The sequence below is a fragment of the Microbispora oryzae genome (genome assembly GCF_017896165.1).
Taxonomy (GTDB): Bacteria; Actinomycetota; Actinomycetes; order Streptosporangiales; family Streptosporangiaceae; genus Microbispora; species Microbispora oryzae.
On sequence record NZ_JAFCNB010000001.1, the window covers coordinates 513,593 to 568,443 of the forward strand.

At 71.4% G+C, this 54,851-nt stretch carries 62 protein-coding genes (2 of these 62 running past the window's edge); 34 read left to right on the plus strand and 28 right to left on the minus strand.

Features of this window, described 5'->3' with window-relative positions:
- The 3 genes from JOL79_RS02330 to JOL79_RS02340 form a co-directional block, all read left to right on the plus strand.
- Positions 1-96, plus strand: partial view of a DUF6703 family protein gene (locus JOL79_RS02330; protein WP_307848260.1) — the end only. The gene continues 327 nt to the left of window position 1, outside the view; only the last 96 of its 423 coding nucleotides appear in the window; its start codon lies off the left edge, out of view; the stop codon is at positions 94-96.
- A gap of 77 nt (positions 97-173) precedes the next feature.
- Positions 174-560: a Fur family transcriptional regulator gene (locus tag JOL79_RS02335; RefSeq protein ID WP_210153905.1), complete on the plus strand. Its 387-nt coding sequence runs from the start codon at positions 174-176 to the stop codon at positions 558-560.
- An 86-nt stretch (positions 561-646) separates the two neighbouring features.
- The gene (locus JOL79_RS02340; RefSeq protein WP_307848261.1) at positions 647-1,195 is read left to right on the plus strand and encodes a CGNR zinc finger domain-containing protein; all 549 of its coding nucleotides are present in this window, start codon (positions 647-649) and stop codon (positions 1,193-1,195) included.
- A 34-nt stretch (positions 1,196-1,229) separates the two neighbouring features.
- Here JOL79_RS02340 and JOL79_RS02345 read toward each other — a convergent pair whose 3' ends face one another.
- Both JOL79_RS02345 and recO read right to left on the minus strand, forming a co-directional pair.
- Positions 1,230-2,006 carry an isoprenyl transferase gene (locus JOL79_RS02345; protein WP_210153906.1) on the minus strand — a complete coding sequence of 259 codons (777 nt, stop codon included), beginning with the start codon at positions 2,004-2,006 and terminating at the stop codon, positions 1,230-1,232.
- 31 nt (positions 2,007-2,037) lie between these two features.
- A complete protein-coding gene (recO, locus tag JOL79_RS02350; RefSeq protein WP_210153907.1) occupies positions 2,038-2,844 on the minus strand; it encodes a DNA repair protein RecO in 807 nt (268 codons plus the stop codon).
- 243 nt (positions 2,845-3,087) lie between these two features.
- Between recO and JOL79_RS34835 the strand changes: the two genes are divergently transcribed.
- Together JOL79_RS34835 and JOL79_RS34840 are read left to right on the plus strand one after the other, a co-directional pair.
- Positions 3,088-4,671: a CDP-alcohol phosphatidyltransferase family protein gene (locus JOL79_RS34835; protein WP_210153908.1), complete on the plus strand. Its 1,584-nt coding sequence runs from the start codon at positions 3,088-3,090 to the stop codon at positions 4,669-4,671.
- A complete protein-coding gene (locus JOL79_RS34840; RefSeq protein WP_210153909.1) occupies positions 4,668-5,375 on the plus strand; it encodes a DUF5941 domain-containing protein in 708 nt (235 codons plus the stop codon). Before JOL79_RS34835 ends, JOL79_RS34840 begins: the two co-directional genes overlap by 4 nt.
- Positions 5,376-5,465: 90 nt before the next feature.
- Here the strand turns inward: JOL79_RS34840 and JOL79_RS02365 are convergent, their stop codons facing one another.
- Positions 5,466-5,948, minus strand: a complete 483-nt coding sequence (locus JOL79_RS02365; protein WP_210153910.1) for an ATP-binding protein — start codon at positions 5,946-5,948, stop codon at positions 5,466-5,468.
- A gap of 251 nt (positions 5,949-6,199) precedes the next feature.
- Between JOL79_RS02365 and JOL79_RS02370 the strand changes: the two genes are divergently transcribed.
- Positions 6,200-7,096: a Sco1979 family transcriptional regulator gene (locus tag JOL79_RS02370; protein WP_210154187.1), complete on the plus strand. Its 897-nt coding sequence runs from the start codon at positions 6,200-6,202 to the stop codon at positions 7,094-7,096.
- A 12-nt stretch (positions 7,097-7,108) separates the two neighbouring features.
- Here JOL79_RS02370 and JOL79_RS02375 read toward each other — a convergent pair whose 3' ends face one another.
- The 3 genes from JOL79_RS02375 to JOL79_RS02385 form a co-directional block, all read right to left on the minus strand.
- Positions 7,109-8,017, minus strand: coding sequence for a LysR substrate-binding domain-containing protein (locus tag JOL79_RS02375; protein WP_210153911.1), 909 nt, complete (start codon positions 8,015-8,017; stop codon positions 7,109-7,111).
- Positions 8,018-8,095: 78 nt separating this feature from the next.
- Complete coding sequence (locus tag JOL79_RS02380) at positions 8,096-8,824, minus strand: ABC transporter permease (RefSeq protein WP_210153912.1); 729 nt, start codon at positions 8,822-8,824, stop codon at positions 8,096-8,098.
- Positions 8,821-9,564 carry an ABC transporter ATP-binding protein gene (locus JOL79_RS02385; RefSeq protein WP_210153913.1) on the minus strand — a complete coding sequence of 248 codons (744 nt, stop codon included), beginning with the start codon at positions 9,562-9,564 and terminating at the stop codon, positions 8,821-8,823. Before JOL79_RS02385 ends, JOL79_RS02380 begins: the two co-directional genes overlap by 4 nt.
- A gap of 73 nt (positions 9,565-9,637) precedes the next feature.
- On the opposite strand from JOL79_RS02385, the gene JOL79_RS02390 reads away from it, so the two are divergent.
- Positions 9,638-10,354: a TetR/AcrR family transcriptional regulator gene (locus JOL79_RS02390; RefSeq protein WP_210153914.1), complete on the plus strand. Its 717-nt coding sequence runs from the start codon at positions 9,638-9,640 to the stop codon at positions 10,352-10,354.
- A gap of 33 nt (positions 10,355-10,387) precedes the next feature.
- Here JOL79_RS02390 and JOL79_RS02395 read toward each other — a convergent pair whose 3' ends face one another.
- Entirely contained in the window at positions 10,388-11,113 is a 726-nt protein-coding gene (locus JOL79_RS02395) for a TetR/AcrR family transcriptional regulator (protein ID WP_210153915.1), read from the minus strand.
- A 110-nt stretch (positions 11,114-11,223) separates the two neighbouring features.
- Between JOL79_RS02395 and JOL79_RS02400 the strand changes: the two genes are divergently transcribed.
- The 13 genes from JOL79_RS02400 (at position 11,224) to rocD (ending at position 22,895) form a co-directional block, all read left to right on the plus strand.
- Complete coding sequence (locus JOL79_RS02400; RefSeq protein WP_210153916.1) at positions 11,224-12,258, plus strand: DMT family transporter; 1,035 nt, start codon at positions 11,224-11,226, stop codon at positions 12,256-12,258.
- Between the two features lie 24 nt (positions 12,259-12,282).
- Complete coding sequence (locus JOL79_RS02405) at positions 12,283-13,107, plus strand: MBL fold metallo-hydrolase (RefSeq protein WP_210153917.1); 825 nt, start codon at positions 12,283-12,285, stop codon at positions 13,105-13,107.
- A 35-nt stretch (positions 13,108-13,142) separates the two neighbouring features.
- Entirely contained in the window at positions 13,143-13,853 is a 711-nt protein-coding gene (locus JOL79_RS02410) for a DsbA family oxidoreductase (RefSeq protein WP_210153918.1), read from the plus strand.
- Between the two features lie 417 nt (positions 13,854-14,270).
- Positions 14,271-15,482, plus strand: a complete 1,212-nt coding sequence (locus JOL79_RS02415; RefSeq protein ID WP_210153919.1) for an aminotransferase class I/II-fold pyridoxal phosphate-dependent enzyme — start codon at positions 14,271-14,273, stop codon at positions 15,480-15,482.
- Between the two features lie 4 nt (positions 15,483-15,486).
- A complete protein-coding gene (locus tag JOL79_RS02420; RefSeq protein ID WP_230984022.1) occupies positions 15,487-16,059 on the plus strand; it encodes a DUF6190 family protein in 573 nt (190 codons plus the stop codon).
- Positions 16,060-16,067: 8 nt separating this feature from the next.
- Positions 16,068-16,856, plus strand: a complete 789-nt coding sequence (locus JOL79_RS02425; protein WP_210153920.1) for a dihydrodipicolinate synthase family protein — start codon at positions 16,068-16,070, stop codon at positions 16,854-16,856.
- Between the two features lie 2 nt (positions 16,857-16,858).
- Positions 16,859-17,692, plus strand: coding sequence for an iron-containing redox enzyme family protein (locus JOL79_RS02430; RefSeq protein ID WP_210153921.1), 834 nt, complete (start codon positions 16,859-16,861; stop codon positions 17,690-17,692).
- Positions 17,689-18,000 carry a Rieske (2Fe-2S) protein gene (locus JOL79_RS02435; RefSeq protein ID WP_210153922.1) on the plus strand — a complete coding sequence of 104 codons (312 nt, stop codon included), beginning with the start codon at positions 17,689-17,691 and terminating at the stop codon, positions 17,998-18,000. The genes JOL79_RS02430 and JOL79_RS02435 overlap by 4 nt, the downstream gene beginning before the upstream one ends.
- On the plus strand, positions 17,997-19,454 hold the full coding sequence (locus JOL79_RS02440) for a purine-cytosine permease family protein (RefSeq protein ID WP_210153923.1): 1,458 nt from the start codon (positions 17,997-17,999) through the stop codon (positions 19,452-19,454). The genes JOL79_RS02435 and JOL79_RS02440 overlap by 4 nt, the downstream gene beginning before the upstream one ends.
- Positions 19,451-20,173 (plus strand): DsbA family oxidoreductase, encoded by a 723-nt coding sequence (locus JOL79_RS02445; RefSeq protein ID WP_210153924.1) that lies wholly within the window; start codon positions 19,451-19,453, stop codon positions 20,171-20,173. The genes JOL79_RS02440 and JOL79_RS02445 overlap by 4 nt, the downstream gene beginning before the upstream one ends.
- 120 nt (positions 20,174-20,293) lie before the next feature.
- On the plus strand, positions 20,294-20,734 hold the full coding sequence (locus tag JOL79_RS02450; RefSeq protein ID WP_210153925.1) for an Lrp/AsnC family transcriptional regulator: 441 nt from the start codon (positions 20,294-20,296) through the stop codon (positions 20,732-20,734).
- A gap of 113 nt (positions 20,735-20,847) precedes the next feature.
- The gene (gene ddaH, locus JOL79_RS02455) at positions 20,848-21,684 is read left to right on the plus strand and encodes a dimethylargininase (RefSeq protein ID WP_230984023.1); all 837 of its coding nucleotides are present in this window, start codon (positions 20,848-20,850) and stop codon (positions 21,682-21,684) included.
- Positions 21,681-22,895 (plus strand): ornithine--oxo-acid transaminase, encoded by a 1,215-nt coding sequence (gene rocD, locus JOL79_RS02460; RefSeq protein ID WP_210153926.1) that lies wholly within the window; start codon positions 21,681-21,683, stop codon positions 22,893-22,895. Before ddaH ends, rocD begins: the two co-directional genes overlap by 4 nt.
- An 18-nt stretch (positions 22,896-22,913) precedes the next feature.
- Here rocD and JOL79_RS02465 read toward each other — a convergent pair whose 3' ends face one another.
- Positions 22,914-24,491: an alkaline phosphatase D family protein gene (locus JOL79_RS02465; protein ID WP_210153927.1), complete on the minus strand. Its 1,578-nt coding sequence runs from the start codon at positions 24,489-24,491 to the stop codon at positions 22,914-22,916.
- 124 nt (positions 24,492-24,615) lie between these two features.
- Here JOL79_RS02465 and JOL79_RS02470 point away from each other — a divergent pair, with 124 nt between their 5' ends.
- Entirely contained in the window at positions 24,616-25,314 is a 699-nt protein-coding gene (locus JOL79_RS02470; RefSeq protein WP_210153928.1) for a TetR/AcrR family transcriptional regulator, read from the plus strand.
- Here the strand turns inward: JOL79_RS02470 and JOL79_RS02475 are convergent.
- Positions 25,197-25,814, minus strand: coding sequence for a type II toxin-antitoxin system VapC family toxin (locus tag JOL79_RS02475; protein ID WP_210153929.1), 618 nt, complete (start codon positions 25,812-25,814; stop codon positions 25,197-25,199). The two genes, JOL79_RS02470 and JOL79_RS02475, sit on opposite strands and share 118 nt — an antisense overlap.
- 151 nt (positions 25,815-25,965) lie before the next feature.
- Positions 25,966-27,705 (minus strand): 2-isopropylmalate synthase, encoded by a 1,740-nt coding sequence (leuA, locus tag JOL79_RS02480; RefSeq protein WP_230984024.1) that lies wholly within the window; start codon positions 27,703-27,705, stop codon positions 25,966-25,968.
- Positions 27,706-28,044: 339 nt separating this feature from the next.
- On the opposite strand from leuA, the gene JOL79_RS02485 reads away from it, so the two are divergent.
- The gene (locus JOL79_RS02485) at positions 28,045-28,290 is read left to right on the plus strand and encodes a DUF2630 family protein (protein ID WP_210153930.1); all 246 of its coding nucleotides are present in this window, start codon (positions 28,045-28,047) and stop codon (positions 28,288-28,290) included.
- Positions 28,291-28,378: 88 nt separating this feature from the next.
- Positions 28,379-29,368 carry a GNAT family N-acetyltransferase gene (locus JOL79_RS02490; RefSeq protein ID WP_210153931.1) on the plus strand — a complete coding sequence of 330 codons (990 nt, stop codon included), beginning with the start codon at positions 28,379-28,381 and terminating at the stop codon, positions 29,366-29,368.
- Between the two features lie 46 nt (positions 29,369-29,414).
- Here JOL79_RS02490 and urtE read toward each other — a convergent pair whose 3' ends face one another.
- The 5 genes from urtE to urtA all read right to left on the minus strand — a co-directional run bounded on the left by urtE (position 29,415) and on the right by urtA (position 34,298).
- Entirely contained in the window at positions 29,415-30,107 is a 693-nt protein-coding gene (gene urtE, locus JOL79_RS02495; protein WP_210153932.1) for an urea ABC transporter ATP-binding subunit UrtE, read from the minus strand.
- Positions 30,094-30,855 (minus strand): urea ABC transporter ATP-binding protein UrtD, encoded by a 762-nt coding sequence (gene urtD / locus JOL79_RS02500; RefSeq protein WP_210153933.1) that lies wholly within the window; start codon positions 30,853-30,855, stop codon positions 30,094-30,096. Before urtD ends, urtE begins: the two co-directional genes overlap by 14 nt.
- Entirely contained in the window at positions 30,852-32,030 is a 1,179-nt protein-coding gene (gene urtC / locus JOL79_RS02505; protein ID WP_210153934.1) for an urea ABC transporter permease subunit UrtC, read from the minus strand. Before urtC ends, urtD begins: the two co-directional genes overlap by 4 nt.
- The gene (gene urtB / locus JOL79_RS02510; RefSeq protein ID WP_210153935.1) at positions 32,027-32,881 is read right to left on the minus strand and encodes an urea ABC transporter permease subunit UrtB; all 855 of its coding nucleotides are present in this window, start codon (positions 32,879-32,881) and stop codon (positions 32,027-32,029) included. Before urtB ends, urtC begins: the two co-directional genes overlap by 4 nt.
- A gap of 190 nt (positions 32,882-33,071) precedes the next feature.
- Entirely contained in the window at positions 33,072-34,298 is a 1,227-nt protein-coding gene (gene urtA, locus JOL79_RS02515) for an urea ABC transporter substrate-binding protein (RefSeq protein ID WP_210153936.1), read from the minus strand.
- A 188-nt stretch (positions 34,299-34,486) separates the two neighbouring features.
- Here urtA and JOL79_RS02520 point away from each other — a divergent pair, with 188 nt between their 5' ends.
- From JOL79_RS02520 to JOL79_RS02550, 7 genes are all read left to right on the plus strand, one after another.
- A complete protein-coding gene (locus JOL79_RS02520) occupies positions 34,487-34,789 on the plus strand; it encodes an urease subunit gamma (protein WP_210153937.1) in 303 nt (100 codons plus the stop codon).
- 78 nt (positions 34,790-34,867) lie between these two features.
- On the plus strand, positions 34,868-35,233 hold the full coding sequence (locus tag JOL79_RS02525; protein WP_210153938.1) for an urease subunit beta: 366 nt from the start codon (positions 34,868-34,870) through the stop codon (positions 35,231-35,233).
- Positions 35,230-36,954 (plus strand): urease subunit alpha, encoded by a 1,725-nt coding sequence (locus JOL79_RS02530; protein WP_210153939.1) that lies wholly within the window; start codon positions 35,230-35,232, stop codon positions 36,952-36,954. Before JOL79_RS02525 ends, JOL79_RS02530 begins: the two co-directional genes overlap by 4 nt.
- Before the next feature lie 32 nt (positions 36,955-36,986).
- The gene (locus JOL79_RS02535; RefSeq protein ID WP_210153940.1) at positions 36,987-37,889 is read left to right on the plus strand and encodes an urease accessory protein UreF; all 903 of its coding nucleotides are present in this window, start codon (positions 36,987-36,989) and stop codon (positions 37,887-37,889) included.
- 50 nt (positions 37,890-37,939) lie between these two features.
- Entirely contained in the window at positions 37,940-38,701 is a 762-nt protein-coding gene (ureG, locus tag JOL79_RS02540; RefSeq protein WP_210153941.1) for an urease accessory protein UreG, read from the plus strand.
- Positions 38,698-39,468, plus strand: coding sequence for an urease accessory protein UreD (locus JOL79_RS02545; protein WP_307848264.1), 771 nt, complete (start codon positions 38,698-38,700; stop codon positions 39,466-39,468). The genes ureG and JOL79_RS02545 overlap by 4 nt, the downstream gene beginning before the upstream one ends.
- A gap of 2 nt (positions 39,469-39,470) precedes the next feature.
- Positions 39,471-39,941, plus strand: coding sequence for a hypothetical protein (locus JOL79_RS02550; RefSeq protein WP_210153942.1), 471 nt, complete (start codon positions 39,471-39,473; stop codon positions 39,939-39,941).
- A gap of 16 nt (positions 39,942-39,957) precedes the next feature.
- Here the strand turns inward: JOL79_RS02550 and era are convergent, their stop codons facing one another.
- The 7 genes from era to JOL79_RS02585 all read right to left on the minus strand — a co-directional run bounded on the left by era (position 39,958) and on the right by JOL79_RS02585 (position 45,517).
- Entirely contained in the window at positions 39,958-40,860 is a 903-nt protein-coding gene (era, locus tag JOL79_RS02555) for a GTPase Era (RefSeq protein ID WP_210153943.1), read from the minus strand.
- A gap of 1 nt (position 40,861) precedes the next feature.
- Complete coding sequence (locus tag JOL79_RS02560; RefSeq protein ID WP_210153944.1) at positions 40,862-41,197, minus strand: cytidine deaminase-like protein; 336 nt, start codon at positions 41,195-41,197, stop codon at positions 40,862-40,864.
- Positions 41,194-41,967 carry a hypothetical protein gene (locus JOL79_RS02565; RefSeq protein ID WP_210153945.1) on the minus strand — a complete coding sequence of 258 codons (774 nt, stop codon included), beginning with the start codon at positions 41,965-41,967 and terminating at the stop codon, positions 41,194-41,196. The genes JOL79_RS02560 and JOL79_RS02565 overlap by 4 nt, the downstream gene beginning before the upstream one ends.
- Positions 41,968-42,295: 328 nt before the next feature.
- Positions 42,296-43,594: a hemolysin family protein gene (locus JOL79_RS02570; RefSeq protein ID WP_307848265.1), complete on the minus strand. Its 1,299-nt coding sequence runs from the start codon at positions 43,592-43,594 to the stop codon at positions 42,296-42,298.
- Positions 43,591-44,064, minus strand: a complete 474-nt coding sequence (ybeY, locus tag JOL79_RS02575) for an rRNA maturation RNase YbeY (protein ID WP_210153947.1) — start codon at positions 44,062-44,064, stop codon at positions 43,591-43,593. Before ybeY ends, JOL79_RS02570 begins: the two co-directional genes overlap by 4 nt.
- A 34-nt stretch (positions 44,065-44,098) precedes the next feature.
- Positions 44,099-45,118 (minus strand): PhoH family protein, encoded by a 1,020-nt coding sequence (locus JOL79_RS02580; RefSeq protein ID WP_210153948.1) that lies wholly within the window; start codon positions 45,116-45,118, stop codon positions 44,099-44,101.
- 54 nt (positions 45,119-45,172) lie between these two features.
- Positions 45,173-45,517: a histidine triad nucleotide-binding protein gene (locus JOL79_RS02585; protein WP_210153949.1), complete on the minus strand. Its 345-nt coding sequence runs from the start codon at positions 45,515-45,517 to the stop codon at positions 45,173-45,175.
- A 244-nt stretch (positions 45,518-45,761) separates the two neighbouring features.
- On the opposite strand from JOL79_RS02585, the gene JOL79_RS02590 reads away from it, so the two are divergent.
- The gene (locus JOL79_RS02590; RefSeq protein ID WP_210154192.1) at positions 45,762-46,241 is read left to right on the plus strand and encodes a SigE family RNA polymerase sigma factor; all 480 of its coding nucleotides are present in this window, start codon (positions 45,762-45,764) and stop codon (positions 46,239-46,241) included.
- Complete coding sequence (locus JOL79_RS02595) at positions 46,238-46,939, plus strand: hypothetical protein (RefSeq protein ID WP_210153950.1); 702 nt, start codon at positions 46,238-46,240, stop codon at positions 46,937-46,939. The genes JOL79_RS02590 and JOL79_RS02595 overlap by 4 nt, the downstream gene beginning before the upstream one ends.
- A gap of 78 nt (positions 46,940-47,017) precedes the next feature.
- Here JOL79_RS02595 and JOL79_RS02600 read toward each other — a convergent pair whose 3' ends face one another.
- Genes JOL79_RS02600 through hrcA form a run of 3 tightly spaced genes read right to left on the minus strand, consistent with a single transcriptional unit; the run spans position 47,018 to position 49,913 of the window.
- A complete protein-coding gene (locus JOL79_RS02600; protein WP_210153951.1) occupies positions 47,018-47,749 on the minus strand; it encodes a 16S rRNA (uracil(1498)-N(3))-methyltransferase in 732 nt (243 codons plus the stop codon).
- Between the two features lie 13 nt (positions 47,750-47,762).
- Positions 47,763-48,899, minus strand: coding sequence for a molecular chaperone DnaJ (gene dnaJ, locus JOL79_RS02605; protein ID WP_210153952.1), 1,137 nt, complete (start codon positions 48,897-48,899; stop codon positions 47,763-47,765).
- Positions 48,900-49,913 carry a heat-inducible transcriptional repressor HrcA gene (hrcA, locus tag JOL79_RS02610; protein WP_210153953.1) on the minus strand — a complete coding sequence of 338 codons (1,014 nt, stop codon included), beginning with the start codon at positions 49,911-49,913 and terminating at the stop codon, positions 48,900-48,902.
- Positions 49,914-50,253: 340 nt separating this feature from the next.
- Between hrcA and JOL79_RS02615 the strand changes: the two genes are divergently transcribed.
- Both JOL79_RS02615 and JOL79_RS02620 read left to right on the plus strand, forming a co-directional pair.
- Positions 50,254-50,853, plus strand: coding sequence for a hypothetical protein (locus JOL79_RS02615; protein WP_210153954.1), 600 nt, complete (start codon positions 50,254-50,256; stop codon positions 50,851-50,853).
- Between the two features lie 119 nt (positions 50,854-50,972).
- Positions 50,973-51,782 carry a DUF3097 domain-containing protein gene (locus tag JOL79_RS02620; RefSeq protein WP_210153955.1) on the plus strand — a complete coding sequence of 270 codons (810 nt, stop codon included), beginning with the start codon at positions 50,973-50,975 and terminating at the stop codon, positions 51,780-51,782.
- A gap of 1 nt (position 51,783) precedes the next feature.
- Here JOL79_RS02620 and hemW read toward each other — a convergent pair whose 3' ends face one another.
- The 3 genes from hemW to lepA form a co-directional block, all read right to left on the minus strand.
- Positions 51,784-53,001, minus strand: a complete 1,218-nt coding sequence (gene hemW, locus JOL79_RS02625) for a radical SAM family heme chaperone HemW (protein ID WP_210153956.1) — start codon at positions 52,999-53,001, stop codon at positions 51,784-51,786.
- Between the two features lie 90 nt (positions 53,002-53,091).
- Positions 53,092-53,715, minus strand: coding sequence for an MOSC domain-containing protein (locus JOL79_RS02630; protein ID WP_210153957.1), 624 nt, complete (start codon positions 53,713-53,715; stop codon positions 53,092-53,094).
- Positions 53,716-53,759: 44 nt separating this feature from the next.
- Positions 53,760-54,851, minus strand: partial view of a translation elongation factor 4 gene (lepA, locus tag JOL79_RS02635; RefSeq protein ID WP_307848266.1) — the 3' portion only. Its footprint extends 738 nt past the window's final position; 1,092 of the gene's 1,830 nt are visible here — the last part of the coding sequence; its start codon lies off the right edge, out of view; it ends in the stop codon at positions 53,760-53,762.

A 54,851-nucleotide genomic window follows, 5' to 3' on the forward strand; every position in this document is an offset into this window, starting at 1 on the left:
TCCTGGCCGTCGCTGCGCGCGTCCGCGCGGCTGCTCCGGGTGGCGCTCGTGACCTTCCTCGTCCTGATGGCCGCGACCCGCTTCGGCCTGATCTGAGCCCCGATCCCCGGCGGGGCACCGGGACGGCCGGGGCGAGATAGATTCGTAGGGCCACGCCGTCTACGGGAGTCCTGATGACCAAGAGCCGTGATGCCGTTCACGAGACCCTCCGGCAGAGCACGGGGTTCCGGAGCGCGCAGGACGTGTTCGCGGCGATGCGCGCGGGCGGCGCCAAGATCGGGCTCACCACCGTCTACCGGGCGCTCCAGTCGCTGTCGGACGCGGGCCGGGTCGACGTGCTGCGCACCGATGACGGGGAGTCGGTCTACCGGGCCTGTCAGAGCGAGTGGCACCACCACCACCTCGTCTGCCGTAACTGCGGGCGCACCGTGGAGGTGGCCGGGCCCGACGTGGAGCGGTGGGCCGAGGTCGTCGGCGCCGAGCACGGCTTCACCGAGATCACCCACACCGTCGAGGTGTTCGGCACCTGCTCGTCCTGCGCCGCCGCGCGGGATGCCTGAGCGGCGCCCGGCCCGGCACGGGAACGGCCCGCGCCGGGACGGCGCGGAGGATAGGCTGCCAGCGCGGTGACACAAGGGGAGACGGCGTGCCGTTCGGCCATGACATGGTGTTCTCGCTGACGACCGTGGTTGAGCTGATCAACACCGGGACCGGCGGGCGTGAGGGGCTCGGCGACGTCCGGGAGCTGGAGGATTTCGTCCGGCGTCGCATGGTCAGCGGAGTGCCGGAGATCACCCCGGCCGACCTCGCCGCCGTACGGGAGCTGCGCGAGGCCTTCCACGAGGTGTTCACCGCGCCCGACCGGGCGACGAGGGTCCGCCTGCTCAACACGCTGCTGGGCCGCACGCGGATCACGCCGCGCCTCACCGAGCACGACGGCTTCCCCCTGCACGTCCACTACTTCGCGCCGGGCGCCACGGTCGCCGAGCATCTGGCCGCCGACTGCGGCGTCGCCCTCGCCCACGTGCTGGTGGAGGACGAGTGGGAGCGGCTGCGGACCTGCGCCGTCCCCGACTGCGGTCAGGTGTTCGTCGACGAGTCGCGCAACCGCTCACGGGTGTACTGCGACAGCCGCACGTGCGGCAACCGCATGCACGTGGCCGCCTACCGGGCCAGGCGCCGGCCCGTCTCCTGACATCCGGCCCCCGGCCGCGACCGGCGCGGATGGGTCAGGAGACGACCTCGTTCGGGAGCGCCCCGCCGTACCTGCGGTCACGCTTGGCGAAGATCTCGCACGCCTGCCACAGGTCCCGCCGGTCGAAGTCGGGCCAGAGCTGGTTGAGGAAGACCATCTCGGCGTACGCGGACTGCCAGAGCAGGAAGTTCGAGGTGCGCTGTTCGCCCGAGGACCGCAGGAACAGGTCCACGTCGGGGATGTCGGGCTCGTCGAGGTAGCGGGCGAAGACCTTCTCGGACACCTTGTCGGGCTTGACCCGGCCGTCCGCGATCTCCTTGGCCAGCCGCACCGCGGCGTCGACGATCTCCGCGCGGCCGCCGTAGTTGACACAGAACTGCAGGGTCAGCGTGCTGTTCCCGACCGTCATCCGCTCGGCGTCCTGGAGCTCCTTGATGACGCTCTTCCACAACCGGCCGGGGCGGCCGGCCCACCGGACGCGCACGCCCATGGCGTTCAGCTCGTCGCGCCGCCGGCGGATGACGTCGCGGTTGAAGCCCATCAGGAAGCGGACCTCGTCGGGCGAGCGCCGCCAGTTCTCCGTGGAGAAGGCGTACGCCGACAGGTACGGGACGCCGATCTCGATGGCGCCCTCGATGACGTCGAACAGCGACGCCTCACCCATCCTGTGCCCCTCGGTGCGGGGCAGGCCGCGCGCCTTGGCCCAGCGGCCGTTGCCGTCCATGACGATCGCGACGTGCCGCGGTAGCAGGTCGCGCGGGATGGGGGGAGGCGTCGCCCCTGACGGGTGCGGGGTTGGAGGTCGGACCATGGTTCCGAGCGTATTGGCTCCGCTGTGGTCCTCAGGCGCGCGTCGTGTGCGGATTATGTGATTTCTCGCTCGCCCCCGGCCACTCCGGCGCGGCGGCGAGCGGCTCGGACCACGCCCGTTCCACGTGGCGGAGCGAGCGGATGCCGTGCTCCAGGTGCCACTGGAGATAGGCCGCGACGAGGCCGCTGCACTCGGTGCGGTGGCGGGACTCGGACGCGTCGGCGGCGGGCCAGTCGCCGCGCAGCAGCGCGATCATCAACGCGACGGTCTCCGCGGCGGGCACCGCGGCGCCCGGCGGGCGGCAGGCCCCGCACACCACTCCCCCGGCGACGATCGCGAAGGCCCGCACGGCCTCCGCCCCGCACCGCGCGCACTCCGAGAGCGCCGGGGCGTAGCCCGCGACGGCCAGCGAGCGCAGGAAGAACGCGTCAAGCACGAGGCGTGCCTCGTGCTCGCCCTCCGCCAGCGTTCGCAGGCCGCCGACCAGCAAAAGGAACTGGCGCAGGGCCGGCTCCTTCTCCCCCACGGTCAGCCGGTCGGCGGTCTCCAGCATCGCGGATCCCGCAGTGTAGCGGGGGTAGTCTCCCACGATCGCCTCACCGTACGGGTGGAGGGTCTCGACCTGCGTGACCACGTCCAGTGACCTGCCGGTGTGAAGCTGCAGGTCGACGTGGGAGAACGGCTCAAGCCGGGCGCCGAACCGCGACTTGGTCCTGCGGACTCCCTTGGCCACGCCGCGGACCTTCCCGGTGCGGCGGGTGAGGATCGTGATGATGCGGTCCGCCTCGCCCAGCTTCTGGGTGCGCAGCACGACGCCCTCGTCGCGGTAGAGGCTCACCTCTCCATGCTAGAGGGAGCCCGGCCCGCCCGCCGGTCCGGCACGAACGGTGAAAATTCGGTAATGATCTGGCGACGATGGCCTCTCCCCGCCCGACCCGGAGCTGTACGGCAGGTGGTCATGCGGTAAACCTGGGATGCGAAGGCTTTACCGAAAGGTCACTAAGCTTCTGCCTCCGGCGGAATCCGCGCGCCGGTCGGGCCCGGTGGCCTGATCTCCCCCCCGTTTGCGTGAAAGGGTGCCATGACCCGCGTGGTCCTGCTGGGCTCACCGCCCGATCCGATCGCTTCCCCGCCCCCAGGCGGTCAGCCCCTCCTGCCGGCCGACATCACGCTGGCGTCGCTTCCCGGGGCTCCCACCGTGTACGGCAGGCTGCTGGGGCAGCTCGCCTCCGTGGACGCCGACCCGGTGACGATCGCGCGGCCGGCCCACGCCGCCGCCTACCGCGGCCATGCGGGCCGGGTGCTGGAGAGCCCCGACCTCGCCGGAGACCTGCGGACGCTGGCCGACGTGGCCGAGACCGCGGAGGACGACCTGCTCCTCTTCCCGGCGGACGCCCTGGTGCACGACGAGCTGATCTACCAGATCGTCAAGGCCAAGCGGGCCGCGCTCACCCTGATCGTCAGGGAGGAGCGGGACGAGGACGGGCCGGAGGAGCCGCCGATCGAGGACGCGGAGCCGGAGATCGGCGCGAAGACGATCGAGGGCCTGCCCCAGCGCACCCGCGCCGGCCGCGGCCGCGTGATCTCCGTCGGCACCGCCTATCACGCCGTCACCAGGCCCAACGCGGTGCTGCTCGGCCCGATCCTGCTGCGCCAGCGGCACGCCGCGTCCCTCGCCGAGGCGGCCAGGGAGCTGGCCGACATGGTCCACCTGTTCGGCCCGGAGGACGACGTCACCGAGCTGCTCGTGCTCGGGCTCGTCCGCCGCGGCGTGTCCGTGGGCGTGCGCGGCCGCAGGGACCTGTTCTACCGGCGGGTCCGCGATCAGCGCGAGGCGGACGAGGCGCTGGCCGAGATGGCCGGCTTCAACGAGGACCGGGCCCGGCTCAACAACGCCGTCAAGGGCGCGGACGGCTTCTTCACGACGTTCTTCGTGAGCACCTACTCGCGGTTCATCGCCCGCTGGGCGGCCCGCCGCGGCCTCACGCCCAACCAGGTCACGCTGATCTCGATCGGCCTCGGCCTGCTGGCGGCCGCCGCGTTCGCGACCGGCACCCGGCCGGGCGCGGTCGCCGGCGCGGTGCTGATCTACTTCGCTTTCGTCTTCGACTGCGTCGACGGCCAGCTCGCCCGTTACGCCCGCAAGTTCGGCGTGCTCGGCGCGTGGCTGGACGCCACCTTCGACCGGTTCAAGGAGTACGCCGTATTCGTCGGCCTCGCCGTGGGGGCCACCGTCTCCGGGCAGTTCGGGGACGGCGAAGGGGTGTGGACCCTGGCCCTGGTCGCCCTGGGCCTCCAGTCGGTGAAGCACCTGGTGGACTTCTCGTTCGGCGCGGCCAACCGCCGCAAGGCGCCCGTCCCGCTGCCCACGCTGGCGCTGACCGTGGCCGACGACCGCCCGCTGCGGGCCGCGCTGGAGGAGCGCAGGGCCAGCCGGAGCACCGGCGTCCGCGGCCTGCTGAAGTTGTGGACCAAGGCCGGGAAGTTCCGTCCCGTCCACTGGGCCCGCAAGATGATCGTGTTCCCCATCGGCGAGCGCTTCGGCGCCATCGCGATCACCGCCGCGTTCTTCGATCCCCGCGTCACGTTCCTCACGCTGATCGTCTGGGGCGGCGTCGCGGCCACCTACACCCTCACCGGACGCATCCTGAGGTCGCTCGCATGATCACCCAGACGCAGCCCACCATGATCCCCGACCCGGACGAGGAACGCCGGCGCGTCCAGACCCAGCGGCTGCTGGCCTACCGCGACGACGGCCCCCTGGTGGCCCTGGTCAGAGGCCGCCTGGGCGGGGGCCTGCCCCCCGTTCCCGTCACCGTGTTCGCACTGCTCGTGACCGTCGCCCTGGCCGTGACCGGGACGCTCTCGGACGGTCCGGTGCTGCTGGTCCCGGTGCTGGTCACGGTCGTGCTGGTCACGGCCACGGCGCCGCGCGACCATCTGGGCCGGTTCGACTGGCTCACCCCGCCGCTGCTGCGGGCCACCGAGTTCCTCACGGTCATCCTGCTCGGGCTCGCAGAGGGCACGCCGAAGTGGCTGCTCTACGTGCTCATCTACGTCGTCGGCTACCACACGTACGACACCGTCTACCGCACCAGGCAGGGGATCTGGCCCCCGGCGTGGCTCTATCTGGCCGGCCTCGGCTGGGAGGTCCGCCTGCTGGTCGTCGGCGTGGCGGCGGCCGCCGGCGTGCTGACCCCCGTCGCGGTGGTCCTCACGGCGTACCTGCTCGTGCTGTTCTCCGTGGAGAGCGTGATCAGCTGGGTCCGGCTGGACAAGGCGTCCGCGCAGGCGCAGGCCGACCAGGACCTGGAGCAGTCGCCCGAGGACGCCGCCGAGCAGGTCACCGGCGAGGCGGAGCAGGGCTGACCTGGCTGAGGCGCGGGCCGGCCTCGGGGTGACCGCGGGCCGGCCCCAGGCGTGGCGAGGGGCGTCCGGCCGTCGGGACGGGTGCCCCGGTCATGAGCAGCTGTCGAACAGGGCCCAGACGACCTTGCCGTCCGCGGTGACGATCCAGCCCCACGCGACGCTCAGGGCGTCGACGAGGTGCAGCCCGCGGCCGGTCTCGGACAGGTCGCTCCACGGTGACAGAGCCGGGACGCGTTCGCTGCCGTCGCTCACGCCGCAGCCGATGTGCGACCGGTTCCTCACCAGCCGCAGCCGTATGGACGGGCCGAACCCGTCCCGCTGGGCGTGCCGCAGCGCGTTCGTCACGAGTTCGGAGACGACGAGCTGGGCGTCCGGGACCAGATGGGCGAAGCCCCAGCCGTACAGGATCCTCGCGGTGAAGTCGCGGGCGGCGGCCGCGGAGGTGCTCCGGCTGTGGAGGGCGCACGCCGCGGACCCGGGCAGGCCCGGCTCGGCGGCGTTGTCCCCGTCGAAGACGGAGGTCAACCAAGGAGGCGCGGTCGCGGCTCCCGGGCCTGCCAGCTCTGCAGTCATCGCCGTTCCCTCAGGTCTCACCCATTACATGATGTGAATTTCCCTGCCGCCGTGTATCTTGCCCTGCGTCTTGCGTATGCAAGCACGGGTGCACGTGCAAATGTCATTCCCGCGGGATTTTCATGCGCGGTTCATCGGAAAGTCGCCGATTCCACGGGTAACATGATCGTCTCCACGTAACCTTTTCGTTACTCGGGACTGGTTCACTGGAATGCCTTTTCTGGATCGGCGTGATGGAGACCGGCGTGGACATGGCCCAGGTGAACAGCGCGGCGTCCGCGTCTGCGGGAGCGGCACGGGGCGGCCCGACGGTCCTGCGGATCATGCTCGGCGCCCAGCTCCGGCGGCTGCGCCGGGACAGCGGCATCACCCCGGAGACGGCGGCGAGCGCCATCCGCGCCTCCGTCGCCAAGATCAGCCGCATCGAGCTCGGGCGGGTGGGGTTCAAGGAGCGCGACGTCTCCGACCTGCTCACCCTGTACGGAGTCGTCGACCCCGACGAGCGGGCCGCGCTGCTGGGCCTGGCCCACCAGGCCAACGTGCCCGGCTGGTGGCACAAGTACGGCGACGTGCTGCCGGGATGGTTCGAGTTCTACGTCGGCCTGGAGGAGGCCGCCTCGATCATCCGGTGTTTCGAGCTGCAGTTCATCCCCGGGCTGCTCCAGACCGCCGAGTACGCCCGCGCCGTCATGATGCTGGGTAACGCTGGCCGGGCGGGCGACGACGTGGAGCGGCGGGTCGACCTGCGGATGAGGCGGCAGGAGCGGCTGACCGGCGACGGCGCGGTGACCCTGTGGGCCGTGGTCGACGAGGCGGCGCTGCGCCGCGCGATCGGCGGGACGTCCGTCATGCGGGCGCAGATCGAGCACCTGCTGGAGATCACCCGGCGGCCGAACGTCACCCTTCAGGTGCTGCCCTTCGACCGGGGCGGCCACTCGGCCGCCGGGGGGCCGTTCACCATCCTGCGCTTCGAGCCGCCCGAGCTGCCCGACGTCGTCTACCTGGAGCAGCTCACCAGCGCCCTCTACCTGGACAAGCGCGAGGACGCCGAGGCGTACACGAAGGTCATGAACGCCATCTGCGTGGAGGCGTACCCGGCCAGCCGGACCACCGCGTTCCTGGAGTCCATGCTCGACGAGCTGCGGTGACCGGCCGGGCGCTCAGCGGTCCGGCAGCGCCGCGAAGAAGGCCCGGCAGGTCTCGGCGAACGCCGCGGCCCGGGCCGTGCGCCGCACGCCGCGGACCGTGGCCAGGACGACCTCAAGCGCCGGCACCTCGTCGCTGATCGGCACGCACACCACGCTGCCGCCGTCGTAGGTGTGGTCGCTCGCCGTCCGCTGGTTGAGTATCGAGTAGCCGTGGCCGCCCGCCACCAGGGCGCGGGCCGTCTCGTAGCTCGACGTGCGAAATCGCACCCGCGGCTCGGTGGGGTAGAGCGCGCGGAAGTAGTCGCGGCTGCTCGGCAGGTCGAGCAGGATCATCGGCTCCGCCGCGAGGTCGGAGAGCGAGACCGCCTCGGCCCGGGCGAGCCGATGCCCCGGCGGCAGCACCACGTAAGGCCGGGCCAGCGTCAGCGGGTGGACCTCGAGGTCGAGGGCGAGGTCGACCGCGTAGACGAGGGCGACCTCGCACCGCCCGTCGAGCAGCGCGGCCTCCATGGAGGAGATCTCCCCCTCCGACACGGTCACCCGCACGTCCGGATAGCGGCCGGCGAAGTCGCGCAGCAGCCGGGACAGATAGAACGGCGCGAGCGTGGTCAGGCAGCCGATGGCGAGCTCTCCGGTCAGCGCCCCCGCCAGGCCCCTCGCCGACTGGGCGAGCGCGGCGGCGTGGGCGAGGAACTCGCGCGCCTCCACCAGGAAGCGCTCGCCCGAGCGGGTAAGTGAGAGCCCCCTGGCGTGGTGGCGGATCAGGAGCTGGACGCCGAGCTCCCGCTCGACCTGGGCGATCGCGGCCGAGATCGCGGACTGCGCCACCATGAGCTCGCGGCTGGCCGCGGTCATGCTGCCGAGCTCGGCCGCCGTCACGAAGTAACGCAGCTGGACGAGAGTGAAGTTGACGTCCGCCACGAGACCATTCTGACCGTCTCTGTCTCGTCCGGCGCCCCCAAACCGGTATGAACTTCGAATGCCTTTTACCGGCGCTGATCAGGCATTTTCCTTTTGGAACCGCTTCGTGCCCACGGCCATACCCACGATCGCGAAGGTCAGCGACACGATCACCCCCCACACGACCTCAGCCGAGCCGTACGATCCGGCGAACAGCGCGCGCAGCGCCTCCACCGCGTACCGGAACGGCGTGAAGCGCGACACCACGTCGAGCCACGCCGGAGCGAGCGACATCGGCAGCAGCGCGCCCGACAGGAGCATGAGCGGGATGACCACCGTGGAGATGAGCGGGGCGAACAGCTCCTGCCGGATCGTCAGCGCGGCGGCGTACGACAGCGCCGCCACGCCGATCGACATGACCGTGATGAGCAGCAGGCCGAGCAGCAGGCCGGCCAGCGGCGCGCGCAGGCCCAGGACGTAGCCGATGACGATGATCGCGACTGCCTGCACCAGCATCACGACGCTGTCCCTGAGCACGCGGCCGAGCAGCAGCGACACCCGGCTGACAGGAGTCACCCGCAGCCGCTCCAGCACGCCGAACCGGTGGTCGATGACGATGCCGAAGCCGGCCAGCCCGGTGCTGACCAGCCCGAGCTGGATGAGCAGGCCCGGCACGAGGGTGCCCCACGAGCCCACCCCGCTGCGGGCGAACAGCGGGCCGAACAGCAGGAGATAGAGCATCGGCTGCACCGCGCCGAAGACGAGCGCGAAGCGGTTCTTGGCCGTGCCGCGCAGGTAGTAACCCGTGAGTGTGAGCAACGCGTTCACGCGGCGGCCCCCTCGCGCAGCGCGCGGCCGGTCAGGCCGAGGAACACCTCGTCGAGCGTCGCGGCGCCGCTGGCGCTCTTCAGCTCGGCGGGGGTGCCGGACGCGACGATCCGGCCGTGGTCGATGATGACGACGCGGTCGCAGAGCGCGTCGGCCTCCTCCAGGTAGTGCGTGGTCAGGAAGATCGTCATACCGTCCCGCTCGCGCAGCAGCCGCACGTGTTCCCACAGGTTGGCCCTGCTCTGCGGGTCGAGCCCGGTCGTCGGCTCGTCGAGGAAGAGCAGCTCCGGCCGGTGCAGCAGCCCCATGGCGATGTCCACCCGCCGCTTCTGGCCGCCGGACAGCGCCGCGGGCGTACGCCGTTCGAGCCCGGTCAGGTCGAACCGGTCGAGGAGGGCGGCGACGCGCTCACGCGCCTCGGCGCGGCGCATGCCGTACAGACGGGCCTGCAGCTCCATCTCGTCGCCGATCTCCGAGAACGGCCCGACCGTGCCGCCCTGGGGCACGTAGCCGATGCGCCGCCGGACACCTGTGGGGTCGGCGAACAGGTCGTGCCCGGCGACGGTCGCGGTGCCGGCGGTGGGCCGCAGCAGCGTGGTCAGCATCCGCAGGGTGGTCGTCTTGCCCGCGCCGTTCGGCCCGAGGAAGCCGACGATCTCTCCGGCGGCGACGTCGAGGTCGACGCCTCGCACCGCCTCCACCGTGCCGAAGGTCTTGGTGAGTCCTCTCGCGTGAATCATGCCGGTTAGAGTAACACCAAATTTGGAGTCACTTAAATATTGTGGTCACACAAACGCACGTACACTTGGGGCCGTGGAGGAGAGCCTGCGGGAGCGGAAGAAGCGGGAGACCCGGCAGCGCATCGCCGACGTGGCGATGGGCCTGTTCCTGCAGCGCGGGTTCGACAACGTCACGGTGGCCGAGGTCGCGCGGGCCGCGGACGTCTCCGTCAACACCGTGTTCAACTACTTCCGCACCAAGGAGGACCTGTTCCTCGACCGCAGCGAGGACGTCGAGGAACAGCTGGCCCGCGTGGTGCGCGAGCGACGTCCCGGAGAGAGCGCCATCAGGGCCGTGCGCCGCGACTTCTTCGACGCCCTGCGGACCGGTGACTGGCGCTATGGGATGCACGAGGGCGTGGACCTGTTCGCGCGGCGGGTCCGGGAGAGCCCGTCGCTGTCGGTGCGGATGCTGGAGATCGGCTACCGCCGCGAGGAGCGGCTGGCCCTCGCCCTCGCCGAGGACGCGGAGATCGACTCCGAGACCAAGTCCGGATCCGACGCCGACGACCTCACGCCGTGGCTGGTGTCCGCGCAGGTGTGCGCGGTCATCCGGGCGCTGACCCGGCACTTCGCGATGCGGCGGATGGCCGGTGAGGAGACCGAGCGCATCCTGGCCGACGTCCGGGATCAGGCGGAGCACGCCTTCCGCCTGCTGGAGCGGGGCATCGGCGACTACGCCGTCAGGCCCGGACCCGCTCCGGGAAGCCGCCCAATCCACGCCCCCGCTCCGCCCGACGGCGGTATCTGACGGGACCCGCGGGGCGCCGGCCGGACCAGCCGGTCAGCCGGTCAGCCGGTCGGCGGTCCACGCCAGCGACCGCATGATCCGGGCCTGCGGCAGACCGAGAGTGTGCCGCTGGAACCGGTAGACCTCCGGCGCCAGCGGGGCGAGCGCCGTGTCGGCCACCACGTCGGCGTCGGGCACTCCGGCCCCGGCCAGCAGCGCCCGCACGTGCGCCCGCCAGAAGCCGTACGCCCCGGTGCCGAACCGGGTGGCCCCGGTCTCCGCGCCCAGCACCAGGTGAAGGTGGCGCTCCAGCAGATCGATCATGGCCGTGTAGAAGGCGGTCAGCCGTTCCGCGGGCGCCGCGCCGGGGCCGAGCGGCGGGGGCCCCTGCAGGATGTGCTCCTGCAGCGACCGCTCGTGCTCGTCGAGCAGGGCCGTGGCGATCGACGCCGGGTCGGGGTAGCGCCGGTAGAGGGTCGCCCGCCCGACACCGGCCGCCCGGGCGATGTCCTCCATGGTGACCTCACGGGGATCGCGGGCCGTGAAAAGTTCCTCGGCCGCCCGCAGCACCCGGGCCCGGTTGCGCGCGGCGTCCGCCCGCTCCCGGACCGGGCCTCCCCTGGGGCCGGGGTCGAGCACCGGAAGCTCCCGCCCCGGGAGCGGGACGCCGGCGGCGCCGTTCCCTCCGCCGTTCGCCCCGTTGCGTGACCGGCCTGCGGAAACACCGACGACCCTGGCGCCCGCCCGGGGGTCGGCCCCGTCGCCGGTCGTGGATGACATGTGCCCATCGTAGCAACGACAAACCAACTATGTGGACACATCGTCCGGTTACGCCTACCCTGTTGGGAGTCAACAACCGGACGTGACGTCCACTTATGTGAGGATCGCCTATGCATGCCCTGTTCCTCGCCTCGGCGCTGCTGGTCGGCTGCTTACTGGCAGTGCAAGCGTCTGTGAATCTCCAGCTCAACAAGGCTGTCGGCACGCCCTACGGCGCATCGACACTCCAGCTCAGTGTGGCGACGGCGCTGCTGGCGATCCTCGCCGTGGCGGTCGGCGGGATCGGCGCCGTCCACTTGGTGCCGGGCGTCCCCGCCTGGCACCTGCTGGGCGGTCTCGCCAGCCCTCTGTACATCACGAGCGGCATCCTGCTCTTCCCGCGTCTCGGCGCTCTTGCCGCCGCGGGGCTGTTCGTGACCGGCCAGATGTTCGCCTCGCTGGGACTCGACCTGTTCGGCCTGCTCGGCATCACGCGCAAGCCGCTCAGCATCGGCATCGCGCTCGGCGCCCTCGCCGTACTGGCCGGCATCACGGTCATCATCCGCGGCCAGCGGCCGGCGGCGGCGCCCGCGCCCGCCACGGCACCGGCCACGGCACCCGCCACGGGCTCGGCCGGCGCCACGGCCTCCGGCGGCACCACCACCGTCGCCGCGCCGGCCGCGACCACCGCGGGCCGTTCGGGCGGGTTCGGCAACGGCGGCTGGATCCTGCTCGGCATCATCGCCGGAGGCGTCCTGCCCGTGCAGGGAGCGGTCAACGCCGCCCTGCGCAAGGACATCCAGCAGCCGATCACCACGGCGATGATCAGCTTCATCGTGGCGACGGTGACGATCGCCGTGGTGCTGATCGTCCTGCTCGCGCTGCGCCGCACGCCGCGGCCGCAGCTGGCCCCGCTCGGGACCATGCCGTGGTGGGGCTGGCTCGGCGGCGCCTGCGCCGCGGCCTACGTGACCGCGACCTTCATGCTGATCCCGACCATCGGGGCCGCCACGACGGTCGCGCTCACCGTGACCGGCCAGCAGGTCGCCTCCGCGGTGATCGACAACTACGGCTTCCTGCGGCTGCCCAGGCGCCCGCTCACCCCGCCGCGTCTGACCGGTCTCGCCCTGCTCATCGTCGGCTCGGTGCTCGTCCAGCTCACCTGACCCGCGGAAAGGACCCCCCCTCCAGTGCCTTCCAATCTGCGTACGCCGTACGAGGCGGCACCCGACGTCTTCACGCTGCCGTCGTTCCTTCCCATCGCCGGGGCGGGCCTGCTCCCGGTGAACGCCTATCTGATCCGCGGTCCCCAGCCGATCCTCGTCGACACGGGGATGGCGATCGACCGCGGCTACTTCGAGCAGGCCCTGTGGTCGCTGGTCGACCCCACGGAACTGCGCTGGATCGTGCTCACCCACGACGACCGGGACCACGCGGGCAACCTCAAGGAGGTGCTCATGGCGGCTCCCCAGGCCAAGCTCATCACCAACGGCCTCGCCGTCGGGCGTCTCGGCGAGGAGTGGGACGTGCCCCCGAACCGGGTGGTCCAGGTCAACCCCGGGCGGACGCTCGACCTCGGAGGCAGGATCATCTCCCTGCTCCGGCCGCCCGCCTACGACTCCCCCTCGACGCTCGCCCCGTACGACCACGCCACACAGGCGCTGTTCAGCGCGGACAGCTTCGGCACCGTCCTGCCCGAACTCGCCGATCACGCCAAGGACATCCCGGAGGCCGACTACCTCGCGGGGATGGCCCTGTTCACCCGCGCCAACGCGCCCTGGACCTCGCTGACCGATCCCGTCAAGTTCGACGCGGTTCTGGACGAGGTGGTCAGGCTGGGCGCGCGGCGCATTCTCAGCTCGCACGGCGCGACGGTCGTGGACCGCGTGGACACGCTCGTGGCGACGATGCGGGGCGTACCCGCCATGTCCGCCTGGCTTCCCGAGGAGGACGCCCGGGTGGAGGCGGTACTCGCCAAACACGAGGGGGCCGCCGCCGGCGCCGAGGCGGCGTAGGCGGCCCCGACCTTTCGCACAGCAAGGAGAACGCCATGACCACCGCACCGCGGAGCGCCGCCGAGGTCGACCTGACCCCGGAGCCCGGCACCATCATCATCTTCTCTGACATCTGGTGCTCTTTCGCCCACATCGCCGTCCACCGGCTCCACACGACCCGGGAACGGCTGGGCCTGACGGGACGGGTGTCGTTCGACCACCGCGCCTTCCCGCTGGAGCTGCTCAACGACGCGCCCAGCCCCCGTCCGGGCACGGACAGCGAAGTCGGGCGGATGGCGGCGCACGAACCCGATGCGGGATGGCAGCTCTGGCAGGACAAGGACTGGCTCTACCCGTCCACCATGCTGCCCGCGCTGGAGGCCGTGCAGGCGGCCAAGGAACAGAGCTTCGCGGCCTCCGAGCAACTCGACCTGGCCATCCGCCGGGCGTTCTGGGCCGAGTCGCGCTGCGTCAGCCACCGCAAGGTCATCCTCGACGCGGCCGCCTCAACCGGCGTGGTGGACGTCGCGGCCCTGGCCGAGGCGCTCGACGACGGCCGGGCCCGCAAGGCTCTGTCCGAGCAGGCGGTGATCGCGGCGACCGAGCGGGTGAACTGCAGCCCGCACCTGTTCCTCCCGGACGGCACCGACTACGCCAACCCGGGCATCGAGGTCGGCTGGGCCGGCGACTACGGCGTCGGCTGGCCCGTCGTCTCGTCCGACGACCCGACCGTGTTCGAGGACCTGCTCAAGCGCGCCGCGGCCTGACCGGTCCGGCCGCTTTACGGAAGGCCAACATTCGCGGAGGATTTGTCTGACATTTAGCTTGACGAACAGATAACAGAAGAGTCGGCGTGCGTCAGCGACATGGACGTGCGCCGACTCTTTACCGTCGTCCTCAATACAAGCCGAAAAGGTCGCCCGGCTCCGCGCCGGACGGCCGTTTCGGCTTTCCCTTTTTCCGGGCGGCAATTCGGGCCGTTACATTTCCACTTGCACGTGTTGACCCGACCAGATGTGCGAAGTACATTTCGTCCGGTTGCTCCAATACAACCGACGGGGCGAAGGAACATTTTCCCGTATTTTCCGCAAGAAGGGGACTACCAGCCCAACGCGCGTCCCCGATGAACAATTCCCGTAACTCCTGAGCTACTCCATGTTCGCTTCAGTGAAGGGTAATTCATCATGAGCGGTACCGGTACGGAATTGGACGGCATGTCGCCCGCCAGTCCCGGGACACCCGACGTGTCGACGTTCGTCGACCTGACCCAGCACGAGATCGAGGCGCTCAAGACCAGGTACAACCTGGCCGACGCGCACACGCACCAGCGCCAGTCGCCCAGCCAGGACAAGATCGTCTCACGCCTCCCCGACCTCTGGTACGAGTCCGAGGAGAACCAGCAGGCCTATTTCGAGAAGCGTTTCATCGACGCTTTCTTCCGCCTGCACAAGCAGCCCACGGCGGCCGTCGCCGGCAAAACCTGGCTGTCGTATTCGGCCAGCGTCTCCACCATGGTCGCCGCCATGTACCTCCGGCAGCGGAACATGTCGGTGGCTCTCGTGGAGCCGTGCTTCGACAATCTCGTCGACCTGTTGAAGCACATGCGCGTCGACCTCACGCCGCTCCCCGAGGAGTCGCTGGCGGAGCCCGCCGCGATCTATTCCAACCTGAGCGGCCTCGAAGCCGACGCTCTCTATCTCGTCGACCCCAACAATCCGACGGGATTCAGCCTCCTGCAGTACGGCATCGAAGGGTTCCGCGAGCTGGTCCGGTACTGCAAGGACCACGGCAAGCTGCTGATGCTCGACCTGTGCTTCGCGTCCTTCGCCCTGTGCGACCAGTCGATCGGCCGCATCGACATCTACAAGCTCCTCGAGGAGTCGGGCGTCTCCTACATGGCGCTCGAGGACACCGGCAAGACGTGGCCGGTGCAGGACGCCAAGTGCGCGATGCTGACGGTCAGCGACGACATCAAGGACGAGGTCTACAACATCCAGACCGCGGTCCTGCTGAACGTGTCGCCGTTCGTCCTCAACTTCCTCACTCATTACGTCGAGGACTCGATCGAGGACGGCTTCGCCTCGGTGCGCGACGTGATCATGGACAACCGCGCGATGGCCGTGAAGGCCGCGGAGGGCACGATCCTCGAGTACGTCGAGCCCGTGGTCAACACGAGCGTGGCGTGGTTCCGCATCAAGCCGGCCGACCTCACGGCGACCGCGCTGCAGGAGAAACTCCTGGAGAGCGAGATCTACGTGCTCCCCGGCACATACTTCTACTGGAACACTCCGGAGCGGGGGGAGCGCTACATCCGCATCGCCCTCGCCCGGCGCCCCGGCACGTTCGCCTCGGCCATGCACCGGATGCGCGAGGCCCTGCTCGCTTATGAGAACTGAGCCGATGAGCGCCGAGACCACGACCGCTGAGACCACGACCACCCAGACCGCGACCACCGGGTCGGGGACCACCGTCTCCACGACCACCGGGCCCTTCCTGGACGCCGCCCTCTTCATGGGCATGCACAGCGCGGACGAGGAGGTCCGCCGGGCGTGCAAGGGGTTCTTCACCGAGCACTTGGAGGGCGTCCCCGTCCTCATGAGCCTGGAACACGTCGGGCGATGCGACGACCTCGTCTGGCGCTTCCCCCGGCAGACGCAGGACGACTACTACCCGTTCATGGACAATCTGCACACCGACATGCAGATCGTTCGGATCGGCTACGAGGAGGCCGACCTCCGTCTCGCCCTGGAGGCCGTGGCGCTCTGCGGGCTTCCCCTGCACGAACGGCTGCTGGTGGCGATGGCCATGCGCCGCGACACCGTCGTCGCGACGGCCAGCCCGCGGCTGCGCGCCCGCAGCGATCTCCCGGTCCGCCCCGTCGGGCCGGTCGATCGCGAGCCGGCGTTCCCGAGCCGTCTCGAACTGCTCTACGAGCGGTCCCTGGTCCTGCGCGTAGACGCCGACGACCTGTGAGGTTCCCCATGTATTCAGGAACGATCGTCCCCCTGGTGACACCGCTCGCCGAGTCGGGAGCGGTGTCGGAGCAGAGCGTACGGCGCCTGGTGGAGTCGCTGCGGCACCACGTCACGGCGCTGATGCCCGCCCTTTCCACCGGTGAGGGGTGGAAGCTGTCGGAGCGGCAGTGGCACGACGTGGTCGCGTATTCGGTCCGCCACTCGGGCGGCCTGCCCGTGCTGGCCGGGGCCCAGGCGCCCACGACCGAGGAGGTCGTCGAACGGGCCCGTTCCGCGCGGGCGCTGGGCGCGGCGGCCGTGGCCGTGACCACGCCGTTCAAGCCCGGCCTGTCGCAGGAGGAGATCTACGACCACTACCGGACGCTCCGCGAGGCGGTGCCGATCCCGCTGTTCGTCTACAACGAGAAGGCGCTGTCAGGCAACCAGATCGAGCTGGAGACGCTGCTGCGGATCTGCCGCCTGCCGGACGTCGTGGGGATCAAGGAGTCCAGCGGTTCTGCCGAGTTCACCCGCGCGCTCGTCGCCGCCGACCCCGGCGCGCCGGTGTTCGAGGGCTGGGAGAACCTCCTGTACGAGGCCGCCGGCGTCGGCGGCTTCATCGGTCCCCTGGCCAACCTCGAACCGTACCTGTGCAACGAGATGCTGGCCACGCCCTCGGAGGAGCTCCAGGCCGAGATCAACGCGGTGTGCGAACGGTACGGCGTCTTCCGCGACGACTGGTACGCGCACGTGAAGAAGGAACTGCACCGGCGGGGGCTCATCGAGAGCCCCGCCACTGTGGACGAGGTGGGGTAGGCATGCGAGTCCAGCTGCGCGACTCCGACCAGAAACGGCTCTACATCTACAACCGCTCCGTCCTGACCCCGGAGCGGTACTCCGAACTGTGGGCGATCGAACGCGAGTGGGTGGTACGCCGGGCGGCCGAGCACGAGAACCGCGCGCCGCGGTTCGACTACCGCATCGAGCTGATCGACGCGCTCCACGACCTGCTCGGCAAGGAGCAGGCCAACCCCTCCGACGACGAGCGGTTCATCGCCGAGGAGGCCACCCTCGACCAGTTCAAGGTGGTGGTCTCCGAGTTCGCGGTGGACGGCCTCGTGGAGTCGCAGTCCCACATCGGGATCATCCGCAGGCTCCCCTCCCGGTCGCGCATGGCCATCCTGCGCGTGCTCATCGACGAGTTCGGGTGCGGGAACGACGACATGGAGCACTCCCACCTCTACCGGACCATGCTCGCCGAGCTGGGCATGCCGGGCGACCTCGAGCACTACGTCGAGCGGGCGGGGGACGCCAGCTTCGCCTACGTCAACCTGTTCCACTGGCTGGCCGACCGCGCCCCGGCGCCGGAGTACTTCCTCGGCGCCTACGCCTACTTCGAGGCCAGCGTGCTGTACGCCTTCCGGCCGTTCGCCGCGGCGGCCGGCCGGCTGGGGATCGCCAACGACAAGTACTACACCGAGCACCTCTACATCGACAGCTTCCACTCCAAGCAGATGCAGACCGCGATCCGCGCGCTGGGCGAGCACCGCGACGTCGACCTGGCGAAGGTGTGGGCGGGCGTCACGCTGACCAGCGAGACCATCGCCGAGGCGACCGAGGCCGCGGTGTCCAAGGCCCGGAGGGCGGCGTGACCGGCCGGCCGGAGGACGGCCCGACCCTCCGTCAGATCGGGCCCGACCACCTGCTCATCGAGGTGGCGGGCCGCCGGATCGTCGCGCAGGCGGAGTGCCCGCACCGCCGGGGACGGCTGCGCTTCGGCTACCTCAACAGCCGCACCCTGCGCCTCACCTGCCCGCTGCACCACTCCACCTTCGACCTGCTCACCGGCCGTCAGGTCAGCGGCCCGCCGTGCGGGTCGCTGACGGTCGAGCTGCTGCCGGACGACGTCCCGCCGCCGCGGCCCCCGGCCCCCGGAGACCAGGAGGCGAGCGCCCAATGACGACGCGGGAGGCCACCCCCCACTCCCGCTCGGAGGCGGCGGGTGGCGTCGAGACACACGGCGTCGACCGCATTCCGGACGCCGAGCGCACGGCGTCCCCACGTGAGTTCCTGTGGATCTGGCACTCCGCCCAGTTCTCCTTCGGGACGGTGGTCCTCGGCTCGGTGCCGATCAGCTTCGGGCTGAGCTGGGCGGCCTCCGTCACCTCGATCCTCGTCGGACTGCTGGTCGGCACGGCGGTGTTCGCCCCGCTTGTGCTGTTCGGCAAGCGGACGGGCGCCAACGACCCCGTCTCAAGCGGCGCCCACTTCGGAGTCCGGGGCCGGGTCGTCGCCAACGTCATCACCATCGTCGTCGCGATCGGGTTCTTCTCCATCGCCGTCTGGACCGGCGCCACCGCGATCCTGGAGGCCGGGCACCGGGTCATCGGGACGCCCATCGGCCCCGCCGGGCTCGCGGTCGCCATGCCGCTGACGGCCCTCGCCGTCGTCGTGGTGGCGGTGTACGGGTACGGCGCCCTCCTGGCCACGTACAAGGCGATGACGGTGCTGGGCGGCCTGGTGCTGCTGGCGCTCGTCGTGGTGCTGCTGCCCCGGTTCTCCCCGTCGTACGGAGGCGGCGGCGCGTACGCGCTCGGCGACTTCTGGCGGACCTGGCTGCTGGCGGTGTCGTTCAGCGCGACCCTGCCGGTGTCGTACTCCACCTTCCAGGGGGACTACAGCCGTTATCTGTCGCCCCAGGTCAGCGACCGGGCCGCGGTGGCGTACAACGGGGCGGCGATGTATGTGAGCAACGCGGTCGCGCTGATCGTCGGGGCCTACGCCACCACCATGCTGAAAGACCCGTCCCTGCCCTGGATCGCGGGCGTCGCGGACGTGGTGCCGCACTGGTTCGCCGTCGTGGTGATCGCGTTCGGGCTGGCCGGCACGCTGCCGCAGGCCGCGCTGTGCCTGTACGCGGCCGGCCTGTCGCTCAACTCGATCCTCTGGCGGCTCCCCCGGGCCGTCAGCACCTGGATAATGTCCCTGCTGGGGATCGCCGTGCTGTACCTCGGCGCGATCGTCTTCGACGCCGTCGACTCGATCTCGACGTTCGTGCTGGTCCTGCTCGTCCTCGTGTCACCGTGGACGGCGATCATGCTGGTCGGGTTCGTGACGCGCCGCGGCCGGTACGACGCCGAGGACCTGTACGGCTTCGCCCACCCCGAGCGGCGCGGGCGCTACTGGTTCTGGGGCGGAGTCAACCCCCGGGCCATCGGGGCCTTCGTCCCCGCGGTGGCGCTGGGGCTCCTCTTCGTCAACAACACGCTCTACGCCGGGCCGCTCGCCGGGCTGGCGGGCGGGGTGGACGTGAGCTGCCTGGTGCCGTTCTGCACGGCGGCCCTGCTCTACTTCGCCCTGTGCCGCCTGTACCCGGAGCGGGTTTCCGGCCCCACCGGAGGTGACCCGGAATGACAGGACCAGGAGGGGACCCGCGACTGCCGGCGACGCCGGACACGATCGTCGTGTTCTCCGACCTCAACTGCTCGTTCGCCCATCTCGCCGTCTACCGGCTCCACCGGGCGCGGCGCCGGCTCGGCCTCGAGGGCCGCCTCTGGTTCGATCACCGCTGCTTCCCCCTGGAGCTGTTCAACCGGACGGTCAACGAGCGGCCGGGCGTCGACTCGGAGGTCTCCGTCGTCGGCGCGCTTGAGCCCGAGGCCGGGTGGCGGCTGTGGCAGGGGCCCGACTGGGCCTACCCGGTCACGATGCTGCCTCCCCTGGAGGCGGTGCAGGCGGCCAAGGAGCAGAGTCTGAACGCCTCCGAGCAGCTCGACCTCGCGCTGCGCCGGGCGTTCTGGGCGCAGGGCCGGTGCATCTCGCTCCGCCAGGAGATCCTCGACATCGCGGCGGGCACCGGCGCGGTCGACACCCGGGCGCTGGCCGCCGCGCTCGACGACGGCCGGGCCAGGCGCGCGGTCATGGACCAGTTCGAGGCGGCCCGGCACGGCCGGGTCAACTGCAGCCCGCACGTGTTCCTGTACGACGGGACGAACGTCGCCAACCCGGGTGTCCGGACCCGATGGGTCAACGGCGGCTTCGGAGTCGGGTTCCCCGTGATCGAGGCGGACGACCCGTCCGTCTACACCGATCTGCTGAGCAAGGCAGCCGAGCTCGCCGCCGAGGCCGCCTGACCGGCGACCTCCGCACGAGCTCACCGCGACCTCGCCACGACCTTGCCACGACCTCGCCACGACGTCGGCCCGGCCCCGCCGGAACGACGTCGCGGCGAGGTCACCGGTATACAGGTCCACGTGAAGTTGGACGACCTGGATCGCGCCATCATCAGGGCCCTCGTTGAGGACGCCCGAGCGACGTATGCCGAAATAGGCGCTGAAGTCGGGCTGTCGGCCCCTGCCGTGAAGCGACGGGTGGACCGGCTCGTGGCGTCGGGCGCGATCACCGGGTTCAGCGCGCGCGTCGAACCGTCGGCGCTCGGGTGGACCACCGAGGCGTACGTCGAGCTCTTCTGCCGCGGCAAGACCTCCCCTGCCGAGATCGGGATGGCCGCCGCCCGGCATCCCGAGGTCGTATCGGCGTGCACGGTCACCGGCGAGGCCGACGCCCTGCTGCACATCCGGGCGACCGATGTCCGCCATGTCGAGCGCGTGATCGAGCGGCTGGCGGCCGAGCCGTTCGTGGTGCGGACCAAGAGTTCGATCGTGCTCTCGCGGCTGATTAACGGATCGCCTTAAACGAGCCGAAGGACGCAACCGATCCTCGTCAGGCCGCAACGCGGACGCATTGGCCGGCGGTTATCCGGTTCCTACGCTGAAGACCCGTTCACCGGTTTTCGTATGGAGTCCAGATGACGCTCTTGCCATCGCCCGAGACCGCCACGAGCGGTCACCCGAGCACCGCGCGGCACTACCTGATGTGCCGGCCCGAGTTCTTCGCGGTGTCGTACTCCATCAATCCGTGGATGGATCCCGCCAGAGGCGCCGACGCCGCGACCGCGGTCCGCCAGTGGGAGGCCCTCCGGCAGGCGTACGAGAGCCTGGGGCACACGGTCAGCCTGATCGATCCGATCGAGGGCCTGCCCGACATGGTTTTCGCCGCTAACGGCGCGCTCGTGGTGGAGGGCCGGGTCTACGGGGCGAGGTTCGCCCACCGGGAGCGGGCCGCCGAAGGCCCGGCGTACCTGCGGTGGTTCGCCGACCGGGGGTACGAGACCCTGGAGGCGTCGTTCACCAACGAGGGCGAGGGCGACTACCTCACGCTCGACGACATGATCCTGGCGGGGACGGGGTTCCGCACCGACGTGGCCGCCCACATGGAGGCGCAGGAGTTCCTCGGCCGCCCGGTGGTCACGCTGCGCCTGGTGGATCCGCGTTTCTACCACCTCGACACGGCCCTGTTCCCGCTGGACGGCCGGAACGTCGCCTACTACCCGGAGGCGTTCTCCGCGGGCAGCCGGCGGGTGCTGGAGCGGCTGTTCCCCGACGCGGTCCTCGCGTCGGCGGCCGACGCCGAGGTGCTGGGCCTGAACGCGGTGAGCGACGGCCGCAACGTGGTGGTTAACGTCGAGGCCACCGGCCTGTCGCTGGAGCTGAAGCGCCGCGGCTACGAGGTCGTCCCGGTCGACCTGAGCGAGCTGCGCAAGTCCGGCGGCGGCCCCAAGTGCTGCACCCTGGAGATCCGATGAGCACCGAGCGGACGACCACCGAAGAGCAGATCCGGCTCAGCGAGCGCCGCAGCGCGCACAACTATCACCCGCTGCCCGTGGTGATCCACTCCGCCGAGGGCGCCTGGGTGACCGACGTCGAGGGCAGGCGCTACCTCGACTGCCTGGCCGGCTACTCGTCGATGAACTTCGGCCACGGCAACCAGACGATCCTCGCGGCGGCCCGCGAGCAGCTCGACCGGCTCACGCTGACGAGCCGCGCCTTCTTCCACGACCGGTTCGCGGAGTTCGTGTCGCGGCTCGCCGACCTGTGCGGCAAGGACATGGTCCTGCCGATGAACACCGGCGCCGAGGCCGTCGAGACCGCGATCAAGGTGGCCCGCAAGTGGGGGTACGAGGTCAAGGGCGTGGCGCCGGACCAGGCGAACATCGTCGTCATGGAGGACAACTTCCACGGCCGCACCACCACCATCGTGGGCTTCTCCACCGACCCCGACGCGTACGGCGGGTTCGGCCCCTTCACCCCCGGCTTCCGCGTCGTGAAGTACGGCTCGGCCGAGGCGGTCAGGGAGGCGATCGACGAGAACACCGTGGCCGTCCTGCTGGAGCCCATCCAGGGTGAGGCCGGGGTGCTGGTGCCGCCGGACGGCTACCTGGCCGCGGTCCGCCAGATCTGCACGGAGAACGACGTCCTGCTGGTCGCCGACGAGATCCAGTCTGGACTCGGGCGCACCGGCGCCACCTTCGCCTGCGACCACGAGGACGTGGTCCCCGACGTCTACGTCCTGGGCAAGGCCCTCGGCGGCGGCGTGGTGCCCGTCTCCGCCGTGGTCGCGGACGCCGGCGTGCTCGGCGTGATCAAGCCGGGCCAGCACGGCTCGACGTTCGGCGGCAACCCGCTGGCCTGCGCCGTCGGCACCGCGGTCGTCGGCCTGCTGGAGACGGGCGAGTACCAGGCGCGGGCCCGGGAACTCGGCGCCCACCTGCACGAGGAGCTGCGCCGGCTGGGACCGGGCGTGGTGTCGGTGCGCGGCCGGGGACTGTGGGCGGGCGTCGACGTCGACCCGTCGCTCGGCACCGGACGGCAGGTCAGCGAGGCGCTGATGCGCCGGGGCGTGCTCGCGAAGGACACCCACGGGTCGACGATCCGGCTGGCGCCGCCCCTCGTCGTCTCGCGCGACGACCTGTCCTGGGCCGTCGAACAGCTCGCCGCCGTCCTCAGGGAGCTGTGAGCTCCGCCTCGGTACGGCTCAGGCCCTCCTTCCCTCCCGGGGCGTGAGCCGTACCGAGGCGACATCCCTGTCGTGGGTGAACCAGGTGACCGTGGCGGCCCCCTCCTCCGGCCGGACCGACGTCATCATGTTCGGGAACCACGGCCCCTTGGTGATCTTCCAGCGGAACGGCGGCCCCGGCACCCGGCTCATCAGGTTCAGCAGCCGTCCGAGCACGCTCGCCAGGCCGAACGACGCCGCGATGTTGGCCAGGCGGAGCGTGCGGCTCAGCGGGTTGCGGATGGGCGAGCAGACGACCTGGTGGATGCGGCCGGCGCCCTTCCTGCGTACCGACGCCAGGTAGGAGTAGTGCACGTCGCCCGACAGAAGCAGGATCGTGGCGGGCGGGCGGCCCCGCCGCCCCGCGGCGACGTCGAGCAGCACCCGCCCGAGGTCCTCGAACGACCGGCGGAACGCCCCCCAGTGCTCCAGGTCGAGGAACTGCCGGATCCGCTCCCCCAGCACGGCGAGCCGGGGGCCCCACATGCCGTCGCAGACGGCCTCGTTCCAGCTCTCCACGTGGTGGATGCCGCTGGGCAGCAGGACGGGCAGCGACGACCCGACGATCAGGTGGCCGACGTCGCCCGCCGCGTGCTCGTCGAACCAGGCCCACTCCTCGGGGTCGAGCATCCGCCGCCGCCCCGGCTCCAGCCCCCGGGCGCTCCGGCTGTCCAGCACGATCAGCCGGTTGCCGCCGAGGTCGCGGTGGTAGCTCCAGCGGACCGAGTCGGGCTTCTCGTCGGCCCGCCGGGCGAACGCGTCGAGCACGTCGTCCCCGCCCCCGGCCCGCAGCGCGGCGAGCACCGGGTCGGCCGCCCGCTCGTCCGGCGTCATGTTGCCCAGGTGCTGGTAGACGTAGTAGGAGCCGAGGGCGGACACGATGCGCCTGTCCCACCACGGCACCTCGGCCATCCGCTCGCGCCAGGCCAGCGAGGTGTTCCAGTCGTCCCTGACATCGTGGTCGTCGAAGATCATCAGTGTCGGGACCGTCGCGAGCAGCCACCGCACGGGCGGATCACACCAGGCCTGCCGGTAGAGCTCGGCGTACTCGTCGAAGTCCACGGCCTCCTCCGGGCCGTCGTCCCTGCGGGACGCGATGAACTTCTTCATGTCCGGGGTGAGCTCGTCGGCGTAGACCTGGTCGCCGAGCATCAGGATCAGATCGGGGCGCTCCGGCGTTCCCATCAGCCGCCGCGCGTAGGCGTGCAGGACGTCCACGCCGTGGGTGCGGACGTACGGCTCGTCGTGCGGGACACTCGTCCGGCAGGAGCCGAAGACCAGCTCGCGAAGTTCGGTGAGGGGCCGGATGACGCTCGGCGGCAGATCGGGCTCCGGCCACACCACGCGCCCGTCGAGCTCCACGCTGTAGGCCACCGGGCCGTCGAGGGCGACGTCGACGACGGCGTAGTGGTGACCGTGCGCCGTGAAGGTCCGTTCCTCGGCTGCCGCCTCCCCGGCCCGTACGGTGACCGCGCAGGGTTCGGTCGTCTCCACCCAGATCGTGGCGCTCGCCCCGTCGGTGTGGCGGAGCAGCGGCCCGAGAACAAGTTCCGGCACGCGTTCCTGTCTACTTGGAAACCCCGTTTACCGCAAAGGCACGGTAACGGCGGCACCAAGCCGGACGCCCATCGCCAAGAGCAGTGCTCTCGGAAGTTTCGGGCGCTCTGCTAAGGTGGGGCGCATGAACGCGAGCCGGACCGCACGGGAGCGGGTCAGAGCGGAGCTCATCCAGGAGATCACCACGATCGCCCGCCGTCAGCTCGCCACGGAGGGAGCCTCCGGGCTGTCCCTGCGGGCGGTCGCCCGCGACATGGGCATGGTCTCCTCGGCGATCTACCGCTACTTCCCGAGCCGGGACGACCTGCTGACCGCGCTCATCGTCGACGGCTACAACGCGGTCGGCGAGGTCGTGGAGCGAGCCGACGCGGCCTGCCCGCGGGACGACTTCACCGGCCGCTGGCTGGCGGTCTGCCGCGCGGTGCGAGACTGGGCCCTCGCCCATCCGCACGAGTACGCGCTGCTGTACGGCTCCCCCGTGCCGGGCTACCAGGCGCCCGTCGACACGATCGCACCGGCGACGCGGGACACGGCCGTGTTCGGGGCGATCATCGCGGAGGCCCATCGTGCCGGCCGGCTCTCGCCGCCGCCCGTCTGCCCCGAGCCCCCGGTGGCGATCGCGGCCGACGCCGAGGCCGTCCGGGCCTTGATGCCGGACGTGTCCGACGACGTCGTCGCCCGCGCGATCACGATCTGGACCGGCCTCTACGGCATCGTCAACTTCGAGCTCTTCGGCCAGTTCGACAACGTGATCACACATCGCGCCGAGCTGTTCGAGCACAACATGGCCTGCCTGGCCGCCTTCATCGGGCTGACCGGCTGACCGGCCTTTTCGAGCCCCGCCCGGCCCGAACCCGGCGCGGCGATGGGAAGGCCCGCCTCCTCGGCAGCGGCGAGCAGCCTGGTGTCGTAGGTCACGAACCAGTCGAGCGCCCGCTCCAGCACCTGCTCCGCGCACAGGTGCAGGGCATCGAGGGTCCGCAGCCGGGGCGGCCCGATGTCGGCGGCCGAGTCAAGGAGCGGCGTGTCCACGGGCAAGGTCCTCAGCCGGGCCAGTAACGCCTTCGCCCGCGAGACCGCCTGCGGCCCGGCCACCCGCACCGCCCGCACCACCTCGGTCCGGGCCAGCTCACTGGCGACGACCGGCCTGGCCTGCGCCACCAGCCACTTTTCCAGCGCCGCCGTCTCCTCTTCCCGGACGACCAGCTTGACGCTGTCGTCCGGCCGGACTGCGGCGAGGTCGTCCTGGACGACAGGCGGATCGACACGCTGCCCGAGGAGGAGCCGACCGCACTGCGGCGAACCGCGGCCAACGGGAGACATGCGAAAGGCGGCAGACGGGGATCTCCCGGTTGCCGCCTTTCGCGCGTTCGCGACAGCCTTCTGGGCTGGTCAGGGTACTCCTGCGATTTTATGCAAGATCACAGGCAGTGACGCCGCAGGTCGTGCCGTGTCACTGCGGGAAACGGAGCTGTCAGGCGCGGTGGGCGCGGTTGACGGCGGAGATGATGGCCTTGAGGGACGCGGTCGTGGTGTTCGCGTCGACGCCGACGCCCCACAGCACCTGCGTGCCGTCCGGGCCGCCGACCTCGCACTCCACGTACGACGCGGCCTTGGCGTCGGCGCCGGCGCTCATCGCGTGCTCGGTGTAGTCGAGCACCCGCACCGGCACCCCGATGTTCTCCAGCGCGTCGCAGAAGGCCGAGATGGGGCCGTTGCCGACGCCGTCGATCTCCCGCACCTCGCCGTCGAAGCGGACGTCGGCGCTGATGGCGTCCTTGTCGTCGACCGCCGAGGAGTGCCGGTGGGCGAGCAGCCCGACCCGGCCCCACGGCCGGTCGGGGGTCGGCAGGTACTCGTCGGAGAAGATCCGCCACATGTCGGCGGCGGTGACCTCGCCGCCCTCGGCGTCGGTGTGGGCCTGGATCACGCGGGAGAACTCGATCTGCAGCCGCCGCGGCAGGTCGAGCTGGTGGTCGGCCTTCATGATGTAGGCCACGCCGCCCTTGCCCGACTGGCTGTTGACCCTGATCACGGCCTCGTACGTGCGGCCGATGTCCTTGGGGTCGATCGGCAGGTACGGCACCGCCCAGGTGAAGTCGTCGACCGGCACGCCGGCGACGGCCGCGTCGCGCTCCAGGTGATCGAAGCCCTTCTTGATGGCGTCCTGGTGGGAGCCGGAGAACGCCGTGTAGACCAGCTCGCCGCCCCACGGGTGGCGCGGATGCACCGGCAGCTGGTTGCAGTGCTCGACCACCCGGCGGATCTCGTCCATGTCCGAGAAGTCGATCTGCGGGTCGATCCCCTGGGAGAACAGGTTCATGCCCAGCGTGACCAGGCAGACGTTGCCGGTCCGCTCGCCGTTGCCGAACAGGCAGCCCTCGATGCGGTCCGCCCCGGCCATGTAGCCCAGCTCCGCCGCCGCCACCGCCGACCCCCGGTCGTTGTGCGGGTGCAGCGACAGCACCACCGAGTCGCGGTACGCCAGGTTGCGGTGCATCCACTCGATCTGGTCGGCGTACACGTTCGGCGTGGCCATCTCCACCGTCGCCGGCAGATTCAGGATCACCTTGCGGTCGGGGGTCGGCTGCCACACGTCGGTGACGGCGTTGCAGACCTCGACCGCGTACTCCAGCTCGGTGCCCGTGAACGACTCCGGCGAGTACTCGAAGTAGATCTCCGTGCCCTCGATCTCGGCCGCCAGCTTCTTGCACAGCTTGGCGCCCTCGACCGCGATCGCGGTGATGCCGTCCTTATCCTGGCCGAAGACGACCCGGCGCTGCAGGGTGGAGGTGGAGTTGTACAGATGGACGATCGCCTGGCGGGCCCCGCGCAGCGACTCGAAGGTCCGCTCGATCAGCTCGGCGCGCGCCTGCGTCAGCACCTGGATCACCACGTCGGAGGGGATCCGGTCCTCCTCGATGATCTGCCGGACGAAGTCGAAGTCGGTCTGCGACGCCGCGGGAAACCCGACCTCGATCTCCTTGAAGCCCATCCGTACCAGCAGGTCGAACATCTCCAGCTTGCGGTCGGCGTCCATCGGGTCGATCAGCGCCTGGTTGCCGTCGCGCAGGTCCACCGCGCACCACCGCGGCGCCTGCGTGATCACCTTGTCCGGCCAGGTCCGGTCGGTCAGCCGCACCGGCTCGAACGGCTGGTAGCGGTGGAACGGCATCGGACTGGGCTGCTGGGCATTGGGCTGCTGCGTGTTCATCATGCTCCTCGTCGGACAGCCGGCGACACGGCACGCAAAGGCCGTTCGGATTCGATGAGGGGTCGCCGGTCGATACACCTATGGCGGCCGACGCGCATGACTCTCGCACCGCGGCGAGGGAGCCGGCCTCTTACAGGCCCTCGCCGCGGCGGATAAGAAGGAGTCCGCGCAGCATGCGATCGAGGCTAGCAGACGGAGCAAGCCGGATGAGACCGATGCCCGGATATCGAGACCCACGGTGGCGCGGGGACGCGTGCGTCCACCGGGACGGGGGCGACGTGGTTTCCGGTCTCCCGGACGGCGCAGACTAGGGTGACCCGGACAAAGGAGAGTGACGTCATGCGGGACACGGAGATTCTCGGGCAGATCCATGACCTCGTCGAGGAGGAGCACACGCTGCGCCGCCGGCTCGCGGCGGGCGAGGTCACCACGGACGAGGAGCACGGCAGGATCAGATATCTGGAGGAGTCGCTCGACCGCTGCTGGGATCTCCTGCGCCAGCGCCGGGCCCGCCGCGACAACGGTGAGGACCCCGACTTCGCCGCTCCGCGCCCCGCGGACGAGGTCGAGAACTACCTGCAGTGACCGATCCCGCCGGACGGTGCGGGCGTCCCGGCGGGCAGGCCGGAAAATGGCTCGCCGTGCCGGGACGCGGTGCTGTTCAGTGGACGGCATGGAATTCGAGCAGATCGATCCCGCTGCGGGCGGCGACGGGCTGACCCGGCTGCACGCCATCTCCACGGCGTACGAGAAGCCCGGTCCGACGACGTCCCTGCGCCTGTTCACGGCGAGGATCGAGGACGGCTACGGCGGAGGTTCCGACGAGCTCGCCGAGGCGTGGGTGGCCCGGGTGGACGGCGAGGTCGTGGGCGGGCACTTCGTGCAGTGTCCCGTGATGGACAACACGCACCTCGCGTCCGCGCTGCTGGCCGTGCGCCCCGACCTCCTGCGCCGGGGCTTCGGCGGCGCGCTCCTCGACCACGCGATCGGGCGGGCACGCGCCCACGGCCGCGAGTTGCTGATCACGGAGGCTTCGGCGGACGGGCCGGGGACGGCCTTCGCGAAGGCCCGGGGTTTCACGCCGGCGAGCACCGAGTCGCGTTACGTCCTCGATCTGGACGCCGCCGACCTGTCCCGGCTGGAGCTGATGCGCGCCGAGGCGGCGGCGCACGCGCGGGACTACACGCTGGAACGCTGGACCGGCCCGGCGGACGCGGAGCTGCTCGACGACATGGCCCTGCTCATGGCGGGGATGAACGACGAGCCGGTGGGCGACCTCGACCTGCGGGAGCGGCGGTGGACCGCCGAGCGCGTCCGGGCGATGGAGGAACGGGGCGCCCGCTCGGGCCTCCAGCGGTACACGACGGTGGCCCGGCACACGGCGACCGGTGAGCCGGCGGGTCTCACCCAGCTCGTCGTCGACGCCGGCAGCGGAGACGGATGGGCCCTCCAGGGAGCCACCTGCGTCCTGCGCCCGCACCGTGGACGGAGGCTCGGCCTGGTGCTCAAGCTGGCGAACCTCGCGTGGTTCCACGGCTGCGCGCCCTCCGTGAACCGGGTGATCACCTGGAACGCCGCGGGCAACCCGCACATGATCGCCATCAACGAGGCGATCGGCTTCCGGACATTCGACACCTGGCACCAGTGGCAGCTGGCGATCTGATCTCCCTCCCGGCTCTTCGGCTCCTTCCGTGTGCCGGTCCGCGCCGTCAGACGGCGAGCAGCCGGTGCACGTGTTCCCCGTGCAGTTCCTCCGCGGCGCCGGAGTGGGCGACCCGCCCGGCGTCGAGGATCACGAAACCGTCGGCGAGCCGGAGCGCGAGGTCGAGGTACTGCTCCACGAGCAGCATCGCCAGCCCCGTGGCGTGCAGCCGCTCGATGGCCTCCTCGATCTCCATGATGATCGACGGTTGGATGCCCTCGGTCGGCTCGTCGAGGATCAGCAGCTTCGGCCGCGTCACGAGGGCGCGGGCCATGGCGAGCTGCTGCTGCTGACCGCCGGAGAGAAAGCCCGCCGGCCGCTTGAGCAGCGGCTTCAGCCGCGGGAACACCTCCAGGGCCTCCTCGACGGCGCCCTGGTCCCGGTGCGCCGACGCCTCCAGCGTGACCATCAGGTTTCCCATCACGCTGAGCTGGGGGAACGTCTCGTGCCCCTGGGGGACGTAGCCCATGCCGAGGCGCACGCGCTCGTCCGGGCGCAGGCGGGTGACGTCCTTCCCGTCGAACGTGACCGAGCCGCCCGTTGCCGGGAGCACTCCCATGATGGTGTTGAGCAGGGTCGTCTTCCCGACGCCGTTCCGGCCCATGACGCAGACGAGACGGCCGGCCTCCACCGTGACGGAGATCCCGAACAGCACCCGTGCCCTGCCGTACCCCGCCTCGAGCCCCTCAACGGACAGCATCCTCGGCCCCCTCCCGTGCCCGTCCCAGATAGATCTCCTGAACCCGCGGATCGGCCCGCACCTGCTCGACCGATCCCTCCGTCAGCACCCTGCCCTCGTGCAGGACCGTGACCTGCGAGGCGTAACGGCGCAGGAACTCCATGTCGTGCTCCACCACGATCACGGTGTGGTCGCGGGCGACCTGGGTGAGCAGTTCGCCCGTGCGGGCCCGCTCGTCCTGGGCCATGCCCGCCACCGGCTCGTCGAGCAGCAGCAGCCGCGGCTCCTGCGCGATGAGCATCCCGATCTCCAGCCACTGCCGCTGGCCGTGCGAGAGCACGCCCGCCCTGCTTCCGGCGAGCGCCGTGAGCCCGGTGGTCTCCAGTGCCTTGTCCACCGTTTCCGGCACGCCACGCCGGCTGCGCAGCAGCGACCACAGCGGGCGGCGGAACGACGCCGCCAGGTCGAGGTTCTCCAGGACGGTCAGCTCCTCGAAGACGACCGAGGTCTGGAAGGTGCGGCCGACGCCGAGCCGCACGATCTGGTGCTCCCTCCGGCCGACGAGCTCCTGCCCGCCGAAGCGGACCGAGCCCGCGGTGGGCCGGGTGAGGCCCGTGATCACGTCGATCAGCGTGGTCTTGCCCGCTCCGTTCGGGCCGATGAGGAAGCGCAGCTCTCCCGCGCCGACGGTCAGGTCCACGCCGTCGAGCGCGCGGAACCCGTCGAAGGCCACCTGCAGGCCGCGGATCTCCAGCAGGTTGTCACTCATGCGGCGGCCCTCCTGCTCGTACGGACGTGCCGCAGGGCGGCGGCCACGCCGGCCAGGCCCTTCGGCGCGAGGGTCATGACGAGAATGAAAAGGGCGCCCTGCAGGTAGAGCCAGGCCTCCGGCAGTTCCTCGCTGAAGTAGGTCTTGGCGTATCCCATGACGACCGCCCCGAGCACCGCCCCGGCCAGCGCGTACCGGCCGCCGACGGCGACGGCCACGACGAGTTCGAGCGACGGGACAACGCCGAGCAGCGCGGGCGAGATGATGCCGACGACGGGCACGAAGAGCGCCCCGGCGATGCCCGCCATGCCCGCGGAGATCGCGAACGTCAGGGTCTTCACGGTCGCCGGGTCGTAGCCCAGGAAGCGGACCCGGTCCTCGCCGTCCCTGACGGCCACGAGCAGCCGCCCGAACCGGCTGCGGACGAGCTGCCACGCGGCGAGGTAGAGCACGCCGAGCACCAGCGCGACGACCAGGTAGAGCCCGCGCTGGGTGCTGTCCGCGGCGAGGTCCTGGCCGAAGAAGTCGAAGAAGTTGGTCAGCCCGTTCGTGCCGCCGGTGAGCCCCTGCTGCCCGACCAGCAGGATCACCAGCGCGGCGGCCAGCGCCTGGGTGAGGATCGCGAAGTACGCCCCTCTGACCCGCTGCCGGAAGACCAGCGCGCCCAGCAGCAGCGCCATGACGACCGGCAGCACGACCACCATGGCCAGCGCGAACGCGGGGTTGCCGAACGGGCCCCACAGCGCGGGCAGTTTCTCGACGCCGCTCCAGACCATGAAGTCGGGCAGGTCGCCGCCCGCGTCGTGGAGCTTGAGGTACATCCCCATGGCGTAGCCGCCCAGGCCGAAGAAGACCCCCTGCCCGAGGGTCAGCATCCCGCCCTTGCCCCAGGCCAGGCCGATGCCGAGCGCGACGATGGCGTAGCAGAGATACTTGGCCAGCAGCCCCAGCCGGAACGGCTCCAGCGCCAGCGGCATCACCACGAGCATGACCACGGCGACCGCCGCGAACGCGGCCGGCCCGGCCAGGCGGGCCCGGCGGCCGGGCCCGCCAGTGACGGACGGCCCGCCAGTGACGGACGGCCCGCCAGTGACGGACGGCTCGGCCGGGGCGGGCGCCGCCGGATCCGGCGGCGGGGCCTCGATGGCGGGCTGCGAGTCCTGGAAGGCGGTCATGTCAGTGCCCTTGTCCGGAGGACGAACAGGCCCTGCGGCCTGAGCTGGAGGAAGCCGATGATGACCACGAAGACCATCACCTTGGCGAGGCTCGCGTTGGTCCAGAACTCGGCGTAGGAGTTCAGCAGGCCGAGCCCGAGGGCCGCCAGCACGGCGCCGCGGAGCCGGCCGAGCCCGCCGGCGACCACGACGAGGAACGCGTCGACGATGTAGTAGGTGCCGAGGGCCGGGCCGACCGGGCCGATGAGCGTGAGCGCGACGCCGGCCACCCCGGCGAGCCCCGACCCGATGAAGAACGTCAGCCGGTCGACCCGGCCGGTGTTGATGCCGCTGGTCGCGGCGAGCCTGCGGTTCTGCATGACCGCGCGCATCCGGCGGCCCTGCGCGGTCCGGTGCTGGTACGCCCAGATCGCGACGACCGACAGCACCGCCAGAGCCATGATGAACAGCCGGTTGTACGGCAGGATGCCGATCCCGCCGCGCAGCCATTCCGGCGACAGGACCTGCACGTTGGGCGCGCCGAACAGGTCGCGGGCGAGCTGCTGGAGGATCAGGCTCACCCCCCACGTGAGCAGCAGCGTGTCGAGCGGCCGGCCGTAGAAGCGCCGGATGAGCACCCATTCCAGGACCAGCCCCATGAGCCCGGCCACGACGAACGCCGCCGGCAGGGCGACCAGGAAGCCGACGCCCTGGAGCAGGTAGGTGGTGTAGGCGCCGGCCATGATGAACTCGCCGTGGGCCATGTTGATCACGCCCATCTGGCCGAACGTGAACGTCAGGCCGAGCGCGATCAGCAGCAGCACCGCCCCGATCGACAGCCCGATCGGCAGCTGGTTCAGCACCCCTTCCATGTCACGACCCCCTCTCGTCGCGGGTCACCGGAACGGGACCTCCTCACGGCCGGGGCGGAGCCCGGCACCGTCGTGAACGCGCTGGCGGATCCGCGGACGGATCTCTCGATGAACCTGGTGATCGATCCGGCGCCCGGATCTCGGGAAACGTGCACGGACTCCCCTCGGGTGAATCGGTCGGGCGGGCGGCTCAGACCAGGCCGCCGGCCCAGGGGTACGTCCGCAGGTAGGGGTCGGGCTTGATGGGCTTGCCGGAGTTCCAGACCTCCTTGATCTGGCCGTCCGGCTGGATCACGCCGATCCTCGCGGTCTTGTACACGTGCTGGTTGTCTCCGTCGATGGTGACCTGTCCCTCCGGCCGTTCCAGCGAGACGCCCGCCGCGGCCTTCTTGACCGCCTCTACCTCGGTCGTCCCGGCCTTCTTGGCCGCCTCGGCCCACAGGTAGACCGCGTTGTAGCCCGCCTCCATGGGGTCGGAGGTGACCTTCTCCTGGCCGTACTTCGCCTTGAAGGCCGCCACGAACTTCTGGTTGGCCGGGGTGTCGGTCGTCTGGTAGTAGTTCCAGGCCACGAGCTGGCCGGCGACGTTGTCGACGCCGATGCCCGCGACCTCCTCCTCGGCCACCGACACCGACATGACCGGCATCTGCTCGGCGGTGATCCCGGTGCTCTTCAGCTGCTTGAAGAACGCGACGTTGCTGTCGCCGTTGAGGGTGTTGAAAACGGCGTCGGGCTTCGCCTCGACGATCTTGTTGACCAGGGTGCTGTACTCGGTGTGCCCGAGCGGGGTGTACTCCTCGCCCAGGATCTGCATTCCGTTGGCCGCGGCGTACGCCTTGATGATCTTGTTGGCCGTTCTGGGGAAAACGTAGTCGCTGCCCACCAGGAACAGCTTCTTCTTCCCCTTCTCCTTCAGATAGTCGAGGCCGGGCACGATCTGCTGGTTGGTCGTGGCGCCCGTGTAGAAGATGTACGGCGAGCTCTCCAGGCCCTCGTACTGCACCGGATACCACAGCAGGGCCTTGCGCTTCTCGAACACCGGCAGCATCGCCTTGCGGCTGGCGGACGTCCAGCCGCCGAACACCGTCGCCACCTTGTCCTGCGCGATGAGCTTGGTCGCCTTCTCGGCGAACGTGGGCCAGTCGGAGGCGCCGTCCTCGATCACCGGCTCGATCTTCTTGCCGAGCACACCGCCGGCCGCGTTGATCTCGTCGATCGCGAGCAGCTCGGCGTCCTTCACGGTGACCTCGCTGATCGCCATCGTGCCGCTGAGCGAGTGCAGGATGCCGACCTTGATGGTCTTCCCGTCCCCGGCGGCGGACCCGCCGGACGATGTGGGAGACTGTCCGCCGCAGGCCGCGAGCGCCGTGGCGAGGACCGCGAAGGCGGCCCACGAACGCCAGGGTGTATTCCGCAATTGCTTCTCCTTGCCGTCGAGCGTTACGGCCCCCGCGCCGATTCGTCTGCCGTCAAGGTGATCGCGTGGAATTTCGCGCAAAAATCCAGTGCGTTAACAACTCATGAGCGAATCCTCACCGCCGCTCCGATACACGTACGAAATGGCCAGGTAACGCCCGGGAAACCGCGGGTACCTATCGTCCCGGCATGCGGCTCACTCCACACGAACAGGAACGGCTCCTCATCCATGTGGCCGCGGGCGTGGCCCGGGACCGCCTGGACAGAGGGCTGCGCCTCAACCATCCGGAGGCGACGGCGATAATCGCGTCGTTTCTGCTCGAGGGTGCCCGCGACGGCCGCGGCGTCGCGGAGCTGATGGACGCCGGTCGCAAGGTCCTCCGGCGGGAGGACGTCATGGAAGGGGTGCCCGAAATGCTCGACTCGGTGCAGATCGAGGCGACGTTCCCCGACGGCACCAAGCTCGTCACCGTCCACAACCCGATTCCCTAGCGAACGGAGCGGGCCGATCGACAGGCACGCCGCGTCCCACGACGCGACCCACCCCGCGCCGTCCCCCGAGGAGACCGGATGAGCGGCTCCGGCGGGCCGGGCGCGCCCGGCGAGATCGTGTACGGCGAGGGCGACGTGGAGCTGAACCCCGGCAGGGACCGGCTGACCCTGCGCGTGGTGAACACGGCGGACCGGCCGGTGCAGGTGGGGTCGCACTACCACTTCGCCGCCGCCAACCCCGGCCTGGAGTTCGACCGGACGGCCGCCTGGGGCCGGCGGCTCGACGTGCCCGCGGGCACCGCGGTCCGGTTCGAGCCCGGCGTGGAGCGCGACGTGACCCTGGTGCCGATCGCCGGGAACCGCGTCGTTCCCGGATTGCGGCCCGAGTGGGCGGGACCCCTCGACTCCCCCGGCGGCGCCGGGCCGGCGGAAGGAACGGCATGACCCGCGTCGAGCGCTCCCGCTACGCCGCCCTGTACGGCCCGACGACCGGTGACCGGGTCAGGCTGGCCGACACCGACCTGTTCGTGGAGATCACCGACGACCTGTCGATGGGACCGGCCGGGGCGGGCGACGAGGCCGTTTTCGGCGGCGGCAAGGTCATCCGCGAGTCGATGGGCCAGGCCCGCGCCACCCGGGCCGAGGGCGCGCCGGACCTCGTGATCACCGGCGTGATCGTGCTCGACCACTGGGGTGTCGTCAAGGCCGACGTCGGCGTGCGCGACGGCCGTATCTCCGCGATCGGCAAGGCCGGCAACCCCGACACGATGGACGGCGTCCACCCCGATCTGGTCATCGGGCCGTCGACCGAGATCCTGTCCGGGAACGGCAAGATCCTCACCGCCGGCGCGGTCGACTCCCACGTGCACCTGATCTGCCCGCAGATCCTCGACGAGGCCCTCGTCTCCGGGGTGACGACGGTGGTCGGCGGCGGCACCGGCCCGGCCGAGGGCACGAAGGCCACCACCGTGACGGGCACGTGGTATCTGGGCCGGATGCTGGAGTCGATGGACGCCTACCCGGTCAACGTGGCGCTGCTCGGCAAGGGCAACACGGTCAGCGAGGAGGGCCTGCTCGAACAGCTCAGGGCCGGCGCCTCGGGGTTCAAGCTGCACGAGGACTGGGGCACCACCCCCGCCGCCATCGACGCCTGCCTGCGGGTGTGCGACGCCACCGGCGTCCAGGTCGCGATCCACACCGACACGCTGAACGAGGCGGGCTTCGTCGAGTCCACGCTGAACGCCATCGCGGGCCGCGGCATCCACGCGTACCACACCGAGGGCGCGGGCGGCGGGCACGCGCCGGACATCATCACGATCGCCTCGCAGCCCAACGTGCTGCCCTCGTCGACCAACCCGACCCGGCCGCACACGGTCAACACCCACCACGAGCACCTCGACATGCTCATGGTGTGTCACCATCTCAACCCGTCCATCCCGGAGGACCTGGCGTTCGCCGAGTCGCGCATCCGGCCGACGACGATGGCGGCCGAGGACGTGCTGCACGACATCGGGGCCATCTCCATGATCGGCTCAGACTCGCAGGCGATGGGCCGGGTGGGCGAGACGATCATCCGCACCTGGCAGACGGCGCACGTGATGAAGCGGCGGCGCGGCTCCCTGCCGGGCGACGGCGCGTACCCGGCCGACAACCTGCGCGCTCAGCGTTACGTGGCCAAGTACACGATCAATCCGGCCGTCGCCCACGGGCTGGACGCGGAGATCGGGTCGGTCGAGGTCGGCAAGCTCGCCGACCTGGTCCTGTGGAGCCCCGCCTTCTTCGGCGTGAAGCCCGATCTGGTCGTCAAGGGCGGCGTGATCGCCTACGCGCAGATGGGCGACGCGAACGCGTCGATCCCCACCCCCCAGCCAGTGCTTCCGCGCCCGATGTTCGGCGCGGCGCCGCTCACCGCGGCCGCTACGTCGCTGCACTTCGTGGCGCCGCCCGCGCTGGAGGACGGCCTGCCGGAGCGGCTCGCCACCCGGCGCAGGCTCGTGCCCGTGGCGGACGTCCGCAGCCGGCGCAAGGACGCCATGCCGCTCAACGACGCGCTGCCGGACATCCGGGTCGACCCGGACACCTTCGCCGTGCACGTCGACGGGGAGCTGATCGAGCCCGCCCCGGCGGCGGAGCTGCCGATGGCGCAACGCTACTTCCTCTTCTGATCGGCACGGGAAAGGGCGGCGGGAGCGAGCGGATGGACGACAGGTCGCACGGGGACGGCCACCGGCCCGGCGGAGGGCCGGGCGACGCCGCGCTGCTCCTGCTGGCGGACTCGCGCCTGCCCGCGGGCGGCCACGCCCACTCGGGCGGCGCCGAGGAGGCCGTCCGGCTCGGCACGATCACCGACGCGGGCGACCTGGCCCGGTTCCTGCGGGGCAGGCTCGCCACCGCCGGCCTCGTCACGGCCGCCCTGGCCGCCGCCGCCTGCGAGCTGGCCAGGACGGGCCACCACCCCGGCCGGGAGGAGGATCTCGCCACGTTGTGGCGGCAGCTCGACGCCGAGGCCGACGCCCGTACGGCGTCACCGGCACAGCGGGAGGCCGGCCGCACCCAGGGCCGGCTGCTGCTGCGGACCGCCCGCCGGATGTGGCCGTCGCCCGCCCTGGACACCCTGGGCGTCGCCGTGCCGGAGGGCGCGCATCACCCCGTCGTGCTCGGTGCGGCCGCCGCCGCGGCCGGCTGCGTGCCGTACCAGGCGGCCCTCGCCGCCGCGTACACCGCGGTGACCGGGCCCGCCACCGCGGCCGTACGGCTGCTGGGACTCGACCCGGTGACCGTGCACCGCCTGCTCGCCGATCTCGCCCCCGCGCTCAACGACGCCGCCCACGCCGCCTGCGCGTCCCTGATCGACAGCGTGGTGACGGACGACGCTGATCCGCTGGCCGTCGACCCGTGCGGCGACGACCGGCGGCGCCCACCCGGCGGGATCGGGCCGGACGGGGACGACGCCACGTCTTCCCCGGAGCCCGGGTCCGCACCGGGGGCCGGGCCCTGCCGGGGAGCGGGATGGCCGGCGCTGCCGGGCCACGCCGCCCCGGCTCTCGATCTGCTCGCCGAAGGTCATCTGAAGAACGCGATGAAGCTCTTCGTCTCCTGACGAGTCCCGGGCCGGGCTCCCGGCTCCCGAGTAGAAGGACAGGTCCCCACATGGGCGCAATCCACGATGATCTCCACGAGGCGGCCGCGCCGGGGGGCCGCGCGCTGCGGCTCGGCATCGGCGGCCCGGTCGGGAGCGGCAAGACCGCCCTCGTGGCCGCCCTGTGCCGCACCCTGGGCCCCTCGCTCCGCCTCGGCGTGGTGACCAACGACATCTACACGACCGAGGACGCCGACTTCCTGCGCCGGGCGGGGGTGATCGACCCCGAACGGATCATGGCCGTCCAGACGGGGTGCTGCCCGCACACGGCGATCCGCGACGACATCGCGGCCAACCTCGACGCCGTCGAGACCCTGGAGGAACGCTTCGGCCCGCTCGACCTGGTGATCGTCGAGAGCGGCGGCGACAACCTCACCGCGACCTTCAGCCGCGGCCTCGCGGACCGGCAGATCTTCGTGCTCGACGTGTCCGGCGGCGACAAGGTGCCGCGCAAGGGCGGCCCCGGCGTCACCTCCGCCGATCTCCTGGTGATCAACAAGACCGACCTGGCGCCGCTGGTGGGCGCCGACCTCACCGTGATGTCCAGGGACGCCGCGGCGGTCCGGGAGGGCAGACCGGTGCTCTTCACGTCCATCAGGGAGGACAAGTCGGCCCACTCGGTCGCCGAGTGGGCCGCGGAGATGGTCGCCGCGTGGTGGCACCAGCACGGCCCGGCGGGTCACGCCCACGAGCATCCCCACGGGCATCCCGACGGGCACCCCCATCATGAGGACGACCCGGAGCCCGCCGTCCTGCCCGCGGGCCGGGAGTGATCGCGCGGGCGCTCCTCAGGACGTCGGCCGCGCCCGCCGGGGGCACCCGGCTGGAGACCATGCGGTCGGACCCGCCGCTGACCCTGCGTCAGACGGGGCCCGGCCGCGTCCACCTCGTCGCGACGGGCGCCGGACCACTCGGCGGCGACCGCCTGGCGCTCGGCGTGGACGTCGCGCCCGGCACGTCCCTTGAGATCCGCTCGGTCGGGGCCACGCTCGTGCTGCCGGGGCACGTGCCCGGCGAGTCGTCGATGACCGTCCACGCGCGGGTGGGGGCCGGCGCCACGCTCCGCTTCCTGCCCGAGCCCACGGTCCTCGCCGCCGGCTGCTCCCACCGCATGACCGTACGGCTCTCGCTCGCCCCGGACGCGACCGTCGTGTGGCGCGAGGAGATCGTCTTCGGACGGCACGGGGAACGGCCCGGCCGCTGCCACACCCGCTTCGACGCCACGGTGTTCGACACCACCGGGGCGGGCCGCCCGCTGCTCCGCCAGGACCTCGTGGTGGGCGACGGGCACACCGACGGCAGCCCCGCCGTGTACGGCGACGCGCGGTGCGTCGGCTCCACGCTCGTCGCCGGCCCGGAATGGCGGACCCAGCCGGACGGGAAGGACGAGCGCCGGGCGGAGACGGGGGACGGCTGGGCCGCGCTGCCCCTGGCCGGCCCCGGAGTGCTCTCCAGTGCCCTGGCCGCCGACGCCGTGGAGCTGAGGAGGCGACTGGAGCGCGCGGAGGACGCCGCGCTCCGGCTGGCCGTAGCCTGGTGATCGTGTCGGAACCCACCCGGCCGCCCGGCGGCCGCAGCACCGCGAGTCTTCTGCTGGCCCTCGGAGTGATCGTCACCGGTCTCGCTCTGGCCGTGACCGCCCTGCTGCCCTGGGCGGGCGTCACCGCGCGCCTCACCGTGCTCGACGCGGAGATCACCCGCGCGGTGCGGGGGGTGGACCGGGGGCCGGGCTGGTTCGTGATGGGCGCCGGCCTCGTCGCGACGCTGCTGGGGGTGCTCGGGGTGATCCGCAGCTGGCTGTTCACCGGGCTGGCCATCCTGCCCGGGGCGGTGGCGGCCTTCGCGCTCGCGATGTTCCTCACCGACCCTAAGGACCTGGCCGACCGGCTCGACCTGCGCGTCCCCGGCCTCCTCAGCATCGAGCCGGCCGTGCAGTACGGCTGGTTCGCCGGCCTGCTGGCCTCCGTCGCGGTGGCCGTGCTGGCCGCCGCCGCCCTGCTCCGCAGGCGCTGACCGGAGCGCGTCAGCGTCAGTCGTAGAAGCCCAGGCGGCGCAGCTGCTTGGGATCGCGCTGCCACTCCTTGGCGACCTTCACCCGCAGGTCGAGGTAGACGCGCGTGCCGAGCAGCGCCTCGATCTGCTGCCGCGCCCGGGTGCCCACGTCCTTCATCCGTGCCCCGCCCGGGCCGATGACGATCGCCTTCTGCGAGGGCCTCTCGACGTACATGAACGCGTAGATGTCGAGGAGGTCGTCGCGGCCCTCACGGGGGGCCATCTCCTCCACGACGACGGCGATCGAGTGGGGCAGCTCGTCCCGGACTCCCTCCAGCGCCGCCTCCCTGATCAGCTCGGCGACGAGGATCTGCTCCGGCTCGTCGGTCAGCTCACCGCCTGCGTAGAGGGGCGGCGACTCGGGCAGCCGCGCCACGAGCTGGTCGGCGAGCACGTCGAGCTGCTCGCCGCTCTCCGCGGACACCGGCACGATCTCCGCGAACGGGGCCAGCGCCGACACCGCGAGGAGCTGGCTCGCGATCTGCTCCCGGGAGGCCAGGTCGCACTTCGTCACGATCGCGACCACCGGTGTCTTCTTCACCGCGCCGAGTTTCTCGACGATGAACCGGTCGCCCTTGCCGATCGGCTCGTTGGCCGGCACGCAGAAGCCGATGACGTCGACCTCGGTGAGAGTGGACAACACCAGGCTGTCGAGCCGCTCGCCCAGGAGGGTGCGGGGACGGTGGAAACCGGGGGTGTCGACGATCACGAGCTGGGCGTCCGGCCGGTGCACGATGCCGCGGATCGCCCGCCTGGTCGTCTGGGGCTTCGCCGAGGTGATCGCCACCTTGGTGCCGACCAGGGCGTTCATCAGGGTCGACTTGCCGACGTTCGGCCGGCCGACGAAGCAGGCGAACCCGGCGTGGAAGTCGGAGCTCACCTCAGATGTACCGGCCTTTCAACGAGCCGTCCGGCGCGGCCAGGAACAGCGTGGCGTTGCCCATGTCCTCGACGACCGCGAGGTCCTTCTCCGCCGGGTCGTCGGCGTCGCTCACGACCGCCGCCGCCTCCAGCGACGCCGCCCCGCTGGAGACGGCCATCGCGACCGCGACCTGCAGAGCCGTCAGCTCCAGCGAGGGAAGCGCGACCCCGGCCGCCGCGTACGTCCGGCCGGTCTCGTCGCGTACGGCCGCGCCCTCCGGCGAACCGTTGCGGGCGCGGGCCGACCGGGCCAGCGTGATGATCTTTTGGTCCTCGGGGTCCAGGGCATGTGTCACGGCTCAAGGGTACCGACCTCGCGGGTCACCAGATCCGCGAGCGCACGGGTGCGGGCTGCGTCCGGCTCGGCCAGCCCCGCGTGCAGGATCGTGACGAGCGCGTCGCCGGAACGGGCCACCACGAGCCGCATCTCGTACGGGTAGCCGCCCATCCGCCCCACGAGGCCGCGGGCGGCCGACTCGTCCGCCGTCACCGGCAGGGACAGGTCATGGGCCGTCAGGCGGTCGGCTCCGGCCGCGGTGCCTCGGTCGACGGCGCGGCAGCGGTCCAGCGCCTCCCTCAGCCGGAGGAACGGCCCCGCGGCCGTGCCACCCGCGTATCTCGCCAGCCCCACCCCGGCGACCTCGCCGACGTGCGGGCCGTCGAACGCGGCCGAGGCCGTGGTGAGGAGCCCGTCGCGGGGCGGCCGGCCCGACACGGCGTCGAAGACCGTCCGGCAGGCGCGGCTGCGCGGGCGGAACGGCGGACGCCACGGCGTTCTCGCCCGGGTGGAGAAGCCGTCGGGCAGATCGTCGAGGCGGGTCAGCACGGCCGCGAGACGGACGGCGGGCGTTCCGGCCCGGACCGCCGCCCCATACCGCGGGCCGCCCGGCTCACTCCGCGGCTCACTCCGCGGCTCGCTCCGTGACTCCCCCTGCGACTCCCCCTGTGATGCCACGGCCGGACCGCCGGGATCGGCCGGGACGGCGTAGATCGTGAGCGCGCCGCCACAGCCCGCCGCTGTCAGGAACAGGCCGCACACCGCGGCCAGGATGATCCGCATCTCCACCCCGTCTCCCCCTGTCGGGGCCTCGCTCGCCAATGCGAGGCGGGCTCGGGGCGGCCTCCGGAAACGGCGTGGGGGGCGCCTCGTCGCCGGAATCTTCCTTCCCCGGAAACAATCCGGGCAATCACTTTACGTAGTCGCCGTCGCGGGGCCCCCGGCCCCACCCGAGAGGGCCCCGCGACGACTCCACATCCCCCAAGAGCGGCCGGCGCGCCGCGAACCCCTCCCGGCGCCCCGGTCTCCCCTCTGCGGCGCCCGGACCCCTCCTGGACGCCTGAACCGAGAATGGCCGGGAGGGCTTGCAGATCACTTGACGCGGGCTTGCACCCGTTCAGTCCCGGTCGGCGGTCACCGGGACCGCCTCTCCGTCCTCGGACGACGGCTCCGCGCGGCGCACCACGACGGTGCTGATCCGGTTGCGGCGGCCCGCGAGGTTCTCCGCGGTGAGGCGCAGGCCCCCGACGACCGCCTCGGATCCGGCGATCGGCACCCGGCCCAGGGCGTGGGCGAGCAGCCCGCTCACGGTGTCCACGTCGTCGACCTCGATCTCGGTGTCGAACAGCTCGCCCAGCTCGTCGACGGGCAGCCGGGCGGTGACCCGGGCGGAGCCGTCGCCGAGCCACTCGATCCTGGGGGCCTCCTGGTCGTACTCGTCGGCGATCTCCCCGACGATCTCCTCGATCACGTCCTCGATCGTCACCAGCCCCGCCGTGCCGCCGTACTCGTCGATCACGATCGCGAGGTGAGTCTGCCGCGCCTGCATCTCGCGCAGCAGCTCGTCGATGGGCTTGCTCTCCGGCACGTACGCCGCGGGGCGCATGAGCTCCTCGACCCGGGCCGAGTCGTCGCCCGTGTCCCGCGTCCGCCGGACGATGTCCTTGAGGTAGGCGATGCCGATGACGTCGTCCTCGTTCTCGCCCACCACGGGGATGCGGGAGAAGCCGCTGCGCAGGGCCAGCGAGAGCGCCTGGCCGAGGTTCTTGCCCCGTTCGATGAAGACCATCTCGGTCCGGGGCACCATGACCTCGCGGACCAGGGTGTCGCCCAGCTCGAAGACCGAGTGGATCATCTCGCGCTCGTCGGGTTCGATCACCCGGCGCTGCTCGGCCAGGTCGACGAGGTCGCGCAGCTCGGCCTCGGAGGTGAACGGCCCCTCCCGGAAGCCCCGTCCGGGGGTGAGCGCGTTGCCCAGCAGGATCAGCAGCTTGGGCAGCGGCCCGAAGATCCTGGTCAGGCCGTACACGACGGGGGCGGCGGCCAGCGCGATCGGCTCGGCGTGCTGGCGGCCGAGCGTGCGCGGCGAGACGCCGACGATCACGTAGCTCACCAGGATCATCACGACGGCCGCCACCGCGTACGCCTGGCCGTGGTCGCCGAGCCAGTCGACGAACAGCAGCGTGGCGATGACCGTGGCCACCAGCTCGCAGCTCAGCCGGAGCAGGAGCAGCAGGTTGAGGTAGCGCGGCGGGTCGGCGACGATCGCCTGGAGCCGCACGGCCCCGCGCCTGCCCTCCTTGACGAACTCCTCGGCCCGCACCCGCGAGATGCGGGTGAGCGCGGTCTCGGCACTCGCGAGCAGGCCGCCGACCCCGATCAGGACGACGGCTGACAGCAGCCAGCCGTTGTTCACGGCTTCCGCCGCACCTCCCGCCACTCCTTCAGCAGCTGGTCCTGCAGGCCGAACATCCTGGCGTGCTCCTCGGGCTCGGCGTGGTCGTAGCCCAGCAGGTGGAGGATGCCGTGGGTGCACAGCAGTTCGAGCTCGTCCTGCGCGGCGTGCCCGGCCTCGGCCGCCTGCTTGGCCGCGACCTGCGGGCACAGCACCACGTCGCCGAGCAGCGCGGGATCGGGGGTCGGGTCCTCGTCGCGGCCGCCCGTGTTGGGCCGCAGCTCGTCCATGGGGAAGGCCAGCACGTCCGTCGGCCCGGGCTCGCCCATCCACTGCTCGTGCAGCTCGGCCATGGCCGCCTCGTCGACCACCAGGATCGACAGCTCGGCCAGCGGGTTGATCTCCATCCGGCCCAGGACATGCCCCGCGAGCTCGACGAGCATCGACTCGTCGAGCTCGACGCCGGACTCGTTGGCCACCTCGATGCTCATTGGGCCTCCTCGCCCGGAACGATCACATGCGGGCTCATCGCCGGCCCCGCTGGCGTTTGGCGATCGCGCGCGGCTCGGACGCCATCGCGGCGTCGTAGCGGCCGTACGCGTCGACGATGTCGCTCACCAGCCGGTGACGGACGACGTCGGCGCTGGTGAGACGGCTGAAGTGGATGTCGTCGATGCCGTCGAGGATGGTCTGGACGACCTTCAGGCCGCTCTCCTGCCCGCCAGGCAGGTCGATCTGGGTCACGTCGCCGGTCACCACGATCTTGGAGTTGAACCCCAGCCGGGTGAGGAACATCTTCATCTGCTCGGGGGAGGTGTTCTGCGCCTCGTCCAGGATGATGAAGGCGTCGTTCAGCGTGCGCCCGCGCATGTAGGCGAGCGGCGCGACCTCGATCGTCCCCGCGGACATGAGGCGCGGGATCGACTCGGGGTCGAGCATGTCGTGCAGCGCGTCGTACAGGGGACGCAGGTACGGGTCGATCTTCTCGTAGAGCGTGCCGGGCAGGAACCCGAGCCGCTCACCGGCCTCGACGGCGGGCCGGGTCAGGATGATCCGGTTGACCTGCTTGTTCTGCAGCGCCTTCACGGCCTTGGCCATCGCCAGGTAGGTCTTGCCGGTGCCCGCGGGGCCGATGCCGAAGACGACGGTGTGCCGGTCGATCGCGTCGACGTACCGCTTCTGGTTGAGGGTCTTGGGACGGATGGTCCGGCCGCGCGAGGACAGGATGTCCAGGGAGAGGACCTCGGCGGGCCGGTCCTTCGCCATCCGCAGCATGTGGATGCTGCGTTCGACGGCGTCGGGCGTCAGCTCCGCCCCCGAGCCGACCAGCTCCACCAGCTCCTCGAAGAGACGTACGACGACGCCGCTCTCCTCAGGGGACCCGGTGATCGTGATCTCGTTGCCGCGCACGTGGATGTCGGCGCTGAAGGCGTTCTCGATGACCCGCAGGAGCTCGTCACGCGATCCCAGGAGGCTGACCATGGGACGCCCCTCGGGAATGACTACCTTCGCCTGGGTCTTGTTGGTGTGCTGTGACTCGGACATGGGCGGCCGTACGGCCCGATCGCCTCCCTAAAGGTTCCCTCTCATGCTAGCCGGTCAGCCGGGAGGCCAGGAGAGGCTCCGGCCGCCGATGACATGGGCGTGAACATGGAAGACCGTCTGCCCCGCACCCGGCCCGGTGTTCAGCACCACGCGGTATCCGTCCCCGGCCACGCCCTCCTGCACGGCCACCGCGTGGCACGCCGTGAGCAGGTCGTCGGCGAGGCCGTCGTCGGCCGCGGCGAGCGCCGCGGCGTTCTCGTAGTGCGCGCGGGGGACGACGAGGACGTGCGTCGGGGCCTGGGGGTTGATGTCGCGGAACGCCAGCGCCCGTCCGGTCTCCAGGACGACGTCCGCCGGCACCTCCTTGGCCACGATCTTGCAGAACAGGCAGTCGTTCACGAGCGAAAGACTAGCCGTTGCCGATCGGTGATGACGCTAATGATCCCGCGGGCTAATGTGAATGTGCGAGACTGCACCCGAAACCACCCCCAATGCCGGGCGAGGACACCACTGGGCCATGCCCCCAAATGATTCGGAAGAACGTAAACCCCCCGGGAATGGCGAGCGTCCAATAGATGTGACCACCGAGACCCTCGTGGCCGACAGGTCGTTGGGGACGGTGCCCGTCGGGTGGGATGCCGACATGGCCGTTACGGCGCTGTACAGCGCCCACTATCGGTCACTCGTGCGTCTCGCGGTGCTGCTGGTCCGCGATATGGCCAGCGCCGAGGAGGTCGTTCAGGACGCGTTCGTCGCCATTCACGGCGCCTGGCGCAGGCTGAGGGACACCGACAAGGCACTGGCCTATCTACGCCAGTCGGTCGTCAACCGCTCGCGTTCCGTGCTGCGGCACCGCGCGGTCGTCGAGAAGTACGCCCCCAAGGGCCTTCCCGACGCGCCGAGCGCGGAGAACGGCGCGATCGGCGAGCTTGAGCGCTCGGCCGTGATCGAGGCGCTGCGCGGACTGCCTGCCCGCCAGCGCGAGGCGCTGGTGCTGCGGTATTACGGTGACCTGTCGGAGGCCGAGATCGCGCATGCGATGGGCATCAGCAAGGGCGCCGTGAAAAGTCACACGGCACGCGGCATGGCCGCGCTACGAATGGCACTGGAGCAGTTCTCATGACCTTCCCCCCCGACGACGAGTACGGCGACCTGCTGCGCCGTGCGCTGCGCGCGGAGGCGGACTCGGTCGTGCCGTCTCCGGACGGTCTGGACGTCATCCGCCGCCGTATCGACGAGCGCGGGACCCGGGGCCTGCGCGGCTTCCGCAACCTCGGGTGGTGGCGGATCGGAGCCTCTGCCGCCGGCGCGGTCCTGGTCGCCGGCGCCGTGGTGCTGCTCGTGCCCGACCTGCGCGACCAGGTGGCCGAGAGCACCGGCATCACCGCGGCCGGCGCCGACCGCGACCAGGAGCAGGACACCTCGACCGTCACGCGCCCGCCCAACGCCCTTCCGCCGCTGCCCACCGTGCCCGCGCAGAGCCCCGCCCACAGTGAGCATCCCTCGCCGTCGGTCACTCCCCACCGGCCGGGACCGCCGCAGAAGCCGTCGCCGTCGCCGTCCGCGGCCAACCCCTGCGCCACCCCGGCCCCGCGCAACGGAATCGTCGAACCCGACCCGACGCTGCCGGCGACCTGCCCGCCCGCCCAGGCCCAGCAGCCCGCGGCGCCCGGCACCCTCTACACGCCGAAGCCGAAGCCGAGGCCGTCCGCGTCGCCGGTGCCGTCCGCGAGCCCGTCGCCGAGCCCCACCCCCACGCCCAGCGGCACGAACTCGGGCGCCCCGCTGAGCGACACGGTGGTCTCGACTCCCTCGTCCTAGCCCTGCCCTGGCCCTGTCCTGGTCGTGTCCGAGCCGGGCCGGGCGGAGGGCCGGCCTCCTCTCACCCCACTCGCGGGATTACCAGCGTCCGCAGCGCGACAGCAGCACCGCCGCCGCGGCCACTCCCGCCGTCGAGGTGCGCAGCACCGTCGGGCCGAGCAGGGCCGGTACGGCTCCCGCGTCCCGCAGCCCCGCCACCTCGTCGTCCGTCAGCCCTCCCTCGGGGCCGACCACCACCACGATGTCGCCGGCGTCGGGGATCGTGAGGCCGCTCAGCGGCTCGGCCGCCTCCTCGTGCAGGACGACGGCCAGCGCCGCACCCGAGACCAGCGAACGGACCCCGGCCGTGGTCACCTGCTCCGTGACGTCGGGCAGGTGGAAGCGCCGCGCCTGCTTGGCCGCCTCCCGGGCCGTGCCGCGCCACCGGCCGAGCGACTTGGCCGCCCGGTCGCCACGCCACTGGGTGACACAGCGAGCGGCCGCCCAGGGGACGACGACGTCCACCCCGGCCTCGGTCATCATCTCCACGGCCAGCTCCCCCCGGTCGCCCTTGGGGATGCCCTGGACCACGACCAGCCGCGGGCTGGGCCGCGCCACCTCGAACCTGCGCAGCACCTCGGCGGTGATCGAGTCCTTCCCGGCCGCGGCGACGACGCACTCCGCGACCCGGCCGGCGCCGTCGGTCAGGTCGACCCGCTCCCCCGGCCGCAGCCTGCGGACGGCGGCCGCGTGCCGCCCCTCGGGTCCGTCCAGGACGGGCCGGTCCGCCGCGAGCACGGCCGCGTCGGCGAGGAACACGGGTACGCTCACGCGCCGGAGCCCCTCAGCGGCCGTTGAAGGCGTCGCGCAGGCGCGAGAAGAAGCCCTGCTGGCCCGGTGAGAACCGGCCCGGCGGCCGCTCCTCGCCGCGCAGCTTGGACAGCTCCCTGAGCAGCTCCTCCTGCTGCGGGTCGAGCTTGACCGGCGTCTCCACGTTGACGTGGATGAGCAGGTCACCCCGGCCGCTCTCGTTGAGCCGCTGCACGCCCTTGCTGTAGAGGGGGATGACCTGGCCCGCCTGGGTGCCGGGCCGGATGTCGATCTCCTCGGTGCCGTCGAGGGTGTCGATGGAGATCGTCGTGCCGAGGGCGGCGGCCGTCATGGGGATGTGCACCGTGCAGTGCAGGTCGTCGCCGTGCCGCTCGAAGATCTGGTGCGGCCGCTCGACGATCTCCAGGAACAGGTCGCCGGGAGGGCCTCCGCCGGGGCCGATCTCACCCTCGCCGGCCAGCTGGATGTGGGTGCCGTCCTCGACACCGGCCGGGATCCTGACCTTGATGGTGCGCCGGGTCCTGACCCGTCCCTCACCCGAGCACTCCATGCACGGGTGACGGATGACGCTGCCGTAGCCGCCGCACTGGGGGCACGGGCGGGAGGTCATGACCTGGCCCAGGAACGACCGGGTCACCTGGGAGACCTCGCCCCGGCCGTGGCACATGTCACAGGTGTCGGGGTGGGTGCCGGCCGCCGCGCCGGAGCCCTTGCAGACCTCGCACAGCACGGCGGTGTCGACGACGATCTCACGGGTGGTGCCGAACGCCGACTCGGCCAGGTCGAGCTCGACCCGGATAGTGGCGTTGCGGCCACGCCTGGCCCGCGACCTCGGGCCCCTGGCCCCGCCTCCGGCCGCCCCGAAGAAGGCGTCCATGATGTCGCTGAACGGGAAGCCCGCGCCGAAGCCGGCCCCCGCTCCCGCGCCCGCGCCGCCGAAGGGGTCGCCGCCCAGGTCGTACGTCCGGCGCTTGTTCGCGTCGGAGAGCACCTCGTACGCCTGGGTGATCTCCTTGAACCGCTCCTGGGTCTCGGGATCGGGGTTGACGTCCGGATGCAGCTCTCTGGCCAGTCGGCGGTACGCCTTCTTGATCTCTTCCTGGCTGGCGTCGCGTCGTACGCCGAGGGTGGCGTAGTAGTCGTTGGACACTTATGATCCCGCCAGGATCTGGCCGACGTAACGCGCCACCGCGCGCACCGCACCCATCGTCACCGGATAGTCCATTCGTGTCGGGCCCAGCACTCCGAGCCGGGCCAGTTCTCTGTCGCCGGAACCGTACCCCGCCGCGACGATGGACGTGCCGCGGAGCCCGCTGTAGGGATTCTCCGAGCCGATCCGCACGGTCAGCTCGGACATGCCATGGGTCTCGCCCAGCAGCCGGATGAGGACGACCTGTTCCTCCAGGGCCTCCAGCACGCCGCGCAGTCCCACGCTGAAGTCGGCGCCCGCCAGGTTGGCCGTGCCGCCGAAGGCGATCTTCTCCTCGTGCCGCTCGACCAGCGTCTCGAGCAACACGGAGAGGATCGTGGCGGCCACCTGCCGGTCCTCCTGCGGAAGCCGTTCCGGCAGGTCCGCGATCGTGTCGGGCACGTTCGACAGGCCACAGCCGTCCAGGCATCCGTTGAGGACGCCGCGCAGGTTGGCGATCCGGTCGTCGGCCACGTCCTCCGGGAGGTCGACCACCCGCTGCTCGACCCGGCCGGTGTTGGTGATCAACACCAGCATCACCCGGCGGTCCGACAGCGGGACGATCTCCACATGCCGCACCGACGACCTGGTCAGCGACGGGTACTGGACGACGGCCACCTGCCGGGTGAGCTGCGCGAGCAGCCGCACGGTGCGCATGACGATCTCGTCGAGGTCGACGGCCCCGGCGAGGAACGTCTCGATGGCCCTGCGCTCCGCCGAGGACAGCGGCTTGATCTGCGAGAGCCTGTCGACGAAGAGCCGGTAGCCCTTGTCGGTGGGGACCCGACCGGCGCTGGTGTGGGGCTGGGCGATGTACCCCTGCTCCTCCAGCGCCGCCATGTCGTTGCGAATCGTCGCGGGGGAGACGCCGAGGTTGTGCCTGTCCGCGAGAGCCTTCGAGCCGACCGGCTCGTTGGTGGACACGTAGTCCTCGACAATGGCGCGGAGCACTGCCAGCTTGCGGTCGTCGAGCAAAGTGTCACCTCCCTCGTGCCTGGGAAACACTCACTCTGGCACTCTGTGTTCCCGAGTGCCAAGTGTACGGCCACCACCCCACGTCGTGCGATAACGCGAGGACAGCAGGGACAAGCGGACTGCAAACGGCCGGCAAGTGTCGTACATCAATGTCCTTCCCATGACCGACGATTTCCACCCGGGGGCCGGGTGCTTGACCGTAGGGGCGGCGCGGCCGGTCCGTACGGGGCTCCCCCCTGTCGGCGCGCGGGTCCGCGTGAGCGTCCCCCCGGACGCCCCCGTGCATGTCCCCGTGCAGGTCCGCGTGCGTGTTCCCGTGCATGTCCCCGTGCAGGTCCCCATGAACGTCCCCGATGTCGCGGCGAGCGCCACGGCGCGTGTCCCGGCGGCCTCGCGCGCGGCCGGCCCGGCCCGCCCCAGGCTGGTGTGGGTGTTCCTCGCCTGGCTGCTGTTCCCGGTGCTGCTGGTGGCCGGCGTCGGCGGCGCGGCCGCTGACCCGCTCTCCGGCGGCCGCGACCTCGTCCCGGCCACGCCGTTCTCCAGCGGGCAGACCATGACCGCCGGCCTCGGGCCCGGAGACCGTCCCGCCGTCTACGCCGCCGCCGAACGGCCCACCGACGTGCGCTGCGAGGCCGCGGACGACGCCGGACGGCCGGTCCGGCTGGCCAGGCCGACGGCCGCCCACACGATCTCCGACGGGGGCACGCGGTGGGACCTGCTCTTCGTGATGAGCCCTCCGGCGGCGGGCGTCTACCAGGTCACCTGCGACGGTGAGGACGTCACATTCGGGGTGGGCAGGGCGCCGGCGACGGGCGCGGGCGATCTCGCCGACGGCCTCGCGACCGGCGGCGTCACGGCGCCGGCCCTGCCGCTCGTCGGATTCCTCTCCGCCGTGCTCGTGACGATCGTCGTGCTGGTCCGGCGCCGGGCCGCGACCTGATCGGCGCCCGATCCGCGCCCGGTCGCATGCTGATCACCATGCTGATCGCTATGTTGATCGCTATGTTGATCGCCTCCTGATCCGCCGGGGCGGGGGCTCGTTTTGCTAGCGTTCCCGGCATGTACGAGCGGGACGTGCTATCCGGAGACTGGCGGCGGCCCCGGCGGGGCCTGATTCCCGAGATCGCCGCCGAGCCCGGCCTCGTCGTCGAGGACGGGGAGGCCCGGTTCTGCGGCGCCGTGGTGGCCTGCGACAAGGACGGCGTGACCCTGGAGGACAGGTTCGGGCGGCGGCGGATCTTCCCGCTCACGCCCGCCGGGTTCCTCCTCGACGGCGAGCCCGTCACGCTCGTCCGGCCCGCCGCCGGGCCCAGGGGGCCCCTGCGCAGCGCCTCCGGCTCCATCGCCGTCGAGGGTTTGCGCGCCCAGGTCGCCCGCGGGAGCCGGATCTACGTCGAGGGCGTCCACGACGCGGCGCTGGTGGAACGGATCTGGGGCCACGACCTGCGGGTCGAGGGCGTCGTCGTCGAATACCTGGAGGGCGTCGACGACCTCCCGGCGATCGTCGAGGAGTTCGCCCCGGAGCCGGGCAGGCGGCTCGGCGTCCTCGTCGACCACCTCGTGCCGGGATCCAAGGAGAGCCGCATCGCCGCCCGCGTGACGGGCGATCACGTGCTCGTGGTCGGCCACCCGTACGTGGACATCTGGCAGGCCGTGAAACCGGCCGCCCTCGGCATCCCGGCCTGGCCCTCCGTGCCGCGCGGCGTCCCGTGGAAAGAGGGGGTCGTCGCCGCGCTCGGGTGGCGGATGGATCCGCAGGAGGCGTGGCGCCACATCCTCGGCCGGGTCACGACGTTCACCGACCTGGAGCCCGAGCTGCTCGGCCGGGTGGAGGAGCTGATCGACTTCGTGACCGAGCCGGGCGGCTGAGCTACGTCAGGTCGCGCACCAGGGCGTCGGCGAGGAGCCGGCCGCGCAGCGTCAGCACCGCCCGGCCCGCCTTGAACGCGTCCACCTCAAGCAGCCCGTCCGCGAGCGCGCGGGCGCACGCCGTACGGGCGCGGGGGGCCAGCTCGGCCAGCGGGAAACCGGAGACGAGGCGGAGCTCCAGCATGACGCGCTCCACCGCCCGGTCGTCGTCGGTCAGCTCCTCCCTGGCGTGGCCGGGCGACGTCCCGGCCGCCAGGCGCCCGGCGTACGCCGCCGGATGCTTGACGTTCCACCAGCGGGTGCCCCCGACGTGGCTGTGCGCCCCCGGCCCGGCGCCCCACCAGTCGCCGCCGGTCCAGTAGAGCAGGTTGTGGCGGCACCGGGCCTCGTCGTCCCTGGCCCAGTTGGAGACCTCGTACCAGCTCAGGCCGGCGGCGGCCAGCGCCCGCTCCGCGATGAGATAGCGGTCGGCGGCGACGTCCTCGTCCGGCATGGGCAGCTCGCCCCGTCGGATGCGCGCCGCCAGACGGGTGCCGTCCTCGACGATCAGCGAATACGCCGAGACGTGATCGGGCTCCGCCGCGAGCGCGGCCTCCAGCGAGGCCCGCCAGTCGTCGTCGGACTCCCCCGGCGTCCCGTAGATCAGGTCCAGGTTGATGTGGTCGAACCCGGCCGCGCGCGCCTCGCGGACGGCCCGCGCCGCCCGGCCGGGCGTGTGCCTGCGGTCGAGGACGGTGAGCACGTGCTCCCTGGCGCTCTGCATGCCGAAGCTGACCCGGGTGAAGCCGCCCTCCCGCAACGCCTCCAGATATGCCTGGTCGACGGACTCGGGGTTGGCCTCCGTCGTCACCTCGGCGCCCGGCCGCAGCCCGAACTCCTTGTCGATCTCCCGCAGGACGCGGACGAGGTCGGCCGCGGGCAGCAGCGTGGGGGTGCCGCCGCCGAAGAACACGGTCTCCACGGGCAGCGCGGCGTCTCCCAGCACCCGCCGGGCCAGCCGTATCTCCTCGGCGACCGTGCCGGCGTAGTCGCGCCGCGAGACGCCCGGACCCAGCTCCTCGGCGGTGTAGGTGTTGAAGTCGCAGTAACCGCAGCGGCTCGCGCAGTACGGCACATGCACGTAGAAGCCGAACGGCCGGGAGCCGAGCCCGGCGAGCGCGCTGGGCGGCAGTTCGCCGGAGGCGGGGACGGGATCGCCGTCGGGAAGCACGGAAGGCACGCCTCCCAGTCTGCCGCCCGCGGCGGAGCGGTCGGTCCCCCGGAGCCCGGCCGGCTCCCCCGTGGGCACGCCGGGCCGGCCGTCCGGCGATCAGGCGAGGACGCGGCGCGCGACGTGCTCCCATTGCTCGGAGCGACCGGGCACGGCGAGCAGCCGCCGCATCAGGTCCCGGTCACCGTGGTGGGCGCGGAACGCCTCACCGATCGTCACGCCCTCAGAGGGGCGCTCCACCACCTCGATGCCGTCGCCCGCGCCGAGGTCGCCCCGCTCGACCACGCGGAAGTACGCCCCGGTGCGGCCGGCCTGGGTGAAGCGCTTGACCCAGCCCCGCTCGTCGAGCCAGTTGCGGAACACCACGCAGGGGACGCGGGGGGCGGTCACCTCCAGCAGGGCCGTGCCGATCCGCCACTTCTCGCCGAGGAGCGCGTTCGCGAGATCGGCGCCCTCGGTCGTGAGGTTCTCCCCGAACTGGCCGTCCCGCAGGGTCCGGCCCATCTGGGGCTCCCACCAGTCGTAATCTTCCCTGGCATACGCGTAGACCGCCTGGTCGGGGTGGCCGTGGTGGGCGACGTCGGCGCGCTCGTCGCCCGCCAGGCCGTTGTCCCGCACCGCGACCCGCCCCTCGGCGGGCCGCTTGTCGATGGCCGTACGGCCCAGCTTGCCCGCCCACTCGGCGTCCCGGATCATGCCCACGTTGACGGAGAGGATCCTCATGAACAGAAAGTAACCGACCGTGCGCGCGGATGGGATGAGGACCGCTACTTCCTGCCCTTGTCCACGGAGGGCGACTCGGTGGAGAGGGCGGCGACGAAGGCCTCCTGGGGCACCTCCACCCGGCCGACCATCTTCATCCGCTTCTTGCCCTCCTTCTGCTTCTCCAGCAGCTTGCGCTTACGGCTGATGTCACCGCCGTAACACTTGGCGAGGACGTCCTTGCGGATGGCCCGGATGTTCTCCCTGGCTATCACCCGGGCGCCGATGGCCGCCTGGATGGGCACCTCGAACTGCTGCCTCGGGATGAGCTCCTTGAGCTTCTTGGCCATCTCCACGCCGTACGCGTAGGCCTTCTCGCGGTGCACGATCGCGCTGAACGCGTCGACTGTCTCGCCCTGCAGCAGGATGTCGACCTTCACCAGGTCGGCGTCCTGCTCGCCGGACGGCTCGTAGTCGAGGGAGGCGTAGCCGCGGGTCCTCGACTTGAGCTGGTCGAAGAAGTCGAAGATGATCTCGCCGAGCGGCAGGGCGTAGCGGATCTCGACCCGGTCCTCGGACAGGTAGTCCATGCCCTGCAGCTGCCCGCGGCGGCCCTGGCACAGCTCCATGATCGCGCCGATGAACTCGGCGGGCGCCAGCACGGTCGCCTTGACCGTGGGCTCGTAGATCTCCGCGATCTTGCCCGCCGGGAACTCCGACGGGTTGGTGACCACGACCTCCCGCCCGTCCTCCATCACCACGCGGTAGATGACGTTCGGCGAGGTGGAGATCAGCGACAGGTTGAACTCCCGCTCCAGCCGCTCGCGGACGATCTCCATGTGCAGCAGGCCGAGGAAGCCGCAGCGGAAGCCGAAGCCGAGCGCGGCGGACGTCTCCGGCTCGTAGACCAGCGCGGCGTCGTTGAGCCGCAGCTTGTCGAGCGCCTCGCGCAGCTCGGGGTAGTCGTCGCCGTCGATCGGATAGAGGCCCGAGTAGACCATCGGCTTGGGATGCTCGTAACCGCCCAGCGGCTCGGCGGCCGGCTTGCCCGAGTTGGTCACGGTGTCGCCGACCCGCGACTGGCGCACGTCCTTCACGCCGGTGATCAGGTAGCCCACCTCGCCGACGCCCAGCCCCCGCTCGGACGGCATGGCCTC

What these genes read in the sequence shown, in the direction of transcription:
- JOL79_RS02335 (WP_210153905.1), top strand. Translation starts at nt 174, where the DNA reads ATGACCAAGAGCCGTGATGCCGTTCACGAGACCCTCCGGCAGAGCACG.
- JOL79_RS02345 (WP_210153906.1), bottom strand. Translation starts at nt 2,006, where the DNA reads ATGGTCCGACCTCCAACCCCGCACCCGTCAGGGGCGACGCCTCCCCCC.
- JOL79_RS34835 (WP_210153908.1), top strand. Translation starts at nt 3,088, where the DNA reads ATGACCCGCGTGGTCCTGCTGGGCTCACCGCCCGATCCGATCGCTTCC.
- JOL79_RS34840 (WP_210153909.1), top strand. Translation starts at nt 4,668, where the DNA reads ATGATCACCCAGACGCAGCCCACCATGATCCCCGACCCGGACGAGGAA.
- JOL79_RS02365 (WP_210153910.1), bottom strand. Translation starts at nt 5,948, where the DNA reads ATGACTGCAGAGCTGGCAGGCCCGGGAGCCGCGACCGCGCCTCCTTGG.
- JOL79_RS02370 (WP_210154187.1), top strand. Translation starts at nt 6,200, where the DNA reads ATGGCCCAGGTGAACAGCGCGGCGTCCGCGTCTGCGGGAGCGGCACGG.
- JOL79_RS02385 (WP_210153913.1), bottom strand. Translation starts at nt 9,564, where the DNA reads ATGATTCACGCGAGAGGACTCACCAAGACCTTCGGCACGGTGGAGGCG.
- JOL79_RS02395 (WP_210153915.1), bottom strand. Translation starts at nt 11,113, where the DNA reads ATGTCATCCACGACCGGCGACGGGGCCGACCCCCGGGCGGGCGCCAGG.
- JOL79_RS02400 (WP_210153916.1), top strand. Translation starts at nt 11,224, where the DNA reads ATGCATGCCCTGTTCCTCGCCTCGGCGCTGCTGGTCGGCTGCTTACTG.
- JOL79_RS02410 (WP_210153918.1), top strand. Translation starts at nt 13,143, where the DNA reads ATGACCACCGCACCGCGGAGCGCCGCCGAGGTCGACCTGACCCCGGAG.
- JOL79_RS02415 (WP_210153919.1), top strand. Translation starts at nt 14,271, where the DNA reads ATGAGCGGTACCGGTACGGAATTGGACGGCATGTCGCCCGCCAGTCCC.
- JOL79_RS02420 (WP_230984022.1), top strand. Translation starts at nt 15,487, where the DNA reads ATGAGCGCCGAGACCACGACCGCTGAGACCACGACCACCCAGACCGCG.
- JOL79_RS02425 (WP_210153920.1), top strand. Translation starts at nt 16,068, where the DNA reads ATGTATTCAGGAACGATCGTCCCCCTGGTGACACCGCTCGCCGAGTCG.
- JOL79_RS02430 (WP_210153921.1), top strand. Translation starts at nt 16,859, where the DNA reads ATGCGAGTCCAGCTGCGCGACTCCGACCAGAAACGGCTCTACATCTAC.
- JOL79_RS02440 (WP_210153923.1), top strand. Translation starts at nt 17,997, where the DNA reads ATGACGACGCGGGAGGCCACCCCCCACTCCCGCTCGGAGGCGGCGGGT.
- JOL79_RS02445 (WP_210153924.1), top strand. Translation starts at nt 19,451, where the DNA reads ATGACAGGACCAGGAGGGGACCCGCGACTGCCGGCGACGCCGGACACG.
- ddaH (WP_230984023.1), top strand. Translation starts at nt 20,848, where the DNA reads ATGACGCTCTTGCCATCGCCCGAGACCGCCACGAGCGGTCACCCGAGC.
- rocD (WP_210153926.1), top strand. Translation starts at nt 21,681, where the DNA reads ATGAGCACCGAGCGGACGACCACCGAAGAGCAGATCCGGCTCAGCGAG.
- JOL79_RS02470 (WP_210153928.1), top strand. Translation starts at nt 24,616, where the DNA reads ATGAACGCGAGCCGGACCGCACGGGAGCGGGTCAGAGCGGAGCTCATC.
- JOL79_RS02475 (WP_210153929.1), bottom strand. Translation starts at nt 25,814, where the DNA reads ATGTCTCCCGTTGGCCGCGGTTCGCCGCAGTGCGGTCGGCTCCTCCTC.
- leuA (WP_230984024.1), bottom strand. Translation starts at nt 27,705, where the DNA reads ATGAACACGCAGCAGCCCAATGCCCAGCAGCCCAGTCCGATGCCGTTC.
- JOL79_RS02485 (WP_210153930.1), top strand. Translation starts at nt 28,045, where the DNA reads ATGCGGGACACGGAGATTCTCGGGCAGATCCATGACCTCGTCGAGGAG.
- JOL79_RS02490 (WP_210153931.1), top strand. Translation starts at nt 28,379, where the DNA reads ATGGAATTCGAGCAGATCGATCCCGCTGCGGGCGGCGACGGGCTGACC.
- urtE (WP_210153932.1), bottom strand. Translation starts at nt 30,107, where the DNA reads ATGCTGTCCGTTGAGGGGCTCGAGGCGGGGTACGGCAGGGCACGGGTG.
- urtD (WP_210153933.1), bottom strand. Translation starts at nt 30,855, where the DNA reads ATGAGTGACAACCTGCTGGAGATCCGCGGCCTGCAGGTGGCCTTCGAC.
- urtC (WP_210153934.1), bottom strand. Translation starts at nt 32,030, where the DNA reads ATGACCGCCTTCCAGGACTCGCAGCCCGCCATCGAGGCCCCGCCGCCG.
- urtB (WP_210153935.1), bottom strand. Translation starts at nt 32,881, where the DNA reads ATGGAAGGGGTGCTGAACCAGCTGCCGATCGGGCTGTCGATCGGGGCG.
- JOL79_RS02520 (WP_210153937.1), top strand. Translation starts at nt 34,487, where the DNA reads ATGCGGCTCACTCCACACGAACAGGAACGGCTCCTCATCCATGTGGCC.
- JOL79_RS02525 (WP_210153938.1), top strand. Translation starts at nt 34,868, where the DNA reads ATGAGCGGCTCCGGCGGGCCGGGCGCGCCCGGCGAGATCGTGTACGGC.
- JOL79_RS02530 (WP_210153939.1), top strand. Translation starts at nt 35,230, where the DNA reads ATGACCCGCGTCGAGCGCTCCCGCTACGCCGCCCTGTACGGCCCGACG.
- JOL79_RS02535 (WP_210153940.1), top strand. Translation starts at nt 36,987, where the DNA reads ATGGACGACAGGTCGCACGGGGACGGCCACCGGCCCGGCGGAGGGCCG.
- ureG (WP_210153941.1), top strand. Translation starts at nt 37,940, where the DNA reads ATGGGCGCAATCCACGATGATCTCCACGAGGCGGCCGCGCCGGGGGGC.
- ybeY (WP_210153947.1), bottom strand. Translation starts at nt 44,064, where the DNA reads ATGAGCATCGAGGTGGCCAACGAGTCCGGCGTCGAGCTCGACGAGTCG.
- JOL79_RS02580 (WP_210153948.1), bottom strand. Translation starts at nt 45,118, where the DNA reads ATGTCCGAGTCACAGCACACCAACAAGACCCAGGCGAAGGTAGTCATT.
- JOL79_RS02590 (WP_210154192.1), top strand. Translation starts at nt 45,762, where the DNA reads ATGGCCGTTACGGCGCTGTACAGCGCCCACTATCGGTCACTCGTGCGT.
- JOL79_RS02595 (WP_210153950.1), top strand. Translation starts at nt 46,238, where the DNA reads ATGACCTTCCCCCCCGACGACGAGTACGGCGACCTGCTGCGCCGTGCG.
- JOL79_RS02615 (WP_210153954.1), top strand. Translation starts at nt 50,254, where the DNA reads ATGAACGTCCCCGATGTCGCGGCGAGCGCCACGGCGCGTGTCCCGGCG.
- JOL79_RS02620 (WP_210153955.1), top strand. Translation starts at nt 50,973, where the DNA reads ATGTACGAGCGGGACGTGCTATCCGGAGACTGGCGGCGGCCCCGGCGG.
- JOL79_RS02630 (WP_210153957.1), bottom strand. Translation starts at nt 53,715, where the DNA reads ATGAGGATCCTCTCCGTCAACGTGGGCATGATCCGGGACGCCGAGTGG.